Raw genomic sequence first — 56,968 nt, 5'->3', positions numbered from 1 at the left:
CTCGTGATACCGCCAGCGATGGCGCAGCGGCGTGTAATAGGCCCAGCCAAGCAGGAAGCGATACCAGGGCATCGCCCAGCCGTCGTAGTCGAGCGTGACGGACAGCAGCACGATAGCTTGCGCGGTGGGCCGCTCATGCACGAGCGCCAGCGCCAGCGTGGCGCCCATGGAAAGGCCGCACACGGATACACGCGGGTAACGGGCGCTTAGCGCATCGAATTCCCTGACGGCGGCCGCAACCCATGCTTCCATGCGCAATTCCGGCGTGCCCGCGCTGTAACCGTGGAGGTTCGGCGCGCACGTGGTGAGCCCTTCGCTGTTCAGGTATCGCGCGAGATGGCGCATTTCCAGCGGCGAGCTGGATAGCCCGTGCAGCATCAGGACCGCATGGTCACTGCCGGGGTAAAAGGTCGAAGCGTTCAATGCAGGCGTTTCCTTTGTCACGCTAATCAATCCTGCGCAAAATCAGAAACTCACCGGCGTGCGTGGTAAAACGCTCGCAGATGCATTCCACGAGTCTATGCATGCCGTCGCCCGAAGCCATGCGCACGCGATGTCGCCCCGGCTGCAAACCACGCTGCAGCCGCTTGATATCGTCGGGATGGGCATTGGCAAAAAGCCGCCCAGGCGCCATTTCGTTCGCGCCGTGCTCCGCGCTGCGCTCAACCGCCTGCAAGAGGATGATGGCGTCGTGGTAGTGCGGCAGATGCCGCACCAGCCGGTGCGTTTCGTCCACCGCCCGGCGAGACAGCGCCCGTTCGTTGTCGGCGCGCAGCAGCATTTCGTAGCGAGAGAGCGCCACTGCCGCGATCAGCTCTGTACTGAATTGCGAGCGCCGCAGCCGTTCAATGAGCGTGATGGTGGACAGCGTGACGAGCGGGTAAGAAATCGCCAGCATGATGTCAGCGCGATCGATGACTGCAATCTGGCCGTAAGGTGGCACAAACAGGAAATCGGCAATGCCCAGTCCAAGCAACATTACCGTCAGCGAAGGGATAAGGCCAAAGAAGTATTCGACCATGGCCGCCGCTATGCAGAAGGCGACACCCGGCATCACCGGCCCCAGGAATGGGTGCAAGGCAAGCCTGACCCCGCTTGCGACACAAAGCGCGAGCGCGCTCATTAACCACACTCGCTTGCCTCGCGGCGCCCAGCGGCGGGCGTTTTGAATATTCATTGATGCAGCTTTGTGTCAGCGAAATAATCAGGAAAGAGATGAATTATTACACACAGTTACAGGCAGTGTGGCATGCGCATGCTTAAGCGATGCTTAAGGACTTTCCAGCACGGTCACGCCGCTAAAACAGCTCGTTCGCAGACAAGGGGGTGTTAAGGATCACTGTGAATTGACAACGTTGGTCAAAGGAGCGGCTGATTCCTGGAAGCCGATGCTTAAGGAACGCTTAAGCACCTGCCGCGGAGAATTCATGCTCGATACTTATTGGCAGGACCGGGAAAAACTCACGATGCGGCTATTGCTGGTGGAAGATGACGAGATGATTGCCGAAACCGTGCTCGACTCGATGCGCCGGCTGGGGTATGCGATCGATTGGGCGGCGGACGGTCGCGCCGCTGAGCTGTCGCTTGGCAATGGGGTGTACGACCTTGTACTGCTCGACCTCGGCTTGCCGAAACGCGATGGCATCCAGGTGCTGAACACGTACCGCAAGGCGGGCGGTGCGGCGTCAGTCATCATCCTGACCGCACGCGATGCCGTGGATGACCGCGTTCGCGGACTCGACGCGGGCGCGGACGACTACCTTATGAAACCCTTCGATCTCGACGAGCTTGCAGCACGCGTGCGCGCGGCGCTGCGACGTCGTACCGGACAAAAGCAGCCCATCTACACGCATGGCGAACTAGCACTTGATCCCGCCTCGCACGAGGCAAGCAAGGCCGGTGTGCCGTTGCCGCTGGTGCCACGCGAGTTCGCGTTGCTCCAGGTGCTGATCGAGGAGCCCACACGCGTATTCAGGCGTGCGGAACTGGAAGAGAAGCTGTACGGATGGGGTGAGGAAGTGGGCAGCAATACCATTGAGGTACATGTCCACAGTCTCAGGCGCAAGATTGGCGCGGAGCAGATAGTGACGGTCCGGGGCGTGGGCTACCGGCTCAGGGGACTCGAATGAGATCCATTCGCCGCTGGCTGCTCGGCTGGCTGATCTTCGGACTGGCCGCGACGTCGCTGGCGGCGGCCTATGGCATCTTTGACACCGCGCGCCGCGAGGCGGGCGAGTTGTTCGACTACGAACTGCGCACCGTCGCGCTGTCGTTGCCCGCGAATATTGCCACGGCCGACGCTGCCGAGCAGCGCAGCCACGACTTCGACGGCATAGCCGACGACCGTATCGCGATCGATATCTGGAACAAGCAAGGCCAGCTTGTTTATCACTCGCTCAAGGAGCCGGCGTTGCCGCGCGTCGCTGAAGGATTCAGGTCGATTGAACGCGGTGAATATCGATGGCGCGTGTTCGGCCTGCAGCAGCCGGACCGATATATCCAGGTAGCGCAACCGTTCTCCGTTCGCGAGGATCTTGCGCTGCGGCTTGCCTGGCGCACATTGTGGCCGCTGGCCCTGGTGGTGCCGGTGACCATTGCGCTGGTGCTGTTTGTCGTGGCCCGGGGACTTGCGCCGATCGGTGGATTGTCGCGGGCGTTATCGCGGCGCTCGCTCAACTCGCTTGAGCCGTTGCAGGCCGGCGCTCGGGTGCCGGTCGAGATTCGTCCACTGGTCGATGCATTGAATGACTTGCTGCGGCGTTTGGACGACGCGTCGCAGGCGCAGCGAATCTTTGTTGCCGACGCGGCGCACGAGTTGCGCACGCCACTGACCGCGTTGAAGCTGCAGCTTCAGGCGGCCCGGCGTGATGGCACGTTGCAAGGTGAAGGCCAGACGCTGGAGCGTCTCGAGGGACGGCTCAACCGGATCATTCATCTCGCGCATCAGTTATTGGCGATGGCGCGCGAGGATGCGAACCGGGCGGCGGCGGTGGCGCCCATGAGTCTGCGCCGTCTCGCGGAGAGGTCAGTGAGTGATCTGTCGTTGCTGGCGGAGGCCAAGCGCATCGATCTGGGACTGGAGGAGCGCTCGCGCGATGCATCGGATGACTATGTCGTGCTTGGCGACGAACATTCGCTGGGAATCTTGCTCAACAATCTGATCGATAACGCGATTCGCCATACGCCGGAAGGCGGAAGGGTCGATGTGATCCTCACGCGTGATGGACAGGGCGTAGGCGTCGACGTTGTAGATACGGGTACGGGCATCGCACCCGATGAACTGGACCGGGTGTTCGACCGGTTTTATCGCGCTACCGGTGCGCAGGGGTCGGGCAGCGGGCTTGGACTCGCGATTGCCTCGAGCATTGCGGGGCGGCATGGGGCTACGCTCGATGTGCGCAATCGCGAGGACGGGGCTGGGTTGATCGTGGAAGTGGGGTCGCTGGCGCCGGCGCCGGGAAAAGTAACCGGCTAAGCCCTTAGTCGACCAACGCCCCGTCGTCATCGAAAAATGGATACGGGCCGTCGAACTGCTCGACATACTCATGATGCGACACGAGCCCCACGCCCTCCGTCCAATAGTGCAAGGCAAACGCACCCGGCTCGAGCACGAACGCCGACGGTGCATCGACATGCAGATCAAGCACCACCTGATGCGCGGTCGACGGCGCGATAGAAGCGATCGTTCCCGCGAAGCGCCTATGCACCGGCCGATGCACATGTCCGCACAAAACGCGTTCGACATTCGGATACCGCGAAATCAGCGCTTCGAGCTTCGACGCGGCCTGCACGTCAAGCGCCATGTCGTCCATATGCCCGATACCGGTAGCAAACGGCGGATGGTGCAACGCGACAATCACCGGGCGACCGTCAGCGGCCGCCAATTGATGCTCGAGCCAGGCAAGACGCGCGTCGCATAACGTACCTGGGCTTTCCCCCGGTTTCTGCGAATCCAGCGCGATGACCCGTGTATCTTGCAGATCGAACGCGTATTGCACGAAGTCGCTGCCGGTACCGCTTTCGTGCAGATACCCCGCATCGAAAACCTCGCGCAATGCCGCGCGATCGTCGTGATTCCCGACCATCAGATACACCGGAATGTCCAACGGCTTCAGACACGCCGCCAGATGCCGGTATTCATCGACGGTTCCAAAATCCACCAGATCGCCCGTCACCAGCACAGCGTCCGGACGCGGGCTCAATGCGTTCAGACGCTCGACACAGGCACGCAGACAGGCTGCTGTATCGACTTTCTTATACGCAAGCACACCGGGAAGCTTGATATGCAAATCGGTGATTTGAGCGAGCAGCATGGCATCTCCTTGTTTGATCTGAAGCGAGGGGGTCAGTGCAGCGCGACCCAGCCCTCGTCGCGCACCGATATCCCCACGGCCGTTCCCTCGGCCAGTTCCACACGGCCGGGCACATCGACAATCAATGCATCCGGCGCCGCGTCCCTGATTTTCAAGCGGGTGCGTTCACCCAAAAACAGCGCCGACTCCACCGCGCCGCGCAACTGCGCAGCCTGCGGATCGACAAGCACGGCATCTTCGGGCCGGAAGAAAATCTCCGACCGCGCGCCATCCCGCGCACGCAATTGCGCGACCAGTCCCGTCACGCTAATCGTACCGCCAAGCGTGACGAATGCGTTATCACGACATTCGCCCGCCACCCGATTCAATGTGCCAATGAATTGCGCCACCGCGCGGCTCGCTGGCTGATAATAAATCTCGCGTGGCGTGCCGCATTGCTCAATGCGCCCGGCGCTCATCACCACGATCCTGTCAGCAAGCGCCATCGCTTCGGACTGGTCGTGCGTGACGTAGATGCTGGTCACACGAAGTTCGCGCAGCAACGCATTCATCTCGGCACGCAAGGTTTCGCGCAGACGGGCATCGAGTGCGGTCAGCGGTTCATCGAGCAACAATACACGCGGCCTCGGCGCCAGTGCGCGAGCCAGTGCAACGCGCTGGCGCTGGCCGCCGGACAATTCGGTGATCGGCTTGTCTGCGTGCGCGGTCAGCTCGGTCATCTCGAGCAATTCATCCACGCGGCGACGCGCCGCCGACGCCTCCACCTTCTGGATCCGCAAGCCGTAACCCACGTTGCCACGCACGGTGAGATTGGGAAATAGCGCGTAGTTCTGAAACACCATGCCGACCTGACGACGCTCGATAGGCAATGCCGTGACATCGTCGGCGCCGAAACTCACGCGCCCGCCGGCATCGGGCTTTTCCAGCCCCGCGATCAAGCGCAGCGTAGTGGTCTTGCCACAACCGGACGGTCCAAGCAGCACCAGCGTCTCGCCAGGTTCGATGCTGAGATCGACGGGTTCGAGCACACGCTGCCCGCGAAACGTTTTCGCGCAACGGCTGAGGGTGACGGGAACAGCTTCGAGTCTCATCGTGCAGTCTCTACAGGGTGGGTGAGGGGTTGCTGCCCGGGAGCGCTACTTCGCGACAACGCGCGCTTGCGTTTTGCTGCGGCGCGGGAACTCTGCGCGCCTGCCGGATCGACGCCCAGCCACTGCATCGCAATCAGCAATGGCAAGGTCATCAGCAAGAACAGAATGGTGTACGCGCTGCCGACTTCAAGACGCATGGACGCATAGGCATCGGCGAGTCCGACCGGCAGTGTCTTGGTGTCGGGTGTATGCAGCATCCACGTCAGGTTGAATTCGCCTATCGACAAAGTCAGCACCGCGAGCGCGCCGGCAACAATGCCAGGCCGCGCATTCGGCAGCACGATCGTCAGGAAGCGCTGCGCAAACGACGCGCCCAGACTCGTCGCGCCTTCCTCCATGGTCCGCAGGTCCGTACCCGCGCAGACGGCGGCAACCGAGCGAACCATGAATGGCAAGGTGAAGACCACATGCCCGGCGACGATGAACCACATGCTCGAGCGAAAAGCACTCCAGCCGCCATACACGGACAACAACGCCAGTGCCGTGGCGAGTCCCGGCAGTGCGATAGGCAGGACAAGCAGTTCTTCGACAAAACGCGCCCAGCGCGTATTGCTTCGTGCCAACGCGTACGCTGCGGGCACGCCAATGGCGAGCGTGATGGCGAGCGTTGCAAGCGCGATCTCAATCGATAACCAGACCGAACCCTGATACATCGCCCACACTTGATCGAGCCACTTGAGCGTCAGTCCACTCGACACACCGCGAAAATAGTTGACGGTCAATCCGGCCATCACCGACATCACCACGGGCACGACCATGAACGCGACCAGCGCAAGTGTCAGCAGTAATTGCCCCGCAACGAGCAGACGACGCGGTCTCAGGAACTCAGGCATCGGCGTCCTCACGCGGTAGCGGCGACAGTCGCGCCGGTGAGGCTGCGAGCAACCGCCAGCACTGCCCAGGTAACGAGGCCGAGCACGATCGACAACGCCGCTGCCGTCGCAAGATTCGCGTTCAGCGTGAACTCGGTATAGATGGTCATCGGCAATACGTCGAGGTCGGTGGCGAGCGTGAACGCAGTGCCGAAAGCACCCATCGCGGTAGCAAAACACACGGCGCCCGCCGCGATCAGTGCAGGCATCAACGCCGGCATGACCACGTCTATGAAAATGCGCCACGGCGATGCCCCCAACGAGCGCGCCGCTTCCTCCAGCGAGGCATCGAGCTTCGTAGCAGCTGCCATGACCGTAACGATCACGCGCGGAATCGAAAAATACAGATAACCGAGGAACAAGCCGCTGAGTGAATACGCGAACACCCAGCGATCGCCCGTCAGCCGTAAGGAAATGGCGCCGACCAACCCTTGGCGCCCGGCCAGCATGATCACCATGAACCCCACCACCACGCCGGGAAACGCGAGCGGAAACGTGAGCAGCGCGACCAGCAATCGCTTGGCCGGCAACTCGCGGCGGGCGAGAAACAAACCGGCGATTGTCGACAACACCAGCGTCGCCGCTGTGACTGCCAGCGACAACGCAATCGTCGCGAGCAAGCTATGCAGATAACGCGAGTTGGTCAGGACCTCGCGATACGCGGTGAACGCATTTGGCACCGCGCTGGCTTGCAGCAACGCGACCAGCGGCAGCAGCCAGAACGCGCAGAACACGGCCAGCGCGGGTGCCAGCAGGAAGACCCGCGTGCGGGTGGAGAAAGTGGAATCTTGCATCGTTGGAAAATCAGTGCATGACGCGCAAATACTCTTCGCCGAACGCGCCCTGCTTGGCGGCCATCTTCGCGAAGTCGACATCCTTGGCGCGCGCATATTCCGACGCCGGCAGGAACTTGGCGGCTACGTCAGGCGGCAATGTTCCCCCACGCACCGGTCGCAAATACGCGTTCGCCCACAAGCGCTGGCCTTCATCCGACAGCACGAAATCCAGCACCTTCTCGCCGTTCACCTGATGCGGTGCGCCCTTCACGAGGCTCATCACATACGGCACGACGATCGTGCCTTCCTTCGGAATCACGAACTCAACGTTCGCGTGATCCTTGTACTTCGCACGATACGCGTCGAAGTCATAGTCGAGCAGGATCGGAATCTCGCCGGACATCACGCGGGCATACGCGGTCTGCTTCGGCACGATCGGCGCGTTGGCCTTCATCTTCTCGAACCAGTCGAGACCTGGCTTGAAGTTATCGAGCGTGCCGCCAAGCGCCTGGTTCACGGCCACCGCGCCCGCGTATCCCACGAAGGCCGACGACGGATCAAGATAACCGACCATGCCCTTGTATTCCGGCTTCAACAAGTCCGCCCACGAACGCGGAACGGGCTTGCCGTCGAGCGCGTCCTTGTTCACGAAAAAGCCCAGCGTGCCCGAATGGATCGCGAACCAGTAGCCGTTGGGATCCTTCATGCCGGCCGGGATATCGTTCCAATTCGCGGGTTTGTACGGTTGAATCAAACCCTTGTCTTTGGCCTGGAACGCCGATGAAACGCCGAGATACACCACGTCGGCAATCGGGCTCTTTTGCTCGGCCATCATCTGCGCGATAGCCTGGCCGGAGTTCTTGTTATCGAACGGCACGCGAATGCCGGTCTGCTTCTGGATGGCAGCAATCTGGCTCGCCCAGTCCGCCCATTCCGGCGGACAGTTGTAGCAGATCGCGGTGCTGTCGGCGGCGTTGTCTGCATACGCCGCGCCAGCCGCGCAGAAGGTAGCAGTCACTGCAAGCAGCGAAGCCAGGACATGACGGATTTTCATGCAGGATTCTCCGATACGAGGAAGGCCGTTGTGGCCGCAGGATCGATCAATGGCGCGATGGTCGCGCCGGTTCTTACGCTATGAGGCAACTTGAACGGAATGGGGCCACTGGTGGTGTCGCCGGGCAGGCCAAGCTGCTTGGCGAGATGAAGCCAAGCGCACCGGCCAATCTCGCGGTTCGGCGTGGCGACGCTGGACAGCGCTGTCGATAACCACTCGCCAAGCGGAATGCCGTCGAAGCCAAGCACCGAAATATCGTGCGGCACGGACAAACCCGCATGCCGCAAACCGCGTATCACGATCATCGCCAGGCGGTCGTTGCTGCAGAAAAGCGCAGTGGGCCGGCGAGCGGGATCGGAGAGAGGGGCGAGCAGCGAAGGCGGCAAATCTTCCGCGTTGAAATCGAGTTCGAGGGGCGCATGCGGAGTGAGACCGGCATCGAGCATCGCGTCTTCGTAGCCGCGATACCGCAAGCGTGCGCGGTCAGATTCCGCGAACGGACCCGCCAGCATCAGGATGCGCCGATGCCCGCGCTGCAACAACGCACACACGCCGTCACGCGCCGCCCGCCGGTTATCGACGGACACCGCCTCGCGATACGCCGTGTCGTTATGCGCCAGCACATAAGGCAAGCCGATGCGATCCAGTTCGTTCAGCAAGGGGTTGGATTCGGCGTCCGCCACCGTGGCGATCAGACCGTCCACGCGTTGCTCGCGCAAGGTCTCGATCGCGCGGCGCTCACGCTTGCTGTCATACGCTGTGGTCATCAGCATCAGGCGGTAGTCACTGGCGGATGCCGCTTCATCAATGCCCTGCAGCGACTCGGCGAAGACGGGATTGGCCAGTGTCGGCACGACCACGCCGACCAGCCGCGTGCGCACGCCGCGAAGCTGGCGGCCTCGTGCACTGGGCATGAAGTCGAGCGTTTCGATCGACTCGCGCACCTTGGCGAGCGTCTCCACATTGAGCAATTGCGGTGCGTTGAGCGCACGCGACACGGTAGCGATAGAGACGCCCGAATGCGCGGCAACGTCCTTGATGGTGGAGTGCATGGGCGGTGGCAAGAATTCACTGAAAACGTTTACAGCAGCGATTATCGAAGCGCTCTGTGACGTCCGCGTGAAAGCGCGCGACTCATTACCGTGGGGTCCGCGCGACGCTTTCCATGCGCTTAAAAAAGCCTTGCCATCAAACAGCCGGACGAGCGCTCAGGCCACAGGCGTTGAAGAGCCAGCCCGTAACGGACTTCGACGTTCAACCTTACCGACTCTTTCTGCTTGTTATTTCCATGTAACCCCAGCGAAAGCAGACCGTCTTTTAGGGTTCATACGCAAGTGTTCCAATGCGCTCGGATCGAAAGAAAGGTCTTGGAATAGTCCGCATCCTAGTCCGCACCCGTCCCTAAGGCCACGCGGCCACACAAGCACTGAAACAACAACGACATCGGAGCTTCACACATGTTTCGTCGAGCCTTAATGGTTGGCGTACCCACTGCAGCAATGGCTATCGGCCTATATGCCTGCGGCGGTAGCAGCAACAGCAGCAACTCGTCGCAATCCGCTCAGAACCGGTTGGCGACGGCTACCCCCATCAAGCACGTAGTCGTGATCTATAACGAGAACGTCTCGTTCGACCACTACTTCGCTACCTATCCGAACGCAGCGAACCCGGCAGGCGAGCCGGCGTTTACACCGGCAGCGGGCACGCCGGCAGTGAATGGTCTTAGCGGCACCTTGCTGACGGCCAACCCCAACTTCACGAACCAGCTCAACGGCACGGCAGCAGCCAATCCGTTCCGCCTGGACCGCACGCAAGCCGCGACGGCCGACCAGAACCACGCGTATACGGCTGAACAACACGCCTACGACAACGGCGCAGCCGACCTCTTTCCGAAGTACACGGGTAAGGGCACAGCAGGCGGCGCAGGCGCATTCGGCACCGCTGGCCAGGTCATGGGCTACTACGACGGCAACACGGTCGGCGCCCTCTGGAACTACGCGCAGAAGTTCGCCATGAGCGACAACGCGTACACGTCCACCTACGGTCCGTCCACGCCGGGCGCACTCGAAGTCGTGTCGGGTCAGACCAACGGCCTGACGCCGGTCAAGTTCAGCACGGGCCCGGTCAGCGCGACGGCCACGGGTTCGTACTACGTGAACGACGGCCAGGGCGGCTTCACGCTGATCAACGACGTTGATCCGGCCAACGACACTTGCTCGAGCACGACCGACACCGCGCTGCTGGCCGCCAAGAACATCGGTGACTTGCTGAACGCCAGCAACATCTCGTGGGGCGGCTTCATGGGCGGCTTCAACCTGACGACCGTGAACAGCAACGGTACGACGGGTTGCAAGCGCAGCACGTTGTCGCCGGTGGTGGGTCAGGCGACCGCCGACTATGTCCCGCACCACAACTGGTTCCAGTATTTCGCATCGACGGCTAACCCGACGCATGCACGTCCGAGCTCGACGGCAGTGATCGGCTTGTCGCTCGAAGCGGACGGCAAGACGCCGGAACCGGCGAACCACCAGTACGACACCGACGACTTCTTCGCCACCGTCAAGGCCGGCAACTATCCGTCCGTCAGCTTTATCAAGGCGCCGGCGTTCCAGGATGGTCACGCAGGCTACTCGGATCCGCTCGACGAGCAAGCTTTCACCGCGAAGATCGTCAACTTCTTGCAGCAGCAGCCGGATTGGGCGAGCACCGCTGTGATCGTGGCGTGGGATGACTCGGACGGCTGGTACGACCATGCCTACGCAGTCCCGACATCGTCATCGTTCGACGCGATTGCCGACCAGGTGAATGGCGCCGGCACGTGCGGTACGGCGACGGCCCCGCTGGGCGTGAAGGGCGCGCCGGTGAACGGCCGCTGCGGTCCGGGCACGCGTATTCCGTTCATCGTGATCTCGCCGTGGGCGAAGGTGAACTACGTGGACCATACGCAGATCAGCCAGGCTTCGGTGGTGCGGTTCATTGAAGACAACTGGCTCAACGGCGCGCGTCTCGGCGGCGGTGCGTTTGACGCAACTGCCGGCAGCATCAACGGCATGTTCAACTTCAGCGGTGCGGGTAACAACCCGACGCTGTTCGTCGATCCGAACCTGGGTACGCCGGTCGCATCGGTTCCCGCCATCTGATGGTTGCCTGATCGCCTGCGTCGGATCACTGACGCAGACTTTGATGTTCTTGTCACGTCGCCGCCGAGCCATTGGCCGGCGGCGTTTTTTCGATGCTGCCTCTGCTTCCTGGTTAACATGTCGCACACCGTCATACCTCCGGTCACGCCTAACGCCGGCGAGAAGCCAAGCTTTCCTCGCCCGCAACACATCTTGCTCGGGTGCATTGCCGCCGTGGTTCTTGGCGCTGTCGCATTCAGCGCTTGGGCTGTCGCCTTCCCTTCGCAAGCACCGGCCCGCGTGGGCGCCATCGTCGAAGATTTGACGGGTGCCAATCCGAATCCTGTCGTACTGTCCCGTCCGCCGGTTGCGCCGTTGAGCGCGGTCGCGCAACTCGGCCAGAAGATATTCTTTGACGAGTCGCTGTCCGGATCCGGGAAACAGTCGTGTGCGTCCTGCCACAGCCCGGACCACGCCTACGGCCCTCCGAACAAACTGTCCGTGCAGCTGGGCGGACCGCACATGAATCTGGAAGGCTACCGGCCGCCGCCTTCACTGATGTATTTGTACCTGCAGCCTAACTTCAGCATTGGCCCGGATGCGGGAGAAGCCGAAGCCCCGCCGGATTTCGCTGCCCTCGCCTCGCAAGCTGCAGGAACCGCCAAGGCGCAAAAGAACGCGGGCGTAGCGCCCGCTGCGCCGGCCATGGTGCCGCAAGGCGGTTTCTTCTGGGACGGCCGCGCGGACACGCTGCAAGCTCAAGCGTCTGGCCCGATGCTCAACCCCGTGGAAATGGCCAACACCAGCGAAGCCGATGTCGCCGCAAAATTGCAGCGCACCGCGTACAAGGACGATTTCACGAAGTTGTTCGGCCCGCATATTTTCCAGAGCACAGACCTCACCGTTTCCGAGGCCATGTTCGCGATTGCGCGCTACCAGATCGAAGAGCAGTCCTTTCATCCGTACTCGAGCAAGTACGACTATTGGCTCGAGGGCAAGGCACGCCTGTCGCAGGCGGAGCTGCATGGCTTGCGTCTCTTCAACGATCCCGACAAGGCCAACTGCGCCGGTTGCCATTTGTCCAAGCCTGGTTCCGACGGTGTGCCGCCGATGTTCACCGACTACCAGTATGAAGCGCTCGGCGTACCGCGCAACACCACGCTTGCTGTCAACCACGATCCGAAGTTCTACGACATGGGCGTGTGCGGCCCCTTCCGCGACGACATAAAGGACCAGACGCAGTATTGCGGCATGTTCCTCACGCCCACGCTCCGGAACGCAGCTACTCGGCAGGTGTTCTTCCATAACGGCGTCTATCATTCGCTCGACGACGTCATGTCGTTCTACAACGACCGCAATACCGCGCCGCAGAAGTTCTATCCGAAGGGCGTCGACGGCAAGGTCAACAAGTACGACGATCTGCCGGCGAAGTTCCACGCGAACATCGACGTGACGGATGCACCGTTCGACCGCAAGTTCGGCGACAAGCCCGCGATGACAGACCAGGAGATGAAAGACATCATCGCGTTCCTGCATACCCTGAACGATGGTTATCACAAGGGAACCTGAAGCATTCGAAAGTTGCTCGATCAGCCTTTGGCGAGCTTGATGCTGGAGGCGTCCGCGCTCAGGTAACCGACCGTGGCGCCGAAGCGATCCTTGTAGTTGGCCCGCACGATCGGGTCCAGTGCGGCCTTTACCTTGTCGTGGACCGGACTTTCCCAGTCACCCGCGTGCTGGAAGTTGCTCATGATGTAGGTCCAGCCGTTGATCTCGTCAACCGCATGAAGGCCGGTCGATTCCGCGCCGGCCGGACACGACAGCACCCGTGACAGGTTCTGCGTATCCACGTTGTAGGCCCACAGGAAGTTGTTCACGTGCATGCCCGAATCTTCGCCAATGAAGAGCGTGCGCAACTTCTCCGAGAATTTCAGGTTGTCCGGGTTTGCGATCTTGCCCGCGTTCGCGGTATTGCCGATGGCATCGGGGGTGGCCAGATCTTCGCCGACCAGCGCCGCCGGTGCAGCCATGTCGACCGGGACCCATTCGCTGTTGATCGCGGTACCGCTCGTGTCTCTCTGCCCCGCTTTCAGGTTCAACGCGTAGACCGCACCGGCGCTGATGGTTTTGTCGACGGCTACATCTGTGGATGCCGCGTTGCCCTTCACCATCGACTTCTCGACGCGCGACATGGCGGTGTACACGATCTTGTCCTTCGCGTTGATCGTCGTGCCTTCGAGCTTCGTAAAGCCCATGCTCCCGCCTATATACGCCGCGTAACGATGCGTCTCCAGGAATGCCGCCGCCTTCTCCATGCCGGGCTTGATGCGAATCCAGTTGAACGTGCCGTTGAAATTGATCTTCGTGAAGCTCGCGTCGAGTGGGTCCTTGGTGCTCACGTCCATGATGTCCGCCGCTTTGAGCTTCGCTGCCATGGCCTCTATCTCCGCGCTCGTCGCGCTGCCAATCCTGATCCACGTCAGGTTGGCCGAACCCGCGGCCGCCGACGATGTCTGCGTCCACTTCGCCACATACAGCGTGCCCGACGACAAGTCCTCCGCCCGATCCGCGATGAACATGAAGAGGCCGCCGTTGGTCGCGTCGTCGCCCATCATGACGGTGCGCTTGTCCGGCAACACCTGCACCAGTTCGTGCGAGATGCGTCCGAGGTTGTAGTGTTTCTTGATCGTGCCCGTGCCGTCCGGGTTCACCGTGACTTCCGGGAGATGGCCATAGTTGTAGGGGTTCGCACGGCTCGCGTCGCCATAGAGACTCGTGCTGAACGCTTTGAACTGGCTGTTGGTTGAAATGACCGTTGCGTCCGGCTCGTACTCTTCGCTCGACAGATGCGTGTTCCATGGCGACAAGCTCGCGCCGCACGTGATCCACAATCCATTCGCCTTCGACGTATCCACGTTGTGATACTTCACGAGCGTCAGTTTGCCGGTCGTCTGATCCTGATCGAGCGTGAGTACCGCGATAGGCGAAGGCAACTGTCCGTACGCCGACACGAGGCTCTGGTCGCGCGTCGCATATTCGAACTGCACGACTGCGAATACGGCACGGCCCTTTATGCCGGCGACGGTGGGTTTATCGAGTGACAGCAGCGACGTGCCATCCGGGCAATCCGAGAAGAACTGGCGCTCTTTACCGGCCACCGATTTGTCGATGATCGGCTGGTTGTCGATGTCGTAGTAACCACCCGCGAGCGTCGTGCCGCAGCTGCCGTTCGGCACGAGGTCCCCCGTCACGAAGAACGGCTGGTAGGCGAGCTTGTACGCTTGCGTGGTGCCGTCGCTATAGCTGACCGTAAGCGTCGAGCCGACCGTAGTGGTCGCCATGGCCGCCGTGTCAGCCAGCGACGGAGCGGCCATTGAAGCGAAAGAAGCGGACTTGAACGATGCCGACGTGGCCGGTGCGCTCGCGCTGTCTCCACCGCAGCCAGACAAAAGCGTGGAAACGGAGAACGCGCCTAAAGGCAGCATGGGTGCACCCACGAGCAGTTTGAGGGCTTTACGGCGCGATACGTTGGGCTGCTCTTGCATGTCGTCTGGTCCGGTTTTCTGTTGGGTGGGGGCCAGCGCACCCTGTCATTCAAGCGCCTGAGCGTTCGGCACATGGGTCGGGGGATGCGCGATGAAGGCGAAGTGTAAGTTTCATTAATGAAAGCTATATGACAGCTAATGGTATTTAATATGGAAGATTTAGGGCTCGCCCTGTTGACGAGCCACGGCGCAGTAGTTTTTTCAACGCGCTAACCGGGAGTCGCGGTTAGCGTGCGCCGGAGCGCGGGCACGTAAAACGCTGACGTGCATAGAACCTTCGTCATCCGGTTCGATAAAGGAGCTTTCATGAAGCACGATCTTCAGTCCGCCCGCCACGCTTCAGATCTCGAATACGAAATCCTCAGACTGACACCCCATGCCTGGGTCCCGAACAATCGGCACTTGCCGGTACTGGTTTACCGGCAAGTCCTTTCTCCTTCCTGCAAAGATCTCGGCCCGGTATTTGAAGCAATGTTCGCTCTCAACGAATGGCCGCCGCAGTGGCGCGACAGCATCTTCGACTACCACCACTTCCACTCCACGGCGCATGAAGTGCTCGGCGCAATATCGGGAACAGCGGAGGTGATAATCGGGGGACCCGGCGGCCTGGTGGTCACGCTGGAGGCCGGCGATGTCGTGCTGCTTCCAGCAGGAACCGGCCACTGCCTGCAAGCGACGGAGGGACGGTTTCAAGTGGTCGGCGCCTATCCCGAAGGCCAGCAATGGGACATCCGGCGCGACGCGCTATCTGAGAAAGAAATCGCTGCGATGGAAGCGTTGCCGTTTCCACGCAGCGATCCTGTTGGAGGACGCGAAGGTCCGTTGCTAAAGCAATGGACCTGAATCAGGGCTCACGTTAAAACTAAAACGCTCCTGCTACTCCAGGACGATTTGCACCTTCACGTCGGTGGGGTTGCCGCTCGCGGCTTCCTCGAATGCCTTGATGCCGTCCGCGAAGGCAAACGATCGCGAGATGAACGGCTTGACGTCGAGCCTGCCTGATGCGATCAACTGGATCGCACGCGCAAACATGTTGGCGTAACGGAACACGGATTCGATCCGCACTTCCTTGATCTGGACGGCGACAATATCGATAGGCACCGGCTTTTGGGGCATCCCGACCAGGACAAGGCAACCGCCCGGGCACAACAGGTCGACAATGCCCTCAAACGCTTTTTCATTGCCGCTCGCTTCGAAGACAACATTCGCACCCCAGCCGTCGGTGAGTTCCGACACCACGTCCTGTACGCGCCGGTCCCGAATGTTGACTGCAGTCACGCCTTGCACGTCGCCGATCAACGCCAGCTTTTCCGGTACGAGATCGCATACGATCGCGCGGCTGCATCCCCCCGCGAGCGCGGCCAGCGCACACATCATGCCGATCGTTCCGGCACCGAGAATAACGGCTACGTCCCCCGGTTTTATCGCCGCTTTCGTTGCCGCCTGCATGCCGATAGCCAGCGGCTCGACAATCGCGCCTTCAGCAAAGCTCACGTTGTCCGGCAGCTTGAACGTGAACGCCGCCGGATGCACGACGAACGGCGTCAGGCAACCATGCACCGGTGGAGTCGCCCAGAAACGCACGCTCGGGTCGAGGTTGTACATGCCTTCACGCGACGCGCGGGACTCCATGTCGGGTACGCCCGGCTCCATGCAAACGCGATCGCCGACTTTCAGATGCTTCACTTCGTCGCCGGTCTGGATCACGGTTCCCGCCGCTTCGTGACCCAGGACCATCGGCTCATTGACAACGAACGGCCCGATCCGGCCGTGCTGGTAGTAGTGGATATCGCTGCCGCAAATGCCGACCGTATTGATGCGAATGCGTACATCTCGCGCACCGACCACTTGCGGCAACGTGAACGGACGCAAGCTGATGCGCCGCGCTTCTTCGAGAACCAGTGCTTCCATGATTGAAGCCCTCTGCTAAGAGTAAAAGTAGTGAAATCAGCCGGCCTGAAAACCGCCGTCTACAGCGAGGCTGACGCCGTTGACCATGCTCGAGTCGCTGCTGAGCAGGTAGGCGATCGTGCGTGCCACTTCATCGGGCTGCACGAATCGTTGCAAGGGAATGCGGGCGAGCATGGGCGCGGACTTCGCAGGCTCGCTCCAGACCTTTTCAGCCATCGGCGTCATGGTGATGACCGGGTTGACCGTGTTGACGCGAATACCATGCACGCCAAGCTCGACCGCCATCACGCGGGTCAGCGCGTCGAGCGCCGCCTTCGACGCACAATACGCCGCGTGCAGCGGCGTGCCGACCTGCGCGGCGATGCTCGATACATTGACGATCGCGCCGCCCGTGCCTCGTGCGATCACGCCGCGCGCATAGTCCTGCGCGATGATCATCGCGGCGCGCACGTTGACCGCCATGGTGATATCGAAGGAATCGACTGAGGTGTCGAGAAACGGCGCCAGCTCCGCAATCCCGGCGCAGTTCACCAGCAGATCAACCGGTTGCGCCTCACTAGCTTGCTGCACCGCTGCGAGCGTGGCGGCGGCATCGGCGAGATCGACGGTGATCGTCTTGCAGCGGATCGTGTTGCTCAGTGCGTCGAGATCCGGCTGTGACCGGCTCAACGCAACCACCTGTGCACCACGCTGCGCCATCAGAATCGCGGTTGCATAGCCGATGCCCTTGCCCGCCCCGGTGACGAGGACAGTCTTGCCGGCGAATTCGCGATTGCGGTCCATGTTCATCGTTCTCTCAGGGTTCATTGCACAGACGCTGCGCGGTGTCTTCATCGGTGACGAGCACCGACGGATAACGGCCGCGCAGCGCCGCTCGCGTAACGACAAATTTTTTCGCTCCGCCGCTGACCAGCACGACGCGCCCAATCTTGCGCAGGTCGTCCAGGGTGATTGCCACTGTGCGGCGGTTCAGCGGATGATCGATTGCTTCTCCGTCGGCATCCATGAAATGCCCGAGCATGTCGCCTACTGCACCGGCTTTTTCGAGCGCACGCACTTGCTCTGGGTCGTTAATGCCGTAGGTCACGACTAGCGACTCCGTCAGATCTCCGCATGTCAGCAGCGCCATGTCGGATTGGCGCGCGCGGTCGTAGGTCTCACGCACCGCGTCTTCCTGCAGCAACATGTCGCGCACTTTCTGGCTGCTCACATAGATCGGCGCGGCAAACAGGAAACCGTCTGCCTGACATAGATTGGCGAAGTCAGACACGATGTCGAAGGTGTTGATGCTGGGGCAATGCGACAGGCCGCCCTGTAACGACACCGCCGATATCGGTCCATAGGCGCGCTGCGGCAGCGCGCGCAACACGGCGCGAATGGTGCGCCCCCAACCGAGTCCGATAGTCTGCCCCGCCTCGATCTGGCGCGACAGATAGTTCGCCGCGCCAATGCCGAGCGCGGCCATATTGGCGTCGGTGTCGGCGCCGGTCGGCACGACCACCGCGGCCTCCAGGCCGAAGCGCTTCATCAGCGCTTCCTCCAGCGCCACGCAGGGCGCGAGCCGGTTGTTGATGGTGATCTGCACCATCCCCGATTCCCGGCTTGCGGCCAGCAGCCGGTTCACGCGCACCCGGTTGCTGCCAATACGCTGTGCGATCTCCTGCTGCGTGAGATTGCCGACGTAGTAATGCCAGGCCACCCGCGCCTGCAGTTCCTCCTCGGGATCGACAGACGAATCGATAGAGGGTTCAGCAAGCGGGGGGGCGGCGGTCGGCGTGGGTTTATTCATGAGTTTTATCGATTTCTGTAGCGACCGACGGATCTTAATTCACCCGTCATTTCACCGCGCCCATGGTGAGCCCCTGCACCAACCGGCCCGACACGGCCAGCGCAAACACGACCATGGGCAACACGATCAGCGTACCGGTCGCCATGATCTCGCCCCACGGCAATTCGTACCCGCTCATGTAGCTGGTCGCGGCCACCGGCGAGGTGATGGCGTCAGTGCGCGTGAGGACCAGCGCATACAGCAGGTCGTTCCACGAAAAGATGAATGCGAAGATCGCCGAGACGACAATGCCCGGCATGGCGAGCGGCAGATTGATACGCCAGAAAATGCGCCACGGCGACGCACCGTCCAGGCGCGCAGCTTCATCGAGTTCCACGGGAATGCTGCGGAACTGATCGGTGCATATCCATACGACGATCGGCAGGGAGAATGTCAGATACAGCAGGATCAGCACGATATGCGTATCGACAAGATCCAGCTTGGTGGCAATCAGGAAAAACGGCACTGCCAGCACGACGGGACTCACCATCCGGTTCGAGATGAACCAGAACCAAAGGTCTTCCTTGCCGCGAAACTCGAAGCGCGCAAGCGCGTATGCAGCGGGCGTGCCAAGCAGCAGCGACAGGAAGGTCGCGCTGCTCGCCACGATCAGCGAGTTCAGCAAGCTATGCGCGACGTCATGCTCGAACAGCGCGTCAATATAGTGGCTCAGCGTTGGCGTAAACACCCAGACCGGCGGCACCGCGAGCGCATCTGCCTGACTCTTGAGGCTGGTCGTGACCATCCAGTAAAACGGAAATACCGATGTGAGAAATACGATCAGCAGTCCGATAAAATGCCAGGCCGTGGCTCGCCGCCGCCCATTTCGCGCACGGCGTGCACGGGGCGACAAGGACATGGCGGACGGCTTCAAGGCAGCCCTGGTATCCGTTGATGTGCTCACACGGCCTCCCGATAAACGAAACGAATGTAAAGCCGCGACAACACGATCGTGAGGATCAGCAGGAGGACCGCCTGAGCGGACGCCATGCCTTGATCGAAGAGGCGGAAAGCAACGCGCTGGATATAGATACTGATGAATTCAGTCGCGGTACCCGGGCCGCCGCGCGTCATGGTGAATACCGCGTCGAACATCTTGAGCATGTCGGCCGAACGCAGGATCAGGATGGCTGTGAGGCCCGGCAAGAGATACGGAAGTTGCAGATGCCACAGGATCTTGCTCCACCTCGGCGTCTCCAGGCGTGCCGCTTCCTCTGCTTCCTTCGGCACCATTGAGAGGCCGGCCAGCAGGATCAGCGCGCAAAACGGCGTCCATTGCCAGATGTCCATGATCATCACGGAGACGAATGCAAGCGTGGGGTCCGCGAGCCAGTCGAGTGGCGCAATGCCGAACCGGCTCAGCAGATAGTTGACCACCCCGAACTGGCGGTTGAAGATCAGCCGCCCGATCAGGCCGACGACGGCGTAGGTGGTCGCCATCGGGATGACCAGACCCACGCGGGCGGCAACACGAAGCCACGGCAGGCCCGAGCGATGCAGCATTAGCGCGGCGAACATACCGAACGCAATCTCGATCGGCAAGGTCAGGCACAGGAACACTACCGTGCGACCGAGCGCGCCCCAGAACGAGGGATCGGTGAGCGTGGCAATGTAGTTATCGAGTCCGACAAACGGAGTGCCGGCAGCGAGATCGGCGAGCTTGTACTGATGAAACGAGTTGTAGACCGCGAGCAGCAGCGGATAGATACCGATAACCGCCAGCGCTGCGACCGCCGGAAACAGAAACCAGAACGCGGGCGAACGCGGCATGAAGCGATAGCGTGCGCGCGGTCGCGGCCGCATTGCGCCGGTCGCTGGCGGAACCGTGGTCTTGAGCATGAATCTTCTCCGCGGGGTTGGCCTGACTGGGAGCGCAGCGAGGCGGCACTCATGCGCCTCGCTTTGCCGGCTTAAGCAAGACTCACTACTTGAGCAAAGGCTTCTTGCCGTCGTAATAGCCCGCCTTGTTCAGGATCTCTTCCGTCTTGTCGCCGATCGTCTTGGCGCCGTCTTTCACCGACACCTGTCCGAGCATGATCTTGCTGCCCCATTCGCCGATCACTTCAGACACTGCCGGCCATTCCGGGAAACGCGGCCGGAAATCAGGCACGCCGCCTTGCCACGATTGCACCATCGGATTCACGAACGGAAATTTCGCCTGCACCGCGGGGTCTTTGTAGACCGACATGCGACCGCTGACACCGCCCGCATCCAGATACGGCTTCGCCATCTCCTTGGAGGTGATCCACTGGATAAACAGCCACGATGCCGCTTGCTTCTTCGCGTTCGACTTCGCGTTCACCGCCAGAGAGAACCCGCCGAGTGCCGGCTTCAGTCCTGCAGGTCCCGTTGGTTCGGTCGTAATCGCGAGGCAGTTGCCGATCTTCGACTTGCTCGGGTCGGTCAGCGTTGGATAGAACGCCGACCACTCCGTGATCATTGCGACCTGCCCTTGCGCAAGCGCATTCACGGCTTCTGCATGGTCGTAATCAACAATGCCCGGCGGCATGTATTTCATCAGTTTCTGGCGATATTCAAGACCCGCTTGCGATTGCGGCGACATCAAATTCGACTTGAACTTGGCATCGAGCAGCGAGCCGCCGTTTGGCCAGAGCATGCGCATGAAGCTATCGGCGGATTGCGTTTCTCCACGGCGCGACTGCAGCGCATACGCGAACTGGTTCTTGTCGGGCTTGGTCAGCTTCGGCGCGTAGACGTTGAGAAGTTCGTCCCAGGTCTTCGGCGGTCCGTTGAAGCCTGCGTCCTTCAACATGCACTTGTTGTAGAACATTAAACCCGAGTAGTTATCGAAGGGCAGGCCGTACGTGGTCTTGTCCCAAGTGCCGAACGAGTCGAGCAGGATCGGGAAGAAATCCGGCAAGTCGAGCTTCGGATCAGCGAGCTTGGGGTTGTCGGTGAAGGTCTTGATCGGTACGAGCCACTTGTTGCTCGCGAATTCGCCCATCCACACCACGTCCACCAGCACGACGTCCTGGTCACCTCCGCCCACGAAATTAAGCACCTCCTTTTCGCGGGTGTTCTCGTAAGGGACCACTTCAGTACGCACCTTGATGCCGGTCTCTTTCTCGAATTGCGGGATCAGCGCCGAGGCCGCCTTATAGCCAGGACGGTCGAGGAAAACGGCCTTGATGGTGGTACCCGAATACGGCTCGGCCGCTTCTTTCAGCGTCCAGGCGGACGCATTCGATACCGCGAGCAAGGATGCCGTAACGCTCAGCACCGCGAATGCGGTGACCTGCGTGTAACGCTTCTTCATGCCTGTCTCCTGTGAAGTTATTTTTAAAATGCCGATACCCATTAACAACGATTGACGATCAAGGCCGGCTGAGCTGCGTCAGGCGGCTCCTCACGGCCAGCGTCTATCACCTTTCATGACGGTCCTGCATTGCGCTGCTGCGTTTTCACCGACTTCGCACCGACTTCGTTTCACTTGTAATTTCAGTTTTACAATTGTATATTTGGACGCGAACAGGTTGTCAAGAACAAATTTAGCTAAGGCGTTGCATGCTGCGTCGCAAGGCAAAAGCACGCGCCAACGCCCGTTCCATTGCTCGCCGGCCCATGGCATGAGCATCTGAAGGAGACACGCATGAGTGCAGTGCAATTGCATCAGATCCGCAAGGCGTTCGCCGGTACGGAGGTGTTGAAGAGCGTGGACATCGCGGTGACCGACCGTGAATTCATGGTGTTTGTCGGCCCTTCTGGCTGCGGAAAGTCCACGCTGCTGCGCACCATTGCCGGCCTGGAACGCAGCGACTCGGGACAAGTACTGATCGGCGGTGAAGATGTCACGGACCTGGAACCGTCGCAGCGTGGCGTGGCCATGGTGTTCCAGTCGTACGCGCTGTATCCGCACATGTCCGTCTACGAGAACATTGCGTTCGGACTACGGATGATCAAGCTGCCTGAAGCGCAGATCAGGGAACGCGTGCAGCGCGCGGCGCAGATCCTGCAGATCGAACAGTTGCTTGAACGCAAGCCTCGCGCGTTGTCCGGCGGTCAGCGCCAGCGGGTGGCAATCGGGCGCTCGATCGTGCGTGAACCAAAGGTGTTTCTCTTTGACGAACCGCTGTCCAATCTCGACGCAGCGTTGCGCGTACAAATGCGGCTTGAGCTCATCAAACTGCACAAGCAACTCAATGCAACGATGATTTACGTCACGCACGACCAGACCGAAGCCATGACCATGGCGGATCGCATTGTCGTGTTGAATCAGGGCAAGGTCGAGCAGATCGGGACGCCGTTGGAGCTTTATAGGACGCCGGTGAATCACTTTGTTGCGGGGTTCATCGGCTCGCCGAAGATGAATTTTCTGCCGGTCACGGTGCAGCGCACGGATACGGCGGGCGTAACGATCGGCTTGCCCGGCGGCGCGCCCATCACGCTGCCGTTCAGCGCGGATGGCTTGAAAACGGGCGATAAGCTGACCTTCGGCATTCGCCCCGAACATCTGTCGGAATCGTCGGCAAGCGGTACGCAAGGGAAGCTGACAGGGAAGGTCGTGGTCGTCGAGCATCTCGGCGGCGAGACGCTGCTGCATGTGAATCTGGACAACGACACAACGATCCAGGTGAAAGGATCCGGCGAATCGACGACGGTCGACGGGCAATCCGTCGACGCCGGTTTCGGCGTGCGGCATGCGCATTTGTTTCGCGCAAATGGGGAAGCACTGAAGCGATTGCAGACGGTGGAAGCGAGCGCGGCGGCAGCTTGAGCGTCTTGGGTTGACCAGTGCCTCGCGGCTCCGCCAACCCTGCCCCGATGGTTTAAATCCTCTGCTTACTCGCGCGGCGCCTTGAATAGAGGGGGTTTTTAATAAAGTATCAGGTCGGCAAATCCTGCCCCTTCGTTTCCGGCGCGAACGGAATCACGGCCAGCCCGATCACAAACGCAATGGCGGTCAGCGCAATCGGCACCCCAAGCGTCTTCATATGCAGCACCATCGCGCCGATCCCGAAGTTGACGATCGCCCCGAAAAAGCGTCCTATCGATGTGCAGAACGCGAACGCCGTCGCTCGCACGCGGGTCTCGAACTGCTCCGGCAGCCACAAGCTGAACAACGCAAAATTGCCGCCGAAGAAACCAAGCACCACCAGCAGCGCGATGAACGGCACGAGTCCATTCTCCAGATAGAACGCCCAGCCGAACGCCAGCGCGATGGACACCGCCATGCCCACGAAGTACACCGCGAGTGTGAGTTTGCGGCCAATGCGCTCGGCCATCGGCGGCAACGCGAGACATCCGATGATCGTGCCGATGGACAGCAAGCCCGTCGCAATCGATGCAGTCTTGGATGCGTCCGCCTTCGTCATGCCGGCCTTTGTCGCAAGCTGGATGACTGCCGATGGTTCATACACCGCACCCGCCCACAGTCCAATGATCGCCACAGTCAACAACACGGTCGCGACGATGGTGCGCTGCCGGTATTGCGCCGAGAAAATCGATCGCAGCGAACTTGCCTGCTTGACCACCGTCGCCTCGACCTTCTGCCACTTCTCGGTTTCCTTCACGCGCAGCAGCACGACAATGGAGACGATCACCGGCACGATACCGACGAGGAACATCGCTCGCCAGCCGAAGGTCGCGCCGATCGTATAGTTAAGTGCGGCGGCCATGAAGAAGCCCGCGTAATACCCGGTCTGGAGATAACCCGCGCCCATCTTGCGGCGATCTTCCGGCCATGCTTCCGCCACGTAAGTCCCGGCCAGCGCCCACTCCCCGCCGATACCCACGCCGGCAAGAAAGCGATAGATGCCCAGCTCCCACACAGTATGTGAAGTCGCGGCGAGTCCGGTAAAGATCGCGAAGGTGAAGATAGTCGCGGCGAGCACCTTGGTGCGCCCAAAGCGGTCGGCAAGCGGACCCCAGATGAACGACAGACCCCAACCCACCAGAAAGAGCGCGAACAGGATCGAGCCGGCCAGCCCGACATTCGCTGGCGTGGCTGCGTAGCCGGACTTCGGCAGCAGTTCAGTCAGCGCGGGCGCCAGCACCAACGCATAGATGAACGAGTCCATGCCATCGAGCGTCCATCCGGCCCAGGCACCCCAGAAGCCTACGATTTGTGTCCGGTTCAATGGCGTACGGGTGCGCCGGTTGGCGCCTATCGAACGTTCCAGCGTGCTTGGCATGACTGTCTTCCTGGTAGGGGTAAACCTGGTATGAGCCTGATAGGGACGACGCGCTCTGGTGGCGAGTCCAGGCTGCTACGTTAAGCACCGGGTTTGCTTCCAAGCCCTAAAAGTGCATTTTCATATATAATATTTGAAAACGAGCTGTTGACCACTCCGCACTTGTACCTAGCTTCGGTAGAAAAAAGCATGAAAAACGAGCTGAATCCCCTGTTTCGCGAGGCGCAATTCGAGCCACGCCAGAGCACGTCACGTTATATAGCGGACGCGTTACGCTCGGCAATTGTCGAAGGCTCGCTGTTGCCGGGCGAACCGCTGCGCCAGGACGCTATTGCCAGGCAGTTCTCCGTCAGCGCAATTCCGGTACGCGAAGCGTTCCGGCAACTGGACAGCGAGGGCTGGGTCACCATCGAGCAGAATCGTGGCGCGTCGGTCAGCCTGCAGTCACCTGATGAAGCCCGCGAGATCTATGAGATCCGTGCGTCGCTGGAGAGTCTGGCGATCGGCATCGCAATCGAACGCCATACCGAGGCAACGCTTGCCGAGGCACGTCAATTGCTGGTGGCCGCGGCCAATGAACAGGATCAGGCCCTGTATGTGATACGCAATGAGCAGTTCCATATGAGCCTGTACGCGCCGGCTGAGCGCCCTCACCTGATGGAGCTGATTGGTACGATGCATCGGCGGGGCGAGCGTTATCTGCGGCTCAAGTTCGGCATGCCCACGTTCAAGGGGCAGTCCGACGCCGAGCACGAAGCCATTCTTGACGCGCTGCATGCCCGCGATACCGAAGCCGCACAAACGCTGGTCGCACGCCATCTGCTCGCGACGGGCGAACTGGTTTATCGTTTCCTCCACGACGCACAAATGCAGGCTCAAGCCACGCAGCCGAAGAAGCGTCGCCGTCCTTCCACTTCGCGGTCAGACTGAGCGCCAATTTCGTTTCGCTGATCCTGCTCAACACCGAGGTCCCCGCATGAATCCTCCCGCACAAGTCGGCACCACCCCAGCACCGCGCCAGTGGAACACGCGTGCAATGGAAAAGGCACGGCGCCTGAAGGCTATCGAAGGCTGGCTCGATAACGGCGTGCTCAAGGCAGAGCGCATTGTCGACGCCCTCGAAACACTGATTCAATCCGGCGATCGTGTCGCGCTGGAGGGAAACAACCAGAAGCAAGCCGACTTCCTCTCACGCGCGTTCGCCAAGCTTGATCCGTCGCGCGTGCATGACGTTCATCTGTTGATATCCAGCATCAGCCGGCCCGAGCATCTGACGCTGTTCGAACGCGGCATTGCGCGCAAAGTGGACTTCTCGTTTGCGGGGCCGCAGAGCCTGCGCGTCGCGCAACTGCTGGAAGACGGGCAGCTCGAGATTGGCGCGATCTATACGTATATAGAACTGTATGCGCGCATGTTCATCGACCTGACGCCGCAAGTCGCGCTGGTCTGCGCGGTGCAGGCCGATCGCCAAGGCAATTTGTATACGGGCCCGAATACCGAGGACACGCCGACCATCGTGGAGGCGACCGCATTCCGTCATGGCATCGTGGTGGCGCAGGTGAACGAGATCGTCGATGTATTGCCGCGCGTCGATATCCCCGGCTCATGGGTCGATGTCGTGGTGCAGGCCGACCGGCCGTTTGCCGTCGAACCGCTGTTCACGCGCGATCCACGTCATATCGGCGAGTTGCAGATCCTCATGGCGATGATGACCATACGCGGCATCTACGAGCGTTATGGCGTGAAGGCGCTGAACCACGGCATCGGCTTCGATACCGCCGCGATCGAATTGCTGCTGCCGACTTACGGCGCAGCGCATGGGCTGAAGGGCAAGATCTGCACGCACTGGGCGCTCAATCCGCACCCCACGCTGATTCCCGCTATCGAAAGCGGCTGGGTTGAAAGCGTGCATTGCTTCGGCAGCGAAGTGGGCATGGAGGATTACATCGAAGCACGCTCGGATGTGTTCTTCACCGGCCGCGACGGCAGCCTTCGGTCAAACCGCGTGTTGTGTCAGCTTGCGGGCCAATACGGCGTGGACCTCTTTATCGGCTCGACGCTGCAGATGGACGCCGACGCGAATTCATCGACCGTCACGCTCGGGCGCCTGGCCGGCTTCGGTGGTGCACCGAACATGGGACATGATCCGCGTGGACGCCGTCATTCGAGCGAAGCGTGGTTGAAGTTAATGAAAAACGATGGGCCGAACAGCGCTATTGGACGCGGGCACAAGCTCGTCGTGCAAACCGCCGAGACCTTCAAGAAGGGCGGTGAGCCCACCATTGTCGATGCCCTGGATGCAATCGCCGTCGGCAAGCAAAGCAACATGCCCATCGCCCCCGTCATGATCTACGGCGACGACGTAAGCCATGTCGTGACCGAAGAAGGAATCGCTTATCTGCACGCGGCCGAAGGCGTGGAAGAGCGCCGCGCGGCGTTGCGTGCCGTAGCCGGAGTAACCCCCATCGGCATGCGCGCCGATCCCGCCAAGACGGCGGAATTGCGCCGGCGCGGCATTGTTGCGTATCCGGAGGACCTGGGCATCCGGCGTGGCGAAGCGAAGCGCTCGTTGCTGGCGGCACGCAGTATCGACGACCTGGTCGCGTGGTCGGGCGGGCTGTACCAGCCGCCCGCAAAATTCCGTAGCTGGTGAGCTCGATGGCCTGCACTCAACCTGTATCCATCGACCCTGCCTGCGCCCCGTCGACCCTCGCGGATATCGCGGTCGCCGCGTTGATCGATGAGGCGTGTCTCACCCCGAAACCCGCGCTGGTGGACCGGCGTGGCAGCGGTGCGCATCGCGATCTCGACCTCGACACCATGCTGCGTTCGGCGCGTTCGTTGCGGCCGACTTTTCTCGCGCTGGCGCGCGCAGCGGCTGATCAAGAACCTTCCCAACGGCTGCGCGAGCAACTGGCGCGTATTGGCCGTGAGGGCGAAGTGGCAATGTTGCGTGCAACCAATGGCAGCAATGCGCATCGCGGGGCGATCTGGATTGTTGGCTTGTTGTGCGCAGCCGCCGCAATGAGTCCGCTCGCGCTCGAAGAGCCCTCCGAACTTTGCGCCCAAGCAGCAGTCATTGCTCGCTTTGACGACCGTTTCGCGCCATCGCCCGCTGCATTGAGCAACGGTGCTCGCGTTGTGCAGCGCTTCGGCGTGGCAGGCGCACGCGGTCAGGCGGCCGAAGGTTTCCCTCACGTGCTCGAAGCCGGCTTGCCCGCGCTGCATCGTTCGCGTGCAAACGGCGCGACCGAAGATGAAGCGAGACTCGATGCACTGCTCGCCATCATCGCGACACTCGACGACACCTGCCTGCTGCATCGCGGCGGTCAAGTCGCGCTTGAGGCCGCGCAAACAGGCGCGCGCGAAGCATTGCAAGCCGGCGGCGCAGCACGCCCGCAAGGCCGCGTCGCGCTTGCCCGCCTCGACCAACGTCTGACCGAATTGAACGCATCTCCCGGAGGCGCGGCGGACTTGCTGGCCGCCACCCTCTTCCTCGATACCCTGCCGCGCGTCGGCTGACGCGGAGAACACGTCATGGAAAACCTGCGCTACGAATATCCCGCCACCCGCCCCGTGCCCCAACGCGCGCATGTGGGCGTGGTCGGCTCGGGCGACCTGGAGATTTTGCTGTCGCCATCGGAGGGCCAACACGCGCAAGTCGTAATCCGCACGAGCGTGGACGGTTACGAACACGTGTGGAAAAGCGTGCTCGACCGTTTCTTCTCGCGCTACGACGGCGCCGCGCGGCTCGAACTCAATGACTTTGGCGCCACGCCCGGTGTCGTCATGCTGCGGCTCGCTGAAGCAGTGGAAGCGAGCGAAGGAGATGCATCATGAGCGGCCACGAAACCTTCATCGCACAGCATAGTTTTATTGAACTGACCGCGCGTGAACGTGCTCGTGCGCTGCTCGATGCCGGCACCTTCCGCGAGTTGATCGGACCATTCGACCGGCTCGAATCACCGTGGCTCGCCATGCAGAACGTGGTCTGTCAGGCCGACGACGGCGCGGTCATTGCACGCGGTACGCTTGGTGGCGAGGCGGCGGTCATCGCGGCGATCGAGCCTGCGTTCCAGGGCGGCAGCATTGGCGAGGTGTCGGGTACGAAGATCGCAGCGGCGCTTGAAATGGCCGTGCGCGAGTTCGAAGCAGGCCGCAAGATCCGGCCGGTGATCCTGTTCGAAACCGGCGGCGTCAGGCTGCAGGAAGCGAATCTCGGTCTCGCGGTGATCGCGGAGATTCAGGCGGGAATCGTCGCATTGCGGCGGTATGTGCCGGTGGTCGGCGTGATCGGCGGCATGGTTGGCTGCTTCGGCGGGATGTCGCTGGCGGCGGCCTTGTGCACCCGGCTGATCATGACGCGGCAGGCGCGGCTCGGGATGAACGGGCCCGAAGTCATCGAACAGGAAGCGGGCGTGGAGGAGCTCGATTCACACGACCGGCGCCTCATCTGGTCGATGATCGGCGGCGAACAACGCGCGGCGGTGGGCTTGGTCGACACCCTCGTGGAAGACGATACCGATCAGGTTCGCAACGCCGTGTTCGGCGCGTTCGAAAGCGGTGTGCCGGCGAGCCATCGAACAGAACAGGTCGATGCACAACTTGAACGGCTTGCGCGCGTGGACCCATCGGCAATCGATCCCGCTGTGTTGCGCACGCTTTGGCAAGGAGAGGTTTGATGATCGCATCACGTGGACAAATCTGGTTCGACGCATTGACGTCGAACGCGTCGAACCGCCCCCCGGCTTCGGGCAACGAAGGTCCGATCCGCAGCGCCGATGCACCGCTTGGCGACTCAAGCGCGCGTTTCATTACCGTCGTTCCCGATCCGCATAATCGCTTTGCGCGTGCGACCGATAACGTGGTCGGCCTCGAACAAGGCTGGCTGCTTGCGCGCGCCGTGTGTAATGCGATGGATGCGGACCGCGATGCTTCGGTCAAGCGCCCGATCGTGGCTATCGTCGATGTGAAGAGTCAGGCGTACGGCCGTCGCGAGGAACTGCTCGGCGTTCATCTCGCGTGCGCGGCGGGCGTCGATGCGTATGCAAGCGCGCGGCTCGCCGGTCATCCTGTGATCGCGTTGATTGTCGGCCCGGCGATGTCCGGCGCGTTCCTCGCGCACGGATACCAGGCGAACCGGATCATCGCACTGGACGCGGACGGCATCAGCGTGCACGCGATGGGCAAGGAAGCGGCCGCGCGCGTCACACGCCGTAGCGTTGAAGGCCTCGATGAACTCGGCGACCGTGTGTTACCGATGTCGTACAAGATGAGCGCTTACGCCAAGCTTGGGCTGCTGCATGAGCTTATCGCCGGTATCAATGCGGATGTGCCCGGGCACGAAGATATCGACCGTGTGCAGTCTTCGTTGATCGCTGCCATTGACGATGCACGGAAAGGGCCACGCGACCTCTCATCGCGGTTGCAGTCGGCGGATGCCAAGCGGATTCGCGCGGCATCGATAGAAGTCCGCAAGCGCATGGCGGAGCAATGGGACGCGCCGTGAGTCCGCACGACCTGTTGCAGCTCGCGCCGGGCACGCCCGGTTTCCCCGATGCCCCGGCGTGGGTTGCGGCATCACTGAAACGCGCACCGTTCGTGGTGGTGCGACGCGCGATGTCGGTGAACGGTTTGATTGCGGTCGGCATTCGTGGCGAGATACGCAGCGAGCGTTTCGGCTCGTGGCTTGATCCGCATTATGTTGCGCAGGTCCTTAAGCCGGAAACGCTTGGGTCTGCGAAACCCTCAATGACGCGTGCAACGTTGCCCGCGTTAGCATTGCTGCGAGCAATCGCCCCACTCTGCGATGCAACCGGCTACGTTTGGGGGCCTACTGGCAGCGCTGGCTTCGAACTTGCGAGCGGTTGCCCAACGGTCACGCAAACAAGCGATCTCGACCTGCTGATGCGTGCGCCTGATCCTCTCGACCGCGCCACCGCAAAAACCTTGTTCGATACCCTCTCCCAAGCCGCGCTCCACCACGGCACACGCATTGATGTGCAAATCCAGACGCTCGATGGCGCGTTCTCGCTGGCCGAATACGCCCATCCTGGCGCACGCGTGATGCTGCGTTGCGCCGATGGTCCGAAGCTCGTCGCCGATCCATGGCAGACGGGTCAAACGGCATGATCGCGTTCCTGTTCCCCGGTCAAGGCTCGCAATTCGCGGGTTTTTTGCACACGCTTGGAGGCGCGACGCCGCATGCGCGTTTGGCTGAAACCATCGAAGAGGCCTCGGACATACTGCATATAGACGTGCTCTCGCTCGATCACGCCGAGGCTTTGAGTTCAACCGTCGCCGTGCAGATCAGCTTGCTTGTGGCGGGCGTCGCGGCCGCGCGAGCATTCCATGAAGAAGGCATCGCGCCGGATGCAGTGGCGGGTTTATCGGTGGGAGCGTATGGCGCTGCGGTTGCGTGCAATGCCCTATCCTTTGGTGATGCCTTGAGGCTGCTGCACCTGCGCGCGCAATTGATGGAGCGGGCCTATCCGCGCGGTTACGGAATGCTGGCGGTGTCGGGCTTAAGCGAGCGGGAACTGGACGCCGTGATCGCGAATGCCCATACGCAGGCCGCTTACATAGCAAATTTGAATGCGCCGCGACAGATCGTGGTGGCAGGCGCCGACGGGGATCTCGACCAGGTGCGCGAACGCTCGTTGGACGCAGGCGCACGCAAGGCCGAGCGGCTGGCGGTCAGCGTGCCGTCCCACTGCGTGCTTCTGGACGATGCCGCCCGCGAACTCACCGAAGCCGCGAGCAAGATCGCGTTCCGTGCGCCGACGATTCCGTATATCAGCAATCGCGGCGCAAGGCCGTTACGCCAGGCTGACGCTATCCGTACCGACCTCGCGACGAACTTGCGATATCCCGTTCGCTGGCACGACTCCACTATCGTGCTGCGCGAACTCGGCGCACAGGTGTTCGTTGAGATGCCACCGGGGCGCACGCTGACGCAACTCGCAGAAGACGCGCTGCCGGGTGTTGCCAAAGTCGCAATAGAGCAGACATCGATTGCATCGGCCGCTGCGCTGATTCGGGCTCGCACCGACGGGTAGTCCCCGGTTTTTGCGTAAACGCTCAGCGTGCTTCACGTCTCATCAAACCCGAAATTGCAAAGCGTTTTCCCCGATCACCTTTCACGGGCCCGCTTGTTATAATCATTTCATCTAGCGAACAAAATCTAACAACCACATCCACGACGTGCAGCTTGCGTCCACTGTCCTCTGCGAATGACCAAAAGCGATCGCTTGCGTGTTCTTGCCGATGCTTTGCGTGAGCAAAGTGTGATGCGTCTTCGCGATGCGGCGACCTTGCTCGATGTATCGGAAATGACGGTTCGCCGCGACATAGCGTCAAGTCCGGGGACGTTCACTTATCTTGGCGGTTATATCGTCCGCGCCTCGGATGTCCCGAACGGCGCGGGTTATACGATCGATGAAGAGAAGGATCATTTTGCGCAGGCCAAGGCGGAGGCATCGGCGGTGGCTGCGCGACTGCTTTCTGACAACGAGACCATTTTCATCGATTGCGGGACAACGCTGACCACGTTGGCGCGGCTCATTCCGGCCGACATGCATTTGACGGTGCTGTGTTATTCGCTGAATGTGGCCGAGATTTTGCGACGCAAGGCGAACGTCCGGATGATTTTATTGGGCGGCGTTTATGCCCCCTCGTCGGATTCGTTTTCCAGCGACGAGAGTATCGAGACGTTGCGGCGGATGGGGATCAACAAGGCGTTTATTTCGGCCGGTGGGGTGGATGAGGCGCGTGGCGTGACGTGCTGGAACTTTCACGAGGTCGCGATCAAGCAGGCTGCAATGGAGAGTGCGGTTGAAAGGCATCTAGTGGTCGATGCCAGCAAGTTGGGGAAGGTCAAGGCCGTGCGGTTTTCTCAGCTCGATCAGTTTGATTCATTGATCACGGAGAAGGGGATGGAAATCAGGAAGTGAGCAAAGCCATGGATATCTTGAACATCGGCAGCCATCGCGCAGTCGTCACTTACAACTCGACCACCGACATGCTGCGCGGCGAATTTCTCGGTTTGAACGGAGGTGCGGACTTCTACGCCAGCGACATTCCCAGGCTCAAGGCCGAAGGCGCCAACTCGTTGGCCGCATTCCTTGATGTTTGCGAAGAGAACGGTATCGACCCTTAGCTTCACGCTCGCGCGATGGGCCGGGGTCGTTCGATCAACGACTGCGCGTAAGCGCAATCAACCGCCCCTACGCCGCCCGCCTTCCCAGCGCGAACAACGTTCCCGCCACCAGGATAAACGCCCCGATAATCACCTTCTGCCAGGTACTCGGCACGCCGATCAAGATCAAGACGCTATTGATCAACGTAACCAGCACCACACCGAGCAATGTCCCCACCACGGTCCCGGTCCCGCCGGTAATCCTGGCTCCGCCAAGAATCACGGCAGCAATCACGTCCAGCTCAGTCCCAACCAGATCAAACGGATTCGCCAGCCGATTCGTCGATACATGCAATATCCCGGCGATTCCCGCCAGCATCCCGGTGTAACCAAAAACAAACAGGTGAATAGCCCGCAGGTTATAACCAAGCCGCTCGGCAATCGGCAAGCTACCGCCCATCGCGTACACACCCCTTCCCATCATCGTCCGGTTGAGCAGCCACCACGTCACGCCCGCAGCAAGAAACAGCGCAATGACCGAGACCGGCAACACCGCCCGAAGCCCATCGTTCGTGTGATAGAAAAACAGCGGCAACTGCCCGAAGCTGTCCATGCTGTGCGGGATGTTCATGAAAAACTGCGTACCCACAAACGTCAGCAGCAACCCGCGATACAAGTACTGCGTGCCAATAGTCACGATCAATGAAGGCGCTTTCAGCCGATGCACCAGCACGCCATTGATCAACCCTAGCAACACGCCGCCCACCGCGCCGCAAACCAGAATCACAAAAAACGGCGCATCAGGCCACCAGGCAAAAACGGCCTTGGTGATTGAATACATCGTAAAAGCAGCAATCGCGGTAAAGGACACATCGATACCACCCGATGCCAGCACGACCAGCGTCCCCAGCGCAAACAACGACACTGTCGTTCCCGAATGCAGCAAATCGAAGAGCGTCGCGAACTGGAAGAAGCGCGGATTCAACGTGCCCACCACCAGGCAAGTCACAAGAATCAGCCCAACCGTGAACCACTCAGGATTGCGCACCAGCCGCCCGATAAAACTGAGCCGCTGCACCTGCGGCGCAACCTCGGCCAATGCCGGACTTAGCGCGGAAGCGCCTTGCGATGTCTGAGCAACGCGATGAAGTGACTCGCTCATGCTGCCTCTGAAAGTAAAGCGTGATAAAGATCGGCTTCAGTCAATTGCCCCGCACGATATTCGTTCGAGACACGCCCTTTCTTCATCATCAGGATTCGGTCGCAGTTCTGCAGCAGCTCGGGCAAGTCATCGCTGATCAAAATGATGCCGATGCCCTGCTCCGCCAAGCGCTGCATGATGCGATAAATAATGTCCTTCGATCCCACATCCACGCCCACTGTCGGGCCGTGGAGGATCAGGACGCGTGGGTCAATGGCCAGCCATCGGCCGATCAACACGCGTTGCTGGTTGCCACCCGATAGCGACTGAACCGGTTTGTCGACGTCAGGCGTCGCGATCTGCAACTCCTTCACGGTGCGCTCGGCAAGCTCGCGCGCGCGCTTCCGGTCAACCTGTCCAAAGCGATCGCGCAAACTCGAGATCATTGCGGTGATGACATTGTCTCGAATGGATTTATCGAGGAAAAGCCCTTCATTCAAGCGGTCTTCCGGCACATAGCCTATGCGTTGCCACTTGGCATCGGACGGCGTTTTAAGCCGCACGATGGAACCGTCCAGCGTCACCGTGCCGCTATCCGCAGGCGCGACACCTGCCAGCGCCCGCGCCAATTCGTTGCGCCCCGAATCAAGCAAGCCGGTCACGCCAAGAATCTCTCCGCGATGCAGCGAGAACGTGACATCAGCGAACTGGCGCGACCGCGATAACGCCTTTACATCCAGCACGATCTCGTGGCCTTCCATGACTTCGGCCTGCCGATATCGTTCGTTCGATAACTGCTTGCCCGTCATCAACTCGCCAATCTGCGCCTTCGTGTAATTCTCGATCGGCCCTTGCGCCATCTTCTGGCCATCGCGCAGCACGATCACTTCACCACCGATCGCATAGCACTCATCCAGCTTGTGACTCACGAACAGCACCGCGACGCCATCGGCACGCAGCTTCGCCAGCACTGCGATCAGATTGTCCACTTCCTTCTGTGTAAGCGATGTAGTCGGCTCGTCCATGATGACGAACTTCGCCTCGCTCGCAATCGCACGCGCGATAGCCACGAGTTGCCGCGTCGCCAGCGGCAACTGCTCGACGAGCGTGGCCTGAAAATCGGCATCGCCGGGCAAACCCACGGCTTCCAAAGCACGCGCCGCCGTTTTCGCCAGCGCGCGGCGATCGAAGGTCCGCGCAAGCCGCCCTCCGTGCGTTGCCAGCTCCGACGTCAACGCAACGTTCTCCGCAACACTCATGTTAGGCAGCAGCGAAAGGTCCTGATACACCGTCTCGATACCCGCTGACAACGCCTCGAGCGGCGCAAGCCGCGCGTGTCTTACGCCTTCGATCACAAGCTCGCCCTGATCGGGCGGCTGCGCGCCGGAGATGATCTTGATCAGCGTGCTCTTGCCGCAACCGTTCTCGCCGAGCAGGTGATAAATCTGCCCGCGCTGGAAGGAAAGGCTCACGCCACGCAGCGCATACACGCCGGTGAAGCGCTTATGGATATCGACAACTTCGAGAAGCGGCGCTGTACTCATCATTGAACCTTCTACCCTTTCAACTTCCTGAAGACAGCGCGCACGGCAGCCGTGCGCGCTTTACTGCTTCCGTGAAGACAATCAGAACGGATACTGCTTGTAGTTGGTCTTGTCGACGTCCACCCAGCCGGTGCCGCGCACGATAATGCCCTTGCCCGGACCCTTGGTGACCGTGACCTTGTTATATCCAACCAGACCCAGGTCCGCACCGTTCTCAACGGTCTTGCCGTCGATCAGCATTTTCGCAATCTTGTTCATCGCGATGCCGGCGAGCTTCGGGTCCCAGAAAGCGATGCCATTGATCGCGCCGCTCTCGAGGAACTTGCCGGCTTCCGTCGGCAGGCCCGTGCCGTACACGCAGATCTTGCCAATCTTGCCGGCCTCTTCCACCGCGCGCCCAATGCCGATCACGTCCAGCGACGACGACCCTTGGAAGCCGGTCAGGTCCGGGTGCTTGCGCAGCACTTCCTTCGCGACCTGGTAAGCGCGTTCGCCATCGTTATTGGTTTCAAGTTTCGGTTCGACCAGATCCATCTTCGGATACTTCTGCTTCGCATTGCCGATACCGCCATCCGCCCACTGAACCTGTGAGCGGCTACCGAGCGAGCCGACCAGCACCGCCCATTTGCCCTGATCGCCCATGCACTTCGCGAGGCGTTCATTCAGGCCTGCGCCATACGCGGTGTTGTCGAAGGCCTCGATGTCGACCATCGTGTTCTTCTCATTGTCCGCTTCATGCGTGACGACCTTGATGCCGCGATCCATCGCCTTCTTGAGCGCCGGTTCGAGGGTCGGCGGATCGTAGGGAACGACCGCAATCGCCGTCACTTTCTTCGCGATCAAATCTTCGATGATCTTCAGTTGTTGCGCGGCGTCCGCCTGTCCCGGTCCGGTCTGATACGCGTTCACGCCCGGGTTGGCCTTGGCGAATTCCTTCACGCCCTCGTCCATCCGGTTGAACCAGTTGATACCCGTGACCTTGACCACGGTGACGATGGTTTCGTCGGTCGCGGCCTGCGCGACAGCAATGGCTCCGGCCGCAAGCGTGACAGCAGTAAGCGCGATGGTGATTCGATTGAGTTTCATGCGTTGTCTCCGTTATGGTTTGTCTGTGCTGCACATGAGGTGAAATCTTGAAGCCGGGAAAGCTTGTTTATGCGCGTGTTTATCTGATTACGCCGCCGGCGGTTTTGGCACCTTCGAAATGGGTGCAGCACCACCGAGGCCGAAGATCGCACGCACGCGTTCTCCGCCGGCGAGAGCAAGCGACGCGAGCAGCAGGAAGCCCCACGCGCAATCGCCGAAGAACTGCGAGATGCCCAGCAGGTTGAACAGGCTCGACAGGAACTGGAGCACGGTCGCTGCCAGGAATACACAGACGATGCGGCCGTACCCGCCCGCCGGATTCACGCCGCCCATCACCGCGATCAGGATCGCGATCAGCAAGTACGAGTTGCCGTAGTCCCACTTCGCGCTGGACGTATGCGACGCGCTGATGAGCCCGGCGAGCGACGCTAGCACGCCGCACATGCCGTACGTCAGGATCAACATGCGGTCGCGCGGAATACCGGCGTAGAAGGCAGCTTTCGGATTCGTGCCCATCAGGTAGAGCCGCAAACCGAAGGGCGTGCGCTTCAACACCCAACCGAGCAGCAGCACCGTGATCACGAAAATCCACAACGAGATAGGCACTTGCAGGAAGGTGCCGTTGCCGATGTCGGAGAGGGCATCGACGTACTCCACCCGCACCGATGCACCGTTGCTCAGCACCACGGCGATGCCGGTGAACAACAGCGACGTACCCAGCGTGCAGAGAATAGGCGTGAGTTTCAGGCGCGCGATGATCACGCCGTTCATCAAGCCGCCGACCAAGCCAAGCGTCACGGTAATCACGCAGAACACGGCGGTGTAGAGCGACGGCGAGTTATCGGCGGAAACGAGCATCGGCAGCAGTTGTGCGGCGACCATGCCGGAGAGGTTCGCAAGCGCAACACCCGACAAGTCGATACCGCCATTGCCCGACACCATCGAGAGCATGATGCCGAGCGCGAGCAGGCCCAGTTCGGGCAACTGGCCGCCCATGGACTGGAGGTTGTCGATATCGACGAACTGGCCATGCGACAACGCGGTCGCGACCAGCACGACCAGCAGGTTCACCGCGACCAGAAAATTCAGTTGCCGGTCGGCGAGCCATTTCGATGTGTTCATCGAGCGCTCCTCCGTTCAGGATTGGGGGACCGACACGCTGCCGGACGTCACAGGAACATCCAGCACCGCTTCGATCTCGGCCAGCGCAGGCATAGACGGCGCGGTGCCGGGACGCGTGACGGACAAGCTCGCGAGCGCACAGCCAAAACGCACGGCGTTCAACGGGCTTTCGCCGCGTGCAAGCGCCGCGGCGAAGCCGCCGGTGAAGCCATCGCCCGCGCCTGCGGTCTCCACTACGCGACCGCAATTGAAGGCTGGCACCAGTACCGACTGCTCCGGCGTATGCAGCAACGCACCCGCTTCTCCCAGCGTTACGATCACACTGCCTACGCCCTTCGAAAGCAGGACATCGGCGGCACGGCGGGCGTCGTCGACGGACGCAATCACGATACCTGTCAGCGCTGTCGCTTCGGTTTCGTTCGGGGTGATGTAGTCGCAGAGCGGGAAGATGTCGTCGTCGAGCGGCAACGCGGGCGCCGGATTGAAGACGGTCGTCACGCCGTGACCACGCGCAAGTTCGAGCCCACGTCGCGCGGCGGGAATGGGTTGTTCAAGCTGCGTGACGAACACGGCGGCGGTCGCAATATCGGCTTCTATCGCTTCGACGTCTTCAGGGCACAAGCGGCCGGCCGCACCCGCCGCGACGATGATCGCGTTGCCGCCGGTAGCGTCGTCAACAAAGATGTGCGCCGCGCCGGTTGCCACGCCGTCGGTTGTTATCGCTCTCGCCGTGATGCCTTCAGCGGCCCATGTCGAACGCGCGATGTCACCGAACGCGTCGGCCCCGAGGCGCGTGCAGAAGATCACGTCGGCACCGGCGCGTGCTGCGGCTACCGCCTGGTTCGACCCCTTGCCGCCCGGTCCCATTGCAAAGGCCGACCCGGCGATAGTCTCGCCAAGCAGCGGCATGCGCTCGGCGCGGAACGTGAGATCCGTCACGTAGATGCCGAGGATGACGACGCTGCGGTTCATCGCGTGCTCTCCAAATCCAAAGCGGCAGCCGGTGCATCGGGCGCGAGGTTCACGCCCTTCTTGAAGATGAAGCAGCCATAGCCGCGCGCTTCGCCTGTCGCGATCACGCAATACGCTTGTTTGGCGCGTTCATAAAACGCGAAACGTTCGATGGAAGCAAAGGGCGTCGCGCGCCCTTCGGCGGCATCTACTTCGGTTTGCGCTTCGCGCTGCACGGCGGGAAGCGCGCTGGCGTCACCGACCACTTCCATGCGCTCGGCCGGATGATCGACGAAACTATCCAGCGGCAACACCGACAACACTGCGCGAATCGCACGCGGCGCATTCACGCCGTCAAGCCGAAGCACATGGCCAAGCACGGTTTGGCGCGCGACGGAATCGGCGGGGAAATTGGCGTCGCAGATCACGACTTCATCGCCGTGTCCCATTGCGCACAGCGCGTGCAGGACGTCGGCGTTGAGCAGCGGATCGAGGTTCTTCAGCATTACGTCTCCTTCATGTTGAGCGTGCCTCGCTGTGTTGCGAGGTCATCGCTCATGATTCTATTTCGAACCCGTGCTTCTGACGTTCAGTCTCCGTACGGGATCCAGATGTTCTTCACTTGCACGGCTTGCCGCAGGAACGGCAGGCCTTCGCTTGAAGCGTCGAACCAGTCGAACACGCGGCCATGATCGACGAACGTGCGCTTCAGGTTGCCCACCGATTCACGCTCGGTCACCGTCGATAAATCCGCGCCGCCGAAGCACCACAACGCATCGACATCGTCATGTTTCGCCAGGGTCGACGCCAGCGCCTTACGCTCGCCGGTGACGATGTTCAACGCACCCGCCGGCACATCCGACGTCTCGACCACTTGATAAAAATCGGTCGCCATCATCGGGCACGTTTCGCTCGGCACGGCGACCACGCGATTACCCAGCGCAAGCGCCGGCGCGATCAGCGAAATGAGCCCCAGCAACGGCGCTTCGTCCGGGCACACCACGCCTATCACGCCGAGCGGCTCGTGCATCGCCAGCGCAACGCCCCTTAGCGGCGGCGAATGCACTGCGCCATCGAACTTGTCGGCCCACGCGCCGTAGGTGAACAAACGCGTGATCGATGCTTCGACCTCACGCTCGGCTTCGGCGGCAGAAACGCCGGTCCGCGCCACGAGTTGCCTCACGAATTCGTCCGCACGCGCCGACAGGTTTTCCGCGAGGTAATACAGCACCTGAGCGCGGTTATGCGTGCTGGCGTGCGACCACTTTTCAGCGTTGCGCGCAGCGGCTACTGCGTTACGTACGTCCTTGCGATTACCCTCGCCGACTTCACCGACGATCGCCCCCGACGGCGCATGCACAAGCCGGGAGTAACCGCTGTCCGGCCGAACCTGCTTGCCGCCGATAAACAGCTTCGCGGTACGATCGAGCGCGCTGACGTTAGTGCCCGCTTCGAAAGCGGAAGGCTGTGCAACACGCTCGGAAGGCTCGGGACGAACGGCCAGCTTAGCCCACGCACGCGGCTTCAGATACTCGTAAATCCCCTCGCGCCCGCCTTCGCGGCCGAAGCCGGATTCACGATATCCGCCGAAGCCGACACCGGCATCGAATAGATTGGTCGCGTTGATCCAGACCACGCCGCACTGCAGACGCGGCGCGATATCCAGCGCGCGGCCGATGGTCTCGCTCCACACGCTCGCGGCCAGTCCATAACGTGAATGATTCGCGAGCGCGACCGCTTCGTCAGGCGTGCGAAAGCTCATTGTCACCAGCACGGGCCCGAAGATTTCCTCCTGTGCGAGCGTCGACGCAGGGGCGACGTTCGTCACCAGAGTGGGCGGATAAAACGCGCCTTGCTCCGGCATCCGAAGCCCTTTGGGCTGATGAATCTCGCAGCCTTCCTGCACGCCGCGCTCGACCAGCATACGAATGCGTTCGAGCTGCACCGTATCAACGATCGCACCCAGGTCAATGCCTTTATCGAGCGACGGCCCGACGCGCAGCGTGTCCATGCGGCGCTTCAGTTTATCGATGAAGCGCTTCTCCACGCCTTCCTGCACCAGCAGCCGCGAACCGGCGCAGCAGACCTGGCCCTGGTTGAACCAGATTGCATCGACGACACCTTCCACGGCGCTGTCGAGATCGGCGTCGTCGAATACGATGAACGGAGACTTGCCGCCGAGTTCAAGCGTGAGCGACTTGCCCGAGCCTGCGGTGGCGACGCGAATCTGCCGGCCCACTTCTGTTGATCCGGTGAACGCAATCTTCGCCACGCGCGGATGGTCGACCAGCGCGGCGCCCGTGCGACCGTCGCCGGTGACGACGTTCAGCACGCCTGCGGGCAAGCCTGCGCGCGCCGCCAGTTCAGCGAACAACAATGCGGTCAGCGGCGTGTATTCGGCGGGCTTCAGCACCACGCAATTACCCAGCGCGAGCGCTGGTGCAATCTTCCACGAAAGCATCAGCAGCGGAAAATTCCACGGCACGATCTGGCCGATAACCCCAAGCGGCGCCCAGTCGGCGAACTCGCGATCCTGCAACTGCGCCCAGCCTGCGTGATGCAGGAAGTGCCGCGCCACGAGAGGGATATCGATGTCGCGCGACTCGCGGATCGGCTTGCCGTTATCCAGCGATTCGAGCACGGCAAACAACCGCGCATGCCGCTGCACCATGCGCGAGAGTGCATACAAATGCCGTGCGCGGCCCGCGCCGCCCAGCGCTTGCCACGCGGGTAACGCACGATGCGCGGCATCAACTGCTGCGTCAATATCCGCTTGATCGCCTTGAGCGATGCTCGCGATCACGCGCCCGGTCGCAGGTTCCAGCGAGTCGAATTGCTCACCGGCCGATGGCGCGCGAAACGCGCCATCGATGAAGTGACCAAAGCCGGTTGCATGTTGATCCAGCCAGGCGCGCGCGGCGCCGTCGTCTTCCGGTGCAGGTCCGTAATCCATCGAGGTGAAGTAGTCGGCTACGCTCATGGGGAGCTCGTGTAAGAGATGATGCTGTGCTGGTTAATCAACGCAAGCAACCAGATTAAGCAACCGGATGTCGATGGAAAGCCGAATAGCGGCCGGTGACGTGATGCTCGAGTTGCCGTTCGATATCGGCGAGCAGACTCGACGCGCCAATGCGGAACAACTCCGGTTCGAGCCATTCGCGGCCGAGCTCTTCCTTCATCAGGATCTGGTATTCGAGCACCGACTTGGCGGTGGACACGCCGCCCGCTGGTTTGAAGCCGATCATCACGCCCGTGCGTTCAAGGTAGTCGCGAATCATGCGCACCATGACCAGCGAAACGTCGAGCGTCGCGTTGACGCCTTCCTTGCCGGTGGACGTCTTGATGAAATCGGCGCCGGCCATCATGCAGACCATGGACGCCTTGGCGATGGTCGAGAGCGTGCGGATGTCGCCGGTGGCGAGAATCGCTTTGATATGCGCCGCGCCGCACGCCGCGCGAAAGTCGCGCATTTCGTCGTAGAGCGCTTGCCAGTTGCCGGTGAGTACATGTTCACGCGTGACGACAATATCGATTTCCGCCGCGCCGTCTTTTACCGACGCCTCGATCTCTTTCAACTTCAGCGGGTGTGGGATCAGGCCGGCGGGAAAGCCCGTGGATACGGCCGCGACCGGAATGCCGCTACCGGCAAGCGCTGCGACGGCCGTGCCGACGAAGCGGTGATACACGCACACGGCGCCGGTCTTGATGGAGCCGGGCGGCATGCCTAGCGATTCCAGCAGGTCGTCGCGAATCGGGCGGCGTGCTTTGGCGCACAGGCGTTCGACGCGGGCGGCGGTGTCGTCGCCGTTGAGCGTGGTCAGGTCGATGCAGGTGATGGCTTTGAGCAGCCAGGCGGCTTGCGCGTCTTTTTTAACCGCTCGGCGCGTGCCTAGCGTGCTGACCCGCCGGGCGACTGCTGATTGATTGACCCGAAGGCCATCCAGCCAGGAGAGTTCGAGCGGCACGCCAGGATTGCGCTGCTGTTGCTCGTGATGAGACAGCGGTTTGCCGCGCAAGGGGACTAAAGGTTGGGAAGCAACATCGAGCATGAGCATGGTCGGTTGTGCAGCGCACAACATTTTCCGGTTAATCGATGCATTATTCTAACACCTTGTTGTTACGATTATAACATTCGGGATTATACCGAGAGAGGTCGTTGTACTTAGGTTGGGGTCAGGGGTAGCACCGGTGCAAACGCACTCCCTGGCCAAATCCGTGGTCGTTTAATCTTCACGGTTAGAATTGGTCTTTAAGCATCGATCGCCAGAAAAAACATGGACGACACCGCGGTCAAGGAGAACCCGATGGATGCATTGCCACCCGAAGAAACGATCCGCAGTGCTGTCGACCGGTCCGTAAGCCGTCTGCGCCTGCAGCACGAGATCGCCGTGCAATTCGCGACGTCCGTGCTGCGCGTACACAGCGCCGACGTGCTCCTCGAAGAAGCCTGCAAAGCCGTATCGGCTGGACTGCACTCGCGCTTCGCCAAGGTGCTCCGCTATCAACCCGAAAGCGAAACCTTCGTGCTGGAAGCCGGCGTGGGCTGGGACCCGGCGGATATCGGCACCACGGAGCTCGGCGCTGACGACGCCAGCCCCGCCGGCCACGCGCTGGTCAGCGGCCGCCCGGTGTTGTCGAATCACCTGGGTACCGAACACCGTTTCCGCACGCCCGAGCTGCTTGCCCGGCACGGCATCAAGCGTGCCATCAACGTCCCCATTCGCGGCATTCCCGAAACCTTCGGCGTGCTCGAAGCCGATAGCTCCGACGACGAAGACTTCACCGAAACAGACATCGTCTTTCTTGAAGCGATCGCGAACGTCATTTCCATGAGCCGCGAGCGACTGGCCGCGGAATCGCAAACCGATGCCGACGAGCTGTTCTCCACCAGCGTGCTGAACGCGAGCACTGACTGTATTCAAGTGTTGTCGCTGGATGGCGGTATCGAATTCATGAACGACAACGGCCTGGCGGCGCTGAGCATCGACGACTTCGCGGAGGTCGGCGGCACGGCTTGCGCCGACCTGTGGCCCGACGATCAACGCCCGAAAGTCCAGCAGGCGCTGGCGAAATCCGCGAGCGGCGAACCGGTCCGGTTCGAAGGTCCCTGTCCGACCCGTGCGGGCGATGCCCGCTGGTGGGATGTGTCAGTGGCGCCTATTCTCGATACCGATGAGCGCGTGAAGCGCATCGTGCTGACCATGCGCGATGTCACCGAGCGGCACGAGAACGAGGAGCAACTCGCCGCGCTGGTGACGAGCCAGGAGACGCAGCTCGGCAATTCGGCGCTGATGATGAAAGAGGTTCATCACCGGGTTCGCAACAGTCTTCAGCTTGTGCAGACGCTGCTCGCGCTCCAGGCGAATCTCGCCGGTGATAAATCCGTTGCCACGCATTTGCAGGCGGCAGCCACGCGCGTGCGCACGGTCGGGTCGGTGCATCACCGGCTCTATCAGGACGATGGCGCGGAAGCGACGGATGCCACCAGTTACTTGCGCGGCCTGACCGCCGATCTGGCTGAATTGGCTGCGGGGCGGGAGGTGTCGCTGGAAGGGAAGTCAATCGTGTTGCCCGCCGCGCGGCTGGCGCCGCTCGGGCTGGTGACGGCGGAGCTCGTGACCAATGCGCTCAAGTACGGGCGCGGGACGGTGCGTGTGACGCTGGAGCGCTCGGAGGAAGCCGTGCTGCTGAGCGTGGAGGACGAAGGGGACGGGTTTCCCATCGACTTCCCGAAACCGCAGGGTACAGGCCTCGGCATGCGCCTCGTGACGACTTATGCGGGCAAGGGCGCGGGCGCGGTGACCGTCGACCGGTCGGTGCCGTTCAGCCGGATTGTGGTGAGGTTTCCGGCGGGGTGAATTGGCGGATAGGGTTGGTTCGCTTAGCCGTTGGTTTTCTCGCGAGACTGGCGGAATTGCGCAAGCGGAACAACACGGGTCCCCGCCTCATGCTCGTCGTCCGCCAAGGGAGCAATTTCTGCGAGCAGTGCGCGGGTCATGTGCACGGACACGGCAATATCGTTCAACGATAGGCCCAGTTTCTCTCTAAGAACAGTCATTGCGCTATGAAGAAGCTCCGGCTTTTCATGCGGAATGGAGGCGTCTTCGTGTTCGATGTGGCGCTCGCCTTTTTCAAACAGATGTCCTAGGAGTGCGCGCTTGTATTGATCTTCACCAAGAATGTTCAGTTGCCGCGCGCGATACAGCATCGCAGCCTTGCTCACGCGCCACCGCATTTTCAGTTCCGACAACGCGATCCAGTTAACCTGGGTGCCGCCTCTCAAGGCGGGAAATTCCTTGACGAAGGAGCTTCGAGGAAGCAGGAAAGCACTGGCAAACCGATTAGCCTCGGACTCCGATGCTTTGTCCCCCGTCTTGCGGCCGACGTGCCCAACGAAGTGACCGCACTCGTGTGCGTATCCAAAGCGCACGCGGCACGCTGACGCGTCGCTGCGGTTGGTCACCACGATTGGCCGCGATGACGCAATAGATAGCGCATCAATATCTTTCGCCGAATGTTCAAACGCAGTCACAACCGCTCCCGCATTTTCAAGCACGCGGACCATATTGCCGATCGGTCCTATGCCCAATCCCCAATGCGCCCTGCATTTCTCGGCGGCACGCTCCGCCGCTTCGGGGCTGTCGATGGGGAATTCAGGAAAGTCCAACTGGGGAAGCCGCAACCGGGCTTCAATCGAAGCGACGAACCGGCGGAAGAGCTCGCCTTTGGCGATAACGGTTTGCTTATCGCTTAGCTTCGCCGTCGTCAACTTGCGAAAATGGAATGCCTCTTCGGGCAACGCTTGCGGTGCGCCCGGGAAAAAGAACTGCCGCCGCACGCGAAGCACAGAAGCCAGCGCATCGACGAGTTCATCAGTGGGTTGAGCCATTCCAGACTCGACCCGCTGGATGAATTGTTTCGACTTGCCGACTGCGTCCCCTACATCAGCAAGCGAAAGGCTTCGAGCGCAGCGGACCAATCTCAGATTGGCCGCATCGAATTCAACTGTCATTTACAAGTATCGGCGTGGGGTTGGGAAATGTCGTCGTCAGTGTATGTTACGTGCATTACGCGGTCCTTCTATACGCAATCCGAAATCTATTTATCCAAAGATAAGCTTTTGAGCTGCGACGGTATTTCGTATTTTTTATTTTTAAAAGTTAATATATATGACTTGGTTGTTTTTTTACGCAAACTTTCAATGCAGCCATTTGGCGATGCCCTACTAACCTGCGACGTCACTTCCTGACGCACCTTTAGGTCGTAAAATTTATTCGATTCTGTTTTCAATATCGAGATGAATGCCGTGCTGTTATCTCCCTCAAAAACGCACTGCTCACCTCCTTCCCCTGAATAACCACTAGTAAACAGTCCTGCAAGGATGTTTCTTATGCCTGTGCCGTCAGGCACGTAAAGATTGAGCATTTCCTCACCAAATGGGTTCACACCAGACGAATTTTGTTGTTTTATCCTCAGTCCAAAAGCGAGGTCCTTGCTTGTGACCTTGTAGGCAGCAGTGTCGATATCAACCGTGCGTGGCGAAATTGCGTCTACTGTTGAAACAGGAAAATCGTCGAATTCACTCATTCGTCCTCCAGTAACATCGTCAACCAATATTATTGCTAGTCCGAGAAACCGCTGGTCGTCGTGCTGAGCGACTGTGGATACGTAAGGCGACACTAAAATCGATATTCCTTTCCTTGCAGGCCACGATTTGCACGCCAATTCTAACTGACTGAAATCGAGCAGTTGCCCTTGATGTCTTTCACTGAGCTTTTTTTGATACGCTTCCAAAATCCCTTTTTCAGAGAGGGTACATGCATGCGTCAACGAAGAGATAAACATCCAAACAATGATCACCAAATATTTTTTCATTATTTAACACCATCAAAAATTTTCAGACGTCAAACGATCGTAGCTATTCGTTCTTCTGCTTAGCCACAATATTCGATGAATAATTGCTAGATCCCGCATCAATAATGTTATGCCAACTGATACGCTATTTTATTTATCGCGAGATTAAATCTTTTGTTTGTATCCATTTTCTCAGGGCGCTGCCATCCGATTTTCTGTATTCGACGAAGAGCCAGCCATTCCCGTTGGAATTGATAATATGTACCATATCACCTCGTATCAAATACATTGCTGTTTTTCTTGAGACGTCGGCATCTCAATACAACCACGCTTTGTTCACGAGTACTCGCGATGTTTTTTTATATCTACATTGTGTTTTGATGCATTTAGCTTTTCCATAACATAAATTGAGTGAACACTATTTCCCTCTGCTCGTAGCTGATCTGCTATCAACTTGTATGCTGCTCGATTCTTATCTTGAATCGGATCACATGCCACAAGGTTTGTTATCCCAAGATTTTCTTCCAATCGCTCGTGTAGTTTCGAATAAGTGAAAGGAGTTTTTATTTTCAAAAAATCATCCCAGACTTTAGTTGCATCTTTGGTTCGGGATTGTGTACCCAACATTATTGAAGTTGGATCGTCATTTTCCCCAACAACGGTCCAGATATCGCGTGTTTTGTCCCACTCTCCGGCACACAGTTCTCCGCTCTGTAGGCTCTCGAGACAACCGGATGATGTGTTAAGAACCGGGCAGTACTGCCGACTCGTGACCTTTTTGTCTTGCGGATCCCCAATTAAGCCGGCGCGGAGAACGACCAAAACCGCGAATCTTCCGGACGGAGAAATTCTCCAATATTCAGGAGGTGAGAAAATTAAACCGCCGGCCGACGTAAAGTGCTCACCGGGAAAAAGTCCGATTTTTTTTCCATGCGGACTTAAGAATTCGGCTGCTCCCCATCCTGGCTCGAACAACTTACGATTCGCCGCTCCGAGGGGCTCTGAGAGACGAATTTTGGAGTTATCCGACAATTCAACATACGAGTCTTTAGCACTAACCAGTGTGCACAAAAAGCAGCTTGCGAATGCGACGAACGATACTCGGCTGACACGAAATTTAATTATCATTTGAACTTAACCGAGATTGCAAATTCCTTATCGAATAAATGATGCAGGAATTCCACTTTGCTACCAAAAAGCCGAGCGGGCTACTGCGACTGAGTATTAACTTCAATTTTTGTAGAATGTGAGGCGTGCCACACACATATTCTGATCTTCAGCCAGTAATGTAGACGTCATCTTGCAATTTTGTGCAACATAGCTTCGCCAGTAGCTATCTTTTGAAGATGCGAATTTCGAGGTGAGCTTCTCGATCACTATCTCTCGATTTACCGAGTCATCTGCGGCCTCAAAAGCCAGATGAGAAAAAAATCCAAACATGCCGATTCCATTGCTGAGATAGCTCAGTTCGTCGGACCTCAGTTTGGAAAGTTTTATAAGGCAGCCTAGTTTGTCTAAACTGGCCTCTGCGCCAGCGTTACCATTTATCTCACAAGATTTCTCCTTGTAGTTGATCCAGCTCTTCTCCGCCAAGATAAGGGCTTTTTGTGTGCTGCCGTCGCTTTCCTCCATTAGCTGATGATATTTTTTCCCAAGGGCTTGATCGACTATTCGGTAGTTTCTAACGGAGCACGCTTCTAATTTTGAAATGTCCGTATCCGCACAAACTTCAGCGTGAGCGGGTGTAAATACAAGTTCCAATACGAGTGCAAAAATCAGCAATACAGATTTCATCCGTGTCACCTCCAACAGTTGCATTTTAGACCGCGCTCAAAGAGGTCTGCCTCTTGATCGCGACGCTTTAGTAACCCGCGTTGGCCGGTTCCTTCCCAAAAGCGTTTCATCTCTCTAATTTTCTCGGGAACGAGATTTTCCGATCCGGCTTCGAGAGCGTTTTTTATTTCTCTCATTTCCCGACGCCGATCTTCCTCCTCGACGCTCTTTCCGTGGAGACCGCTTCCCCTGTTATATATAAGACTTAGCATCGCTCCCTGACAATGAGGGTGAAGGTTGATTAACTGAGGAAATACATTCACCGCTTGCTGCGCATAGCTTCTCATAGAAGACAGAGCCAGCCTTTTGGCGTTTTCCTCTGATATTAATATGCCGTACACATCGCTCGAACTCTCGCGCGCGAGCGCACCATGAAGGCCGGACATCATTTTCAGCTTAGTTATTTCCTGCGGCGTGTAGTATTCCGCTAAATCTCTCTCTATGGCCTCCTGCTTCTGTTGCCCCAAGTCGTATCCGTATCCAACAGTTACCCCGCTAGCAGCGCTGTTTGCAGGAACGTTCGGATGCGGATCAAACCCCTCGTTAGATAAGATCAGTGAAAACGAATCCTTTGATATCCTGTAAGCTCCCTGACTCAGCGAATATTCGAATATTTCTGTCAAACATTCATTGGAGCAGCCAGACGCAAAATTCCCCACCAATCCCACCGGATGAATATGAAACGCATCCGCTGACGCGGGAAACCCCCCAATCTTCCCCGTCACCGCATTGCCGTCCGATTTCTTGAAAGGGAATGCAAAGTTCAGCGCTGCGGGTGGGCTGTCATCTGTCTTTTTTGGCGGCAAAGAAGTGTTGCTTGGGCTAACAGGCGTAGCAGTCGTCATTTCCAACCCAGTCAGAGTTAAGCGTCAAAGCGCACTTCGACATACGAAACGCGCTCGCACATAATTCAGGGTTTTGAAGTAACAGAGTGCTGCGTCAACCTAATTTGACAGTTTTGCAAACAGGCCAATGAGACAAACCAGGAAATGGCGACGGCTTGCAAGAAACATCTCAAATATGCGACGGGGAAACGAAGAAATTTAAGACTAGCTGTCACTAATCAAGGTCAGCGCGGGCGGTTCGGCATCCAGCCAAATCGCGCTTGCGTCATGTCGCCCGGCATCAACACCGCGCCGCCGATGTCCTCTCGCGGCGCGTCGAGATTCAAGAAATCCACCGTATTCGTCACAGGCTCCACGCACAGCAGGTCTCGGTGAGTTGGCGCGTACCGAACCAAGTCGCCGTGACAATTTATGTGTAATGGAATGGCCCTTAAACCACCTTCTTCTCCCGCAACCTCTCGATCAACTCCCCCGGCACGTTCCAGTCCCGCAGGATCGCGTCGGTATCCTGCCCCGGACTCGAGGGCGGTGAACTCACCGCCGGTACCGTGCGGCTAAAGCGCGGCGCCGGGCCCGGTTGCGTCACCCCGTCCACGTCAATAAACGTCCCCCGCGTCCGGTTATGCACATGCGCCGGCGCTTCGTCCATATCGAGCACGGGCGCGAAGCACACATCCGTCCCTTCCATCAACTCGCACCACGCCTGTCGCGATTTCGTCGCAAAGATGGCCGCTGTTTTCGTTTTCAGCGACGGCCATTGCTCGCGATCCATCTGACGGTCAAAGGCCGCATCGTCGATACCGCACAGCTTCAACAACAAAGCATAGAACTGCGGTTCGATCGCCCCAACCGACACGAATTTCCCATCCGCGCATGCATAGGTATTGTAGAAATGCGCGCCGCCGCCAAGCATGTTCGAGCCTCGCTCATCCGCCCACGCACCAAACGCCTTATAACCGTAGATCATCGCGCCCAGTAGCGCAGAGCCTTCGACCATCGCGGCATCGATCACCTGGCCCTTGCCCGACCCACGCGCTTCCAGCAGCGCGCACAACACCCCGAACGCGAGCATCATGCCGCCGCCGCCAAAGTCACCGACCAGATTCAGCGGCGGCACCGGCGGTGCATTGCTACAACCAATCTCGTGCAGCATGCCGCTCATCGCGATGTAATTCAGATCGTGCCCGGCGGTCTGGGCCAGTGGACCGTCCTGCCCCCAGCCCGTGACACGACCGTACACAAGCTTCGGATTGCGTTCCAGGCACACGTCCGGTCCAAGGCCAAGCCGCTCCATCACACCAGGGCGAAAACCTTCGATCAGCGCATCGGCCTGAGCAACAAGATGCAGCGCCAGCTCACGTCCCTCCGGTTGCTTGAGATCCAGCGCGAGCGAGCGCCGCCCGCGCGCCATCACATCGAATTTCGTGCCTTGCATGGGATACGGCGTGGCGCCACCGGTCTGCTGACGATCAATGCGGATCACTTCCGCGCCCATGTCGGCGAGCATCATGGCGGCGAACGGGCACGGCCCGAGCCCGACCATCTCGACCACGCGAATCCCCTTAAGCGGCCCACTCATCGCAACGCCCCACCTGATAAACCATCCCGGCCCGGCAACGCATGAATGACGGAAGACTTCATATTGGTTTTCCCTAGCGGAAAGATTGTTCACGACCAGCGTTTCTCTTAAGCACCTAAATTGCCAATGCTCTTCGATTCGAGAAACTTTACACCTCACCCAGTCGTCAAGCGGTGCAGGCCTTCTCAACTTACGTTTAATACCGCGCCCTCGCACCAATGTCCCCACTCATCTTTTCTAGCCGGGTACCATTGAATAGAATTGAATTGCAATGAATTGACTCGATTGCTGCTCGTGCAGCACGAAGACCAGGCGGTCCGCGATCATGCCCATGGGAGTCTGCTAATGAGTCTTCAGAAAATCAAACAGGCGAGCATAAGCGCCGCTTGGGTTCTTCTTTCCGTGTGTGCGACGGCACGGGCTCAAACGGCCAGCAGCGCAGCCGCTGCGTCCGCACAAACAGAAGACCTCACGCCGGTCGGCATCGTGATGGCGCCCGGTTTCACGGGCGACGATCCGGCTGCCGTCAGGGACGCGCTGGCGCGCAAATTCACCGATAGCAAGGCGCTCTCGTTCACGCATCGAGTAGAAGATCTGGTCGGCGACGCTTTGCCGAAGACGCTGCACGACTCCGCGTTGATGGACGCCAAGCTAAGCCGCGATCTCGCGTTCGTTGTGCCCGCGCCGTATGGAATCCGCTATCGGTCGAAGGTCCGCGTGATGACGGTAGACGTGGATCTGTCGGATAGCGACCACCCCGACACCATCGTCCTCAAAAGGACCGTCACCGGACCGCGTGGCCGAAAGCTGGTGGTCGCGGCCGAAGCGAAATCGAAGGGCTATATACAGAACATCGATATCATCGAACTGGATGCCGTCAACAAGCACAACAGGACCACGGTGCATGGACGCTTCGTGCTGTCGCCGGACGCATTTTCCCAGGAAGACGGCGATCTCGCGCTCGTACTGATCTGTCGGGTGGTGCCGCCTTATCTGACGCAGACCAAGGACCATACCGACCCGAGCAACGAGGAGCCGACCGACATCACCACGCGCACGGCAACGCTGCACGCGAACGTCGGCGATATCTGGCTGATCAACCGCGAAAAGGGCGTTGTGCTGGCGAAGGGACTGCACCTGGTGAAATAAGCGCGGCGGTATCCTTACGTGAATCGCATGCACCGGCTGCCGCGCTGATTTTTCGCCTAGCTCGACAGCAGGACGCCAAGCTGATCGCGCAGCCGGCCGGTTGCTTGCGTCATCGGCGCACGAAGTTCCTGGCGAATCATTCCCAAGATCTCGAGCGCACACTTCACAGGTGCCGGATTAGGCTCGGACATGAGTGCTTGTATCAACGGTACGAGTCGATGGAACCGCTCGCGTCCTTCATCAATACGACCGTCTTTGATGGCTTCATAAACCTCAACGAAGTCGGCCGCGCGCACATGGGCACTCGCCGCGATCGCACCGTGGCCGCCAAGACATAACGTGCCGAACATATTCAGGTCCTCACCGGCCAGTACTGACAAACGTCCATCGAGGATGAGTGCGAGCGTTGTTTCCAGCGACCCGGCGCAATCCTTGATTGCGTGAATGTTGGGATGGCCGGCGAGCGTCAACAAGGTCGCGAGATCCAGCCGCACGCCTGTCCGATACGGAATGTCGTAGACAATCAAAGGGACTGTGCTGATATCGGCGAGGGTGGTGAAGTGGCTCGTCAAGCCAGCCTGCGAGGGCCGCACATAGTAAGGCCCAGGAACCAGCAAGCCGGCGATCGGCAATTCATTCAAGTGCAGCGCGCGCTCGCGAAGGTCTGCCGCGTTATTGCCGGCCAGCCCCGCCACGACGGGATGGTTCCTCGCCTCGTCCAGGATGGTCGCGAGCACCTGTGCCTGCTCAGCGTGATCGAGCGAAGACGGTTCGCCCGTTGTTCCCAGCGCAACGAACCCCGCTACCTTTGCTTCAACGTAAGACCTGACCAGGTTTCGCAGCGCGTTGTGATCCACACGTCCGTTTGAAAACGGCGTGACCAACGGAATCCAGATACCAGAAAAAATCGACATTCCATACTCTCCTCTTTGACCGATAAAAACCGTCAGGGTGTCGGAGAACAGGAATGGAAATCGAGTGACCGTATCTGTTCCGTCGCACCTGACGGAACAGCGCTCCAGTCAGATGAGCAACGGTTTTTTGCTTTTGGAACCTGCGGCCGCGAGTAGTCGGATCACGTTGAAGTGACCGACTGAATTGCGTGGAAATACGTAAAGCGGGTTCATAACGGATAGTGGACGTAACAGCTTGCAGGATGTGCTTGTTGATCGGGAAAACCGCTTGACGACTGGCTACTCCAAAGCTGCTCGTTCGCGCGGCGTGAGTTCCCATCCCAAAGTAGTCCCAGCGGCCGCCAGCAGAATCAGCGCCGCGCCAACAATCTGCAGCCATCCTAATCGTTGTCCGAACGCGACCCGGTCCACAATGATCGCCACAACCGGATAGATGAAGGACAACGCGCCCGTCACTGCAGTCGGCAGTTTCTGGATGGCGCCATAAAGCAGCACGTACATGATGCCGGTGTTGATCACGCCGAGCACGACAAGATCCGCCCAATGATTCGGGGTGGTGGGTAGATTCTGGAAATCGACGAATGGCGCAAGCATGATGATGCCGAACGCCACATGCAACAACGCAATCAAGTGGGGCGGCGTTCCCTTGAGCTGCTTGGTCACGATCGAACAGATCGCATAGAGAAATGCCGCGCCGAGCGCATAGCCAATACCTTCCAGATATTCACCGGGTTTGGCCAACACCGCAGGCTCCACTCGCACAACCAGCACGAGGCCCAAGAACGCGACAATGAGCCAGAGAATCGTGCGCAAGGTAATTCGTTCGCGAAACACCACCGCACCGAGCAGGACAAGCATGAAAGGCTGGGTGTTATAGACGGCGGTCGCCATGGATATGGAGGCTCGCGAATAGGCCGCAAACAGCAGCACCCAGTTGCCGACGATCGTGGCACTGCCGAGCGTTACCAGGCCAAGCATGCGCCATGAAAACAAGCTTTTGCGCAGCATCCCTTTTAGCGCGCAGATTGCGAGCAGCGTCGCCGCCCCAAACACGCAACGAATGAACACGACGTTCAGCGGCGTTTGCTGCGACGACACCACGAGCCAGCCGACCGTGCCGGATATCAGCATCGCTACACTCATTTCCACGCAGCCAACGCGCATGTCTCTCGAGCTCATCGCCTCGCCTTTCAAGTGGTGCCAGTTCTATCTGTATAGTTAGTTTAGTAGCGCGGCAAGCTTGATTCCATGCGGAAAATGAGTGGACATCGACGTTTTAACTTCAAATCGAAGGCTCAATTGAAAAATCGCCTTTCTTCCCCGCCAGGTCTTGTCTTACTCGACCAGACCGACCGAGAATTGCTCGCCGTTCTCTCCGAGGACGGCCGGATCGCGATGAGCGAACTCGCGCGCCGGATTGGCTTGTCGGCGCCCAGCACAGCCGAGCGCGTGCGCCAGCTCGAAGCGCGTGGCGTGATCCAGGGGTTCGCGGTCAGGCTCGACCCGCGTGCGCTGGGATACACGCTTCAGGCCATCGTTCGAGTCAAACCACTGCCTGGTCAACTGCACCTGGTGGAAGAAGCCATCCGACGCATTCCCGAATTCGTCGAATGCGACAAGGTCACCGGCGACGACTGTTTTGTCTGCCGGCTCTTTCTCAAGACGATCGAACAACTCGACGAAATTCTGTCGAAGGTCGCAGAGCGAGCCGAGACAAGCACGGCGATCATCAAGTCAACCCCTGTCGAACGCCGGTTACCGCCCCTGGATTAAACGGCGCGCCGGGACGTTCAACCTTAGCGACGTCACCACGTCCTGCAAACAATCCAGCAGCAACGAGGCGGCCGGTGTCAGCGGACTATCGCGGCGAGTCACTACGCCGATTGCTATCGGCGGCGGCAGGTCGGCTACAGGCAACACGGCGATACCCTCGCGCACCCACGGTTGGTCCAGCAAAGGCTCGGGCAACAACGCAACGGTATCCGAGCCACGCAACAATCCGTGCGCAATCACGAAGCTCGGACACTCGATAATTTTCTGCGGCATCGGCAAACCGTTCGCCGCGAAGAAGTCGAGCAGTCCGCGTGTCGAGCTTTCGGGCGACGGATTCAGCAGCCATTCCGCATCGACGAGTTCAGCCAGGGACGAGCATTGCGCCAGCGGATGATCTTTCCGCGCGACGACCACCGAACTGATTTTGTAGAGCTCGATGTAGTCGAACGCGGGATCGAGATGTTCCGGCACAACCACGGCCACGACGAAATCAAGCGACCCGTCACGCAGACGCGGCAGCGCAACACCCGGAAATCCTTCGATAAAACTCACGCGCGCATGCGGCATCTTCTTTCGAAATGCGCTGAACGCTTTGGGCAGGATTGAGAGCGCGGCGGTTGGCGTAATGGCGGCCGCCACGCTGCCGGTCACCGCGCCTTTCATATGCGCGATGTCGTCTTCGGCGCGACGCATCTCGCTCACCACCATCTGCGCCCGAATCCTCAACTGCAAGCCGAACGCGGTCAATTGCACGCCGCGCGCAGTACGCAGCACGAGCGGCACGCCCAGGTCCTGCTCGAGTTCTTTCAACGCCTTTGTCAATGCGGCCTGCGACAGATGCAGGCTGCGCGCCGCCGCGCGGATGCTGCCTTGCTCGGCTACCGTCAGGAACGCGCGCAACTGATGGTATTTCATCGGGAAATTCAGGGTTTATACCGACAACCAAAGGTAGTCGTAAATTTAATTAACTGTCTTTTGGTTTTCCTTTTGACTTTATATGCTTGACCGAGTGCTGTCACGCCGAATATCGAAACGTAATAAGGAGTTAGTCATGCTGTCAGTCGATCCCGTCATTCCCGGAATTGCCGCCATTGCGCCGGACCTTATCGCCGTGCGGCGCCAGATCCACGCAAATCCCGAGCTCGCTTTCCAGGAGCGGGCAACCGGCGACCTGGTCGCCAGCCTGCTCACGCAATGGGGCTACGAAGTGACACGCGGCCTAGGCAAGACTGGCGTGGTCGGCGTGCTGAAGCTGGGCAACGGCAGCCGGCGCATCGGCTTGCGCGCCGACATGGACGCGCTGCCCATCGAGGAGGCGACCGGCCTTCCCTACACCAGCGCAGTCCCGAAGACGATGCACGCCTGCGGTCACGACGGCCACACCGCGATGCTCCTGTGCGCCGCGCGTTATCTCGCCGAAAGCCGGCAGTTTTCCGGCACGCTGACGTTGATCTTCCAGCCGGCCGAAGAAAGCTACGGCGGCGCGCGGGCGATGATTCAAGACGGTCTCTTCGAGCAGTTTCCCTGCGACGCCGTGTTCGGACTGCACAACATGCCGGGCTACGAAACCGGCGGCATGAACTTCTGCACCGGCCCCGCGATGGCCTCAGCCGACCGCGCCACGATCGTGCTGCGCGGGTTAGGCGGGCACGGCGCGTTGCCACACCTGTCACGTGACCCCATGCCCGCGGTAGCGGGCATCATCCTCGCGCTGCAGAGCATTGTGGCGCGGGAAATTGATTCGCAGAAGTCGGCGGTAATCTCGGTGGGCAGCGTGAAAGCCGGCGACACCTTCAACGTGATTCCGCAGACCGCCGAGATGAAACTGTCGATCCGTGCGCTCGATCCCGCTGTGCGCGACCTTTTGCGGCAACGCATCACGGCGCTTGTGCATGCGCAGGCAGCGTCGTTCGGGGTAGAGGCGGAGATCGACTATGAATGGGGTTATCCCGTGCTCGTCAATCATCCGGAACCGACCGCGTTCGCGGCTGAAGTCGCGCAGAAGATGCTCGGTACGCAACGGGTGGATACCCAGGCGCATCCGCTCATGGGCAGCGAGGACTTCGCCTTCATGGCCGAAGTCGTCCCGGGTGCGTACGCCTGGATCGGCAATGGCGTCGAGGGCAAGGGAAGCTGCATGGTCCACAACCCCGGCTACGACTTCAACGACGACATTCTTGCCATCGGCGCGAGCTACTGGGTGCGCCTGAGCGAAGCGTATCTGGCCGACTGACTCGTCCGAACCTCATTTCAAACCCGCCCCCACCTGCAGCACGCACCGCGTTTCGAGAGAAGACATGAGCATACCGACCGTATCAG

The 56,968-nt window shown here is 60.0% G+C and carries 54 protein-coding genes (2 of these 54 cut by a window edge); 21 read left to right on the top strand and 33 right to left on the bottom strand.

Annotated features, from left to right (window positions below; all coding sequences use genetic code 11):
• Positions 1-423 carry the beginning of an alpha/beta hydrolase gene (locus tag BSU04_RS38510; protein ID WP_256983780.1) on the bottom strand. Its footprint begins 447 nt before the window's first position, so 423 of the gene's 870 nt are visible here — the first part of the coding sequence; it begins with the start codon at positions 421-423; its stop codon lies beyond the left edge, outside the window.
• Between the two features lie 22 nt (positions 424-445).
• A complete protein-coding gene (locus tag BSU04_RS38505; RefSeq protein ID WP_089165462.1) occupies positions 446-1,177 on the bottom strand; it encodes a DUF4118 domain-containing protein in 732 nt (243 codons plus the stop codon).
• Between the two features lie 289 nt (positions 1,178-1,466).
• Here BSU04_RS38505 and BSU04_RS38500 point away from each other — a divergent pair, with 289 nt between their 5' ends.
• Together BSU04_RS38500 and BSU04_RS38495 are read left to right on the top strand one after the other, a co-directional pair.
• The gene (locus BSU04_RS38500; protein ID WP_089165487.1) at positions 1,467-2,129 is read left to right on the top strand and encodes a response regulator; all 663 of its coding nucleotides are present in this window, start codon (positions 1,467-1,469) and stop codon (positions 2,127-2,129) included.
• On the top strand, positions 2,126-3,475 hold the full coding sequence (locus BSU04_RS38495; protein ID WP_089165461.1) for an ATP-binding protein: 1,350 nt from the start codon (positions 2,126-2,128) through the stop codon (positions 3,473-3,475). Before BSU04_RS38500 ends, BSU04_RS38495 begins: the two co-directional genes overlap by 4 nt.
• 4 nt (positions 3,476-3,479) lie before the next feature.
• Here the strand turns inward: BSU04_RS38495 and BSU04_RS38490 are convergent, their stop codons facing one another.
• The 6 genes from BSU04_RS38490 to BSU04_RS38465 are packed head-to-tail and all read right to left on the bottom strand — an operon-like array spanning position 3,480 to position 9,218.
• Positions 3,480-4,313 (bottom strand): phosphodiesterase, encoded by an 834-nt coding sequence (locus BSU04_RS38490; protein WP_089165460.1) that lies wholly within the window; start codon positions 4,311-4,313, stop codon positions 3,480-3,482.
• Positions 4,314-4,345: 32 nt separating this feature from the next.
• Positions 4,346-5,404, bottom strand: a complete 1,059-nt coding sequence (locus BSU04_RS38485; RefSeq protein WP_089165459.1) for an ABC transporter ATP-binding protein — start codon at positions 5,402-5,404, stop codon at positions 4,346-4,348.
• Positions 5,401-6,297 carry an ABC transporter permease gene (locus BSU04_RS38480; RefSeq protein ID WP_089165458.1) on the bottom strand — a complete coding sequence of 299 codons (897 nt, stop codon included), beginning with the start codon at positions 6,295-6,297 and terminating at the stop codon, positions 5,401-5,403. Before BSU04_RS38480 ends, BSU04_RS38485 begins: the two co-directional genes overlap by 4 nt.
• 8 nt (positions 6,298-6,305) lie before the next feature.
• The gene (locus BSU04_RS38475; protein ID WP_089165457.1) at positions 6,306-7,130 is read right to left on the bottom strand and encodes an ABC transporter permease; all 825 of its coding nucleotides are present in this window, start codon (positions 7,128-7,130) and stop codon (positions 6,306-6,308) included.
• Between the two features lie 10 nt (positions 7,131-7,140).
• A complete protein-coding gene (locus tag BSU04_RS38470; protein ID WP_089165456.1) occupies positions 7,141-8,166 on the bottom strand; it encodes an ABC transporter substrate-binding protein in 1,026 nt (341 codons plus the stop codon).
• A complete protein-coding gene (locus BSU04_RS38465) occupies positions 8,163-9,218 on the bottom strand; it encodes a substrate-binding domain-containing protein (protein ID WP_089165455.1) in 1,056 nt (351 codons plus the stop codon). Before BSU04_RS38465 ends, BSU04_RS38470 begins: the two co-directional genes overlap by 4 nt.
• Positions 9,219-9,623: 405 nt before the next feature.
• Here BSU04_RS38465 and BSU04_RS38460 point away from each other — a divergent pair, with 405 nt between their 5' ends.
• Both BSU04_RS38460 and BSU04_RS38455 read left to right on the top strand, forming a co-directional pair.
• The gene (locus BSU04_RS38460) at positions 9,624-11,306 is read left to right on the top strand and encodes a phospholipase C (protein ID WP_089165454.1); all 1,683 of its coding nucleotides are present in this window, start codon (positions 9,624-9,626) and stop codon (positions 11,304-11,306) included.
• A gap of 117 nt (positions 11,307-11,423) precedes the next feature.
• Positions 11,424-12,854, top strand: a complete 1,431-nt coding sequence (locus BSU04_RS38455; protein ID WP_089165453.1) for a cytochrome-c peroxidase — start codon at positions 11,424-11,426, stop codon at positions 12,852-12,854.
• Positions 12,855-12,874: 20 nt separating this feature from the next.
• Here the strand turns inward: BSU04_RS38455 and BSU04_RS38450 are convergent, their stop codons facing one another.
• On the bottom strand, positions 12,875-14,830 hold the full coding sequence (locus BSU04_RS38450) for a PhoX family protein (RefSeq protein ID WP_089165452.1): 1,956 nt from the start codon (positions 14,828-14,830) through the stop codon (positions 12,875-12,877).
• Between the two features lie 306 nt (positions 14,831-15,136).
• Between BSU04_RS38450 and BSU04_RS38445 the strand changes: the two genes are divergently transcribed.
• Complete coding sequence (locus tag BSU04_RS38445) at positions 15,137-15,673, top strand: cupin domain-containing protein (protein ID WP_089165451.1); 537 nt, start codon at positions 15,137-15,139, stop codon at positions 15,671-15,673.
• 33 nt (positions 15,674-15,706) lie between these two features.
• On the opposite strand, the gene BSU04_RS38440 is transcribed toward BSU04_RS38445, so the two are convergent.
• The 6 genes from BSU04_RS38440 to BSU04_RS38415 all read right to left on the bottom strand — a co-directional run bounded on the left by BSU04_RS38440 (position 15,707) and on the right by BSU04_RS38415 (position 21,846).
• Positions 15,707-16,741 (bottom strand): NAD(P)-dependent alcohol dehydrogenase, encoded by a 1,035-nt coding sequence (locus tag BSU04_RS38440; protein ID WP_089165450.1) that lies wholly within the window; start codon positions 16,739-16,741, stop codon positions 15,707-15,709.
• A gap of 36 nt (positions 16,742-16,777) precedes the next feature.
• The gene (locus tag BSU04_RS38435) at positions 16,778-17,524 is read right to left on the bottom strand and encodes an SDR family oxidoreductase (RefSeq protein ID WP_089165486.1); all 747 of its coding nucleotides are present in this window, start codon (positions 17,522-17,524) and stop codon (positions 16,778-16,780) included.
• A gap of 13 nt (positions 17,525-17,537) precedes the next feature.
• Positions 17,538-18,530: a sugar-binding transcriptional regulator gene (locus tag BSU04_RS38430; protein ID WP_089165449.1), complete on the bottom strand. Its 993-nt coding sequence runs from the start codon at positions 18,528-18,530 to the stop codon at positions 17,538-17,540.
• 46 nt (positions 18,531-18,576) lie between these two features.
• Positions 18,577-19,428 (bottom strand): carbohydrate ABC transporter permease, encoded by an 852-nt coding sequence (locus BSU04_RS38425; RefSeq protein WP_089165448.1) that lies wholly within the window; start codon positions 19,426-19,428, stop codon positions 18,577-18,579.
• Positions 19,429-19,469: 41 nt separating this feature from the next.
• Complete coding sequence (locus tag BSU04_RS38420; RefSeq protein ID WP_256983777.1) at positions 19,470-20,408, bottom strand: carbohydrate ABC transporter permease; 939 nt, start codon at positions 20,406-20,408, stop codon at positions 19,470-19,472.
• A gap of 85 nt (positions 20,409-20,493) precedes the next feature.
• Positions 20,494-21,846 carry an ABC transporter substrate-binding protein gene (locus tag BSU04_RS38415; RefSeq protein WP_089165447.1) on the bottom strand — a complete coding sequence of 451 codons (1,353 nt, stop codon included), beginning with the start codon at positions 21,844-21,846 and terminating at the stop codon, positions 20,494-20,496.
• Between the two features lie 333 nt (positions 21,847-22,179).
• On the opposite strand from BSU04_RS38415, the gene BSU04_RS38410 reads away from it, so the two are divergent.
• Positions 22,180-23,304 carry an ABC transporter ATP-binding protein gene (locus BSU04_RS38410; RefSeq protein WP_089165446.1) on the top strand — a complete coding sequence of 375 codons (1,125 nt, stop codon included), beginning with the start codon at positions 22,180-22,182 and terminating at the stop codon, positions 23,302-23,304.
• Positions 23,305-23,413: 109 nt separating this feature from the next.
• Here the strand turns inward: BSU04_RS38410 and BSU04_RS38405 are convergent, their stop codons facing one another.
• Positions 23,414-24,721 carry an MFS transporter gene (locus tag BSU04_RS38405; RefSeq protein WP_089165445.1) on the bottom strand — a complete coding sequence of 436 codons (1,308 nt, stop codon included), beginning with the start codon at positions 24,719-24,721 and terminating at the stop codon, positions 23,414-23,416.
• Between the two features lie 189 nt (positions 24,722-24,910).
• On the opposite strand from BSU04_RS38405, the gene BSU04_RS38400 reads away from it, so the two are divergent.
• The 10 genes from BSU04_RS38400 (at position 24,911) to BSU04_RS38355 (ending at position 32,879) form a co-directional block, all read left to right on the top strand.
• The gene (locus tag BSU04_RS38400; protein ID WP_089165444.1) at positions 24,911-25,651 is read left to right on the top strand and encodes a GntR family transcriptional regulator; all 741 of its coding nucleotides are present in this window, start codon (positions 24,911-24,913) and stop codon (positions 25,649-25,651) included.
• A 46-nt stretch (positions 25,652-25,697) separates the two neighbouring features.
• Positions 25,698-27,374 carry a malonate decarboxylase subunit alpha gene (mdcA, locus tag BSU04_RS38395; RefSeq protein WP_089165443.1) on the top strand — a complete coding sequence of 559 codons (1,677 nt, stop codon included), beginning with the start codon at positions 25,698-25,700 and terminating at the stop codon, positions 27,372-27,374.
• Between the two features lie 5 nt (positions 27,375-27,379).
• A complete protein-coding gene (locus BSU04_RS38390) occupies positions 27,380-28,243 on the top strand; it encodes a triphosphoribosyl-dephospho-CoA synthase (protein ID WP_089165442.1) in 864 nt (287 codons plus the stop codon).
• A 15-nt stretch (positions 28,244-28,258) separates the two neighbouring features.
• A complete protein-coding gene (locus BSU04_RS38385) occupies positions 28,259-28,561 on the top strand; it encodes a malonate decarboxylase subunit delta (protein ID WP_089165441.1) in 303 nt (100 codons plus the stop codon).
• A complete protein-coding gene (locus BSU04_RS38380) occupies positions 28,558-29,403 on the top strand; it encodes a biotin-independent malonate decarboxylase subunit beta (protein WP_089165440.1) in 846 nt (281 codons plus the stop codon). Before BSU04_RS38385 ends, BSU04_RS38380 begins: the two co-directional genes overlap by 4 nt.
• Positions 29,403-30,230, top strand: coding sequence for a biotin-independent malonate decarboxylase subunit gamma (mdcE, locus tag BSU04_RS38375; RefSeq protein WP_089165439.1), 828 nt, complete (start codon positions 29,403-29,405; stop codon positions 30,228-30,230). The genes BSU04_RS38380 and mdcE overlap by 1 nt, the downstream gene beginning before the upstream one ends.
• A complete protein-coding gene (locus tag BSU04_RS38370) occupies positions 30,215-30,853 on the top strand; it encodes a malonate decarboxylase holo-ACP synthase (protein ID WP_089165438.1) in 639 nt (212 codons plus the stop codon). Before mdcE ends, BSU04_RS38370 begins: the two co-directional genes overlap by 16 nt.
• Positions 30,850-31,779 carry a malonate decarboxylase subunit epsilon gene (gene mdcH, locus BSU04_RS38365; protein ID WP_089165437.1) on the top strand — a complete coding sequence of 310 codons (930 nt, stop codon included), beginning with the start codon at positions 30,850-30,852 and terminating at the stop codon, positions 31,777-31,779. Before BSU04_RS38370 ends, mdcH begins: the two co-directional genes overlap by 4 nt.
• A gap of 174 nt (positions 31,780-31,953) precedes the next feature.
• The gene (locus tag BSU04_RS38360; RefSeq protein ID WP_089165436.1) at positions 31,954-32,673 is read left to right on the top strand and encodes a DeoR family transcriptional regulator; all 720 of its coding nucleotides are present in this window, start codon (positions 31,954-31,956) and stop codon (positions 32,671-32,673) included.
• On the top strand, positions 32,670-32,879 hold the full coding sequence (locus BSU04_RS38355) for a type II toxin-antitoxin system HicB family antitoxin (protein WP_089165435.1): 210 nt from the start codon (positions 32,670-32,672) through the stop codon (positions 32,877-32,879). Before BSU04_RS38360 ends, BSU04_RS38355 begins: the two co-directional genes overlap by 4 nt.
• A 67-nt stretch (positions 32,880-32,946) precedes the next feature.
• On the opposite strand, the gene BSU04_RS38350 is transcribed toward BSU04_RS38355, so the two are convergent.
• The 8 genes from BSU04_RS38350 to deoC form a co-directional block, all read right to left on the bottom strand.
• Positions 32,947-34,020: an ABC transporter permease gene (locus BSU04_RS38350; RefSeq protein ID WP_089165434.1), complete on the bottom strand. Its 1,074-nt coding sequence runs from the start codon at positions 34,018-34,020 to the stop codon at positions 32,947-32,949.
• Positions 34,017-35,546: a sugar ABC transporter ATP-binding protein gene (locus BSU04_RS38345; protein ID WP_089165433.1), complete on the bottom strand. Its 1,530-nt coding sequence runs from the start codon at positions 35,544-35,546 to the stop codon at positions 34,017-34,019. Before BSU04_RS38345 ends, BSU04_RS38350 begins: the two co-directional genes overlap by 4 nt.
• Positions 35,547-35,624: 78 nt before the next feature.
• Complete coding sequence (locus BSU04_RS38340) at positions 35,625-36,629, bottom strand: autoinducer 2 ABC transporter substrate-binding protein (protein WP_089165432.1); 1,005 nt, start codon at positions 36,627-36,629, stop codon at positions 35,625-35,627.
• Positions 36,630-36,716: 87 nt separating this feature from the next.
• Complete coding sequence (locus BSU04_RS38335) at positions 36,717-37,751, bottom strand: ABC transporter permease (RefSeq protein ID WP_089165431.1); 1,035 nt, start codon at positions 37,749-37,751, stop codon at positions 36,717-36,719.
• A gap of 15 nt (positions 37,752-37,766) precedes the next feature.
• Positions 37,767-38,723 carry a ribokinase gene (rbsK, locus tag BSU04_RS38330; protein WP_089165430.1) on the bottom strand — a complete coding sequence of 319 codons (957 nt, stop codon included), beginning with the start codon at positions 38,721-38,723 and terminating at the stop codon, positions 37,767-37,769.
• A complete protein-coding gene (locus BSU04_RS38325) occupies positions 38,720-39,208 on the bottom strand; it encodes an RbsD/FucU family protein (RefSeq protein WP_089165429.1) in 489 nt (162 codons plus the stop codon). The genes rbsK and BSU04_RS38325 overlap by 4 nt, the downstream gene beginning before the upstream one ends.
• Positions 39,209-39,291: 83 nt before the next feature.
• Positions 39,292-41,682, bottom strand: a complete 2,391-nt coding sequence (locus BSU04_RS38320; protein WP_089165428.1) for an aldehyde dehydrogenase family protein — start codon at positions 41,680-41,682, stop codon at positions 39,292-39,294.
• A 55-nt stretch (positions 41,683-41,737) separates the two neighbouring features.
• Positions 41,738-42,751 (bottom strand): deoxyribose-phosphate aldolase, encoded by a 1,014-nt coding sequence (gene deoC / locus BSU04_RS38315; RefSeq protein WP_089165484.1) that lies wholly within the window; start codon positions 42,749-42,751, stop codon positions 41,738-41,740.
• A 225-nt stretch (positions 42,752-42,976) separates the two neighbouring features.
• Between deoC and BSU04_RS38310 the strand changes: the two genes are divergently transcribed.
• Entirely contained in the window at positions 42,977-44,560 is a 1,584-nt protein-coding gene (locus BSU04_RS38310) for a sensor histidine kinase (protein WP_256983772.1), read from the top strand.
• Between the two features lie 23 nt (positions 44,561-44,583).
• Here BSU04_RS38310 and BSU04_RS38305 read toward each other — a convergent pair whose 3' ends face one another.
• The 6 genes from BSU04_RS38305 to BSU04_RS38285 form a co-directional block, all read right to left on the bottom strand.
• The gene (locus BSU04_RS38305) at positions 44,584-45,714 is read right to left on the bottom strand and encodes a helix-turn-helix domain-containing protein (protein ID WP_089165427.1); all 1,131 of its coding nucleotides are present in this window, start codon (positions 45,712-45,714) and stop codon (positions 44,584-44,586) included.
• Between the two features lie 86 nt (positions 45,715-45,800).
• Positions 45,801-46,577 carry a hypothetical protein gene (locus tag BSU04_RS38300; RefSeq protein WP_089165426.1) on the bottom strand — a complete coding sequence of 259 codons (777 nt, stop codon included), beginning with the start codon at positions 46,575-46,577 and terminating at the stop codon, positions 45,801-45,803.
• 315 nt (positions 46,578-46,892) lie between these two features.
• A complete protein-coding gene (locus tag BSU04_RS46005) occupies positions 46,893-47,588 on the bottom strand; it encodes a hypothetical protein (RefSeq protein WP_144021488.1) in 696 nt (231 codons plus the stop codon).
• A 198-nt stretch (positions 47,589-47,786) separates the two neighbouring features.
• Positions 47,787-48,350 carry a lysozyme inhibitor LprI family protein gene (locus BSU04_RS38295; RefSeq protein WP_179258586.1) on the bottom strand — a complete coding sequence of 188 codons (564 nt, stop codon included), beginning with the start codon at positions 48,348-48,350 and terminating at the stop codon, positions 47,787-47,789.
• 5 nt (positions 48,351-48,355) lie between these two features.
• Positions 48,356-49,234: a pesticin C-terminus-like muramidase gene (locus BSU04_RS38290; RefSeq protein ID WP_089165424.1), complete on the bottom strand. Its 879-nt coding sequence runs from the start codon at positions 49,232-49,234 to the stop codon at positions 48,356-48,358.
• 430 nt (positions 49,235-49,664) lie between these two features.
• The gene (locus BSU04_RS38285; protein WP_089165423.1) at positions 49,665-50,813 is read right to left on the bottom strand and encodes a CaiB/BaiF CoA transferase family protein; all 1,149 of its coding nucleotides are present in this window, start codon (positions 50,811-50,813) and stop codon (positions 49,665-49,667) included.
• 345 nt (positions 50,814-51,158) lie between these two features.
• Here BSU04_RS38285 and BSU04_RS38280 point away from each other — a divergent pair, with 345 nt between their 5' ends.
• Positions 51,159-51,962: a hypothetical protein gene (locus tag BSU04_RS38280; protein WP_089165422.1), complete on the top strand. Its 804-nt coding sequence runs from the start codon at positions 51,159-51,161 to the stop codon at positions 51,960-51,962.
• A gap of 56 nt (positions 51,963-52,018) precedes the next feature.
• Here the strand turns inward: BSU04_RS38280 and dapA are convergent, their stop codons facing one another.
• Together dapA and BSU04_RS38270 are read right to left on the bottom strand one after the other, a co-directional pair.
• On the bottom strand, positions 52,019-52,876 hold the full coding sequence (gene dapA / locus BSU04_RS38275; protein WP_089165421.1) for a 4-hydroxy-tetrahydrodipicolinate synthase: 858 nt from the start codon (positions 52,874-52,876) through the stop codon (positions 52,019-52,021).
• A 279-nt stretch (positions 52,877-53,155) separates the two neighbouring features.
• A complete protein-coding gene (locus BSU04_RS38270; RefSeq protein WP_089165420.1) occupies positions 53,156-54,055 on the bottom strand; it encodes a DMT family transporter in 900 nt (299 codons plus the stop codon).
• 120 nt (positions 54,056-54,175) lie between these two features.
• Here BSU04_RS38270 and BSU04_RS38265 point away from each other — a divergent pair, with 120 nt between their 5' ends.
• Positions 54,176-54,649, top strand: a complete 474-nt coding sequence (locus BSU04_RS38265) for an Lrp/AsnC family transcriptional regulator (RefSeq protein ID WP_089165419.1) — start codon at positions 54,176-54,178, stop codon at positions 54,647-54,649.
• Here the strand turns inward: BSU04_RS38265 and BSU04_RS38260 are convergent.
• Positions 54,632-55,564, bottom strand: a complete 933-nt coding sequence (locus BSU04_RS38260) for a LysR substrate-binding domain-containing protein (protein ID WP_089165418.1) — start codon at positions 55,562-55,564, stop codon at positions 54,632-54,634. The two genes, BSU04_RS38265 and BSU04_RS38260, sit on opposite strands and share 18 nt — an antisense overlap.
• 136 nt (positions 55,565-55,700) lie before the next feature.
• Here BSU04_RS38260 and BSU04_RS38255 point away from each other — a divergent pair, with 136 nt between their 5' ends.
• On the top strand, positions 55,701-56,882 hold the full coding sequence (locus tag BSU04_RS38255) for a M20 aminoacylase family protein (protein ID WP_089165417.1): 1,182 nt from the start codon (positions 55,701-55,703) through the stop codon (positions 56,880-56,882).
• A 64-nt stretch (positions 56,883-56,946) separates the two neighbouring features.
• Positions 56,947-56,968 carry the beginning of an MFS transporter gene (locus BSU04_RS38250; RefSeq protein ID WP_089165416.1) on the top strand. The gene runs 1,295 nt beyond the window's last position, so only the first 22 of its 1,317 coding nucleotides appear in the window; it begins with the start codon at positions 56,947-56,949; its stop codon lies off the right edge, out of view.

Origin of the sequence: Caballeronia sordidicola (assembly GCF_002220365.1) — a bacterium.
GTDB lineage: Bacteria > Pseudomonadota > Gammaproteobacteria > Burkholderiales > Burkholderiaceae > Caballeronia > Caballeronia sordidicola_C.
This window is presented reverse-complemented; position numbering and strand designations above follow the sequence as displayed.

Excerpts from the sequence above, each read along its gene's own strand:
- BSU04_RS38310 (WP_256983772.1), top strand. The coding sequence starts at position 42,977 with ATGGACGACACCGCGGTCAAGGAGAACCCGATGGATGCATTGCCACCC.
- BSU04_RS38280 (WP_089165422.1), top strand. The coding sequence starts at position 51,159 with ATGAGTCTTCAGAAAATCAAACAGGCGAGCATAAGCGCCGCTTGGGTT.
- BSU04_RS38390 (WP_089165442.1), top strand. The coding sequence starts at position 27,380 with ATGGCCTGCACTCAACCTGTATCCATCGACCCTGCCTGCGCCCCGTCG.
- BSU04_RS38425 (WP_089165448.1), bottom strand. The coding sequence starts at position 19,428 with ATGTCCTTGTCGCCCCGTGCACGCCGTGCGCGAAATGGGCGGCGGCGA.
- BSU04_RS38480 (WP_089165458.1), bottom strand. The coding sequence starts at position 6,297 with ATGCCTGAGTTCCTGAGACCGCGTCGTCTGCTCGTTGCGGGGCAATTA.
- BSU04_RS38410 (WP_089165446.1), top strand. The coding sequence starts at position 22,180 with ATGAGTGCAGTGCAATTGCATCAGATCCGCAAGGCGTTCGCCGGTACG.
- BSU04_RS38405 (WP_089165445.1), bottom strand. The coding sequence starts at position 24,721 with ATGCCAAGCACGCTGGAACGTTCGATAGGCGCCAACCGGCGCACCCGT.
- BSU04_RS38420 (WP_256983777.1), bottom strand. The coding sequence starts at position 20,408 with ATGCTCAAGACCACGGTTCCGCCAGCGACCGGCGCAATGCGGCCGCGA.
- BSU04_RS38290 (WP_089165424.1), bottom strand. The coding sequence starts at position 49,234 with ATGACGACTGCTACGCCTGTTAGCCCAAGCAACACTTCTTTGCCGCCA.
- BSU04_RS38415 (WP_089165447.1), bottom strand. The coding sequence starts at position 21,846 with ATGAAGAAGCGTTACACGCAGGTCACCGCATTCGCGGTGCTGAGCGTT.
- BSU04_RS38475 (WP_089165457.1), bottom strand. The coding sequence starts at position 7,130 with ATGCAAGATTCCACTTTCTCCACCCGCACGCGGGTCTTCCTGCTGGCA.
- BSU04_RS38360 (WP_089165436.1), top strand. The coding sequence starts at position 31,954 with ATGACCAAAAGCGATCGCTTGCGTGTTCTTGCCGATGCTTTGCGTGAG.
- mdcE (WP_089165439.1), top strand. The coding sequence starts at position 29,403 with ATGATCGCATCACGTGGACAAATCTGGTTCGACGCATTGACGTCGAAC.
- BSU04_RS38340 (WP_089165432.1), bottom strand. The coding sequence starts at position 36,629 with ATGAAACTCAATCGAATCACCATCGCGCTTACTGCTGTCACGCTTGCG.
- BSU04_RS38350 (WP_089165434.1), bottom strand. The coding sequence starts at position 34,020 with ATGAGCGAGTCACTTCATCGCGTTGCTCAGACATCGCAAGGCGCTTCC.
- BSU04_RS38500 (WP_089165487.1), top strand. The coding sequence starts at position 1,467 with ATGCGGCTATTGCTGGTGGAAGATGACGAGATGATTGCCGAAACCGTG.
- BSU04_RS38505 (WP_089165462.1), bottom strand. The coding sequence starts at position 1,177 with ATGAATATTCAAAACGCCCGCCGCTGGGCGCCGCGAGGCAAGCGAGTG.
- BSU04_RS38335 (WP_089165431.1), bottom strand. The coding sequence starts at position 37,751 with ATGAACACATCGAAATGGCTCGCCGACCGGCAACTGAATTTTCTGGTC.
- BSU04_RS38270 (WP_089165420.1), bottom strand. The coding sequence starts at position 54,055 with ATGAGCTCGAGAGACATGCGCGTTGGCTGCGTGGAAATGAGTGTAGCG.
- BSU04_RS38320 (WP_089165428.1), bottom strand. The coding sequence starts at position 41,682 with ATGAGCGTAGCCGACTACTTCACCTCGATGGATTACGGACCTGCACCG.
- BSU04_RS38430 (WP_089165449.1), bottom strand. The coding sequence starts at position 18,530 with ATGAATAAACCCACGCCGACCGCCGCCCCCCCGCTTGCTGAACCCTCT.
- BSU04_RS38260 (WP_089165418.1), bottom strand. The coding sequence starts at position 55,564 with ATGAAATACCATCAGTTGCGCGCGTTCCTGACGGTAGCCGAGCAAGGC.
- deoC (WP_089165484.1), bottom strand. The coding sequence starts at position 42,751 with ATGCTCGATGTTGCTTCCCAACCTTTAGTCCCCTTGCGCGGCAAACCG.
- BSU04_RS38450 (WP_089165452.1), bottom strand. The coding sequence starts at position 14,830 with ATGCAAGAGCAGCCCAACGTATCGCGCCGTAAAGCCCTCAAACTGCTC.
- mdcA (WP_089165443.1), top strand. The coding sequence starts at position 25,698 with ATGAATCCTCCCGCACAAGTCGGCACCACCCCAGCACCGCGCCAGTGG.
- mdcH (WP_089165437.1), top strand. The coding sequence starts at position 30,850 with ATGATCGCGTTCCTGTTCCCCGGTCAAGGCTCGCAATTCGCGGGTTTT.
- BSU04_RS38435 (WP_089165486.1), bottom strand. The coding sequence starts at position 17,524 with ATGGACCGCAATCGCGAATTCGCCGGCAAGACTGTCCTCGTCACCGGG.
- BSU04_RS38295 (WP_179258586.1), bottom strand. The coding sequence starts at position 48,350 with ATGAAATCTGTATTGCTGATTTTTGCACTCGTATTGGAACTTGTATTT.
- BSU04_RS38440 (WP_089165450.1), bottom strand. The coding sequence starts at position 16,741 with ATGGAAGCACTGGTTCTCGAAGAAGCGCGGCGCATCAGCTTGCGTCCG.
- BSU04_RS38255 (WP_089165417.1), top strand. The coding sequence starts at position 55,701 with ATGCTGTCAGTCGATCCCGTCATTCCCGGAATTGCCGCCATTGCGCCG.
- BSU04_RS38345 (WP_089165433.1), bottom strand. The coding sequence starts at position 35,546 with ATGATGAGTACAGCGCCGCTTCTCGAAGTTGTCGATATCCATAAGCGC.
- BSU04_RS38460 (WP_089165454.1), top strand. The coding sequence starts at position 9,624 with ATGTTTCGTCGAGCCTTAATGGTTGGCGTACCCACTGCAGCAATGGCT.
- BSU04_RS38485 (WP_089165459.1), bottom strand. The coding sequence starts at position 5,404 with ATGAGACTCGAAGCTGTTCCCGTCACCCTCAGCCGTTGCGCGAAAACG.
- BSU04_RS38465 (WP_089165455.1), bottom strand. The coding sequence starts at position 9,218 with ATGCACTCCACCATCAAGGACGTTGCCGCGCATTCGGGCGTCTCTATC.
- BSU04_RS38370 (WP_089165438.1), top strand. The coding sequence starts at position 30,215 with ATGGGACGCGCCGTGAGTCCGCACGACCTGTTGCAGCTCGCGCCGGGC.
- BSU04_RS38455 (WP_089165453.1), top strand. The coding sequence starts at position 11,424 with ATGTCGCACACCGTCATACCTCCGGTCACGCCTAACGCCGGCGAGAAG.
- BSU04_RS38490 (WP_089165460.1), bottom strand. The coding sequence starts at position 4,313 with ATGCTGCTCGCTCAAATCACCGATTTGCATATCAAGCTTCCCGGTGTG.
- BSU04_RS38470 (WP_089165456.1), bottom strand. The coding sequence starts at position 8,166 with ATGAAAATCCGTCATGTCCTGGCTTCGCTGCTTGCAGTGACTGCTACC.
- BSU04_RS38325 (WP_089165429.1), bottom strand. The coding sequence starts at position 39,208 with ATGCTGAAGAACCTCGATCCGCTGCTCAACGCCGACGTCCTGCACGCG.
- BSU04_RS38380 (WP_089165440.1), top strand. The coding sequence starts at position 28,558 with ATGAGCGGCCACGAAACCTTCATCGCACAGCATAGTTTTATTGAACTG.
- rbsK (WP_089165430.1), bottom strand. The coding sequence starts at position 38,723 with ATGAACCGCAGCGTCGTCATCCTCGGCATCTACGTGACGGATCTCACG.
- BSU04_RS38385 (WP_089165441.1), top strand. The coding sequence starts at position 28,259 with ATGGAAAACCTGCGCTACGAATATCCCGCCACCCGCCCCGTGCCCCAA.
- BSU04_RS38400 (WP_089165444.1), top strand. The coding sequence starts at position 24,911 with ATGAAAAACGAGCTGAATCCCCTGTTTCGCGAGGCGCAATTCGAGCCA.
- dapA (WP_089165421.1), bottom strand. The coding sequence starts at position 52,876 with ATGTCGATTTTTTCTGGTATCTGGATTCCGTTGGTCACGCCGTTTTCA.
- BSU04_RS38495 (WP_089165461.1), top strand. The coding sequence starts at position 2,126 with ATGAGATCCATTCGCCGCTGGCTGCTCGGCTGGCTGATCTTCGGACTG.
- BSU04_RS38300 (WP_089165426.1), bottom strand. The coding sequence starts at position 46,577 with ATGAAAAAATATTTGGTGATCATTGTTTGGATGTTTATCTCTTCGTTG.
- BSU04_RS38305 (WP_089165427.1), bottom strand. The coding sequence starts at position 45,714 with ATGACAGTTGAATTCGATGCGGCCAATCTGAGATTGGTCCGCTGCGCT.
- BSU04_RS38445 (WP_089165451.1), top strand. The coding sequence starts at position 15,137 with ATGAAGCACGATCTTCAGTCCGCCCGCCACGCTTCAGATCTCGAATAC.
- BSU04_RS38285 (WP_089165423.1), bottom strand. The coding sequence starts at position 50,813 with ATGAGTGGGCCGCTTAAGGGGATTCGCGTGGTCGAGATGGTCGGGCTC.